The 56,533-nt window shown below is 72.0% G+C and carries 47 protein-coding genes and 2 pseudogenes (2 of these 49 cut by a window edge); 33 read left to right on the plus strand and 16 right to left on the minus strand.

The genetic code is table 11. From position 1 onward, the window contains the following. Both ACZ5AJ_RS05660 and ACZ5AJ_RS05665 read right to left on the minus strand, forming a co-directional pair. Positions 1-368 carry the beginning of a peptide MFS transporter gene (locus tag ACZ5AJ_RS05660; RefSeq protein WP_464138698.1) on the minus strand. 1,051 nt of this gene lie to the left of the window's left edge, so the window shows 368 of its 1,419 coding nt (coding positions 1-368); its start codon is at positions 366-368; its stop codon lies off the left edge, out of view. A gap of 103 nt (positions 369-471) precedes the next feature. Next, complete coding sequence (locus ACZ5AJ_RS05665) at positions 472-1,953, minus strand: phytoene desaturase family protein (RefSeq protein WP_464137864.1); 1,482 nt, start codon at positions 1,951-1,953, stop codon at positions 472-474. 90 nt (positions 1,954-2,043) lie between these two features. On the opposite strand from ACZ5AJ_RS05665, the gene ACZ5AJ_RS05670 reads away from it, so the two are divergent. From ACZ5AJ_RS05670 to ACZ5AJ_RS05695, 6 genes are all read left to right on the plus strand, one after another. Beyond that, complete coding sequence (locus tag ACZ5AJ_RS05670; RefSeq protein ID WP_464137866.1) at positions 2,044-2,916, plus strand: siderophore-interacting protein; 873 nt, start codon at positions 2,044-2,046, stop codon at positions 2,914-2,916. 4 nt (positions 2,917-2,920) lie between these two features. Beyond that, positions 2,921-3,571: a DNA-3-methyladenine glycosylase I gene (locus ACZ5AJ_RS05675; protein WP_464137867.1), complete on the plus strand. Its 651-nt coding sequence runs from the start codon at positions 2,921-2,923 to the stop codon at positions 3,569-3,571. A 95-nt stretch (positions 3,572-3,666) separates the two neighbouring features. Further along, on the plus strand, positions 3,667-4,998 hold the full coding sequence (locus ACZ5AJ_RS05680) for an O-acetylhomoserine aminocarboxypropyltransferase/cysteine synthase family protein (protein WP_464137869.1): 1,332 nt from the start codon (positions 3,667-3,669) through the stop codon (positions 4,996-4,998). A 45-nt stretch (positions 4,999-5,043) separates the two neighbouring features. Beyond that, positions 5,044-6,129: an FAD-dependent oxidoreductase gene (locus tag ACZ5AJ_RS05685; RefSeq protein ID WP_464137871.1), complete on the plus strand. Its 1,086-nt coding sequence runs from the start codon at positions 5,044-5,046 to the stop codon at positions 6,127-6,129. 10 nt (positions 6,130-6,139) lie between these two features. Further along, positions 6,140-6,919 (plus strand): PIG-L deacetylase family protein, encoded by a 780-nt coding sequence (locus ACZ5AJ_RS05690; RefSeq protein ID WP_464137874.1) that lies wholly within the window; start codon positions 6,140-6,142, stop codon positions 6,917-6,919. A 103-nt stretch (positions 6,920-7,022) separates the two neighbouring features. Next, positions 7,023-8,534, plus strand: a complete 1,512-nt coding sequence (locus ACZ5AJ_RS05695; RefSeq protein ID WP_464137876.1) for an MDR family MFS transporter — start codon at positions 7,023-7,025, stop codon at positions 8,532-8,534. Between the two features lie 28 nt (positions 8,535-8,562). Here ACZ5AJ_RS05695 and ACZ5AJ_RS05700 read toward each other — a convergent pair whose 3' ends face one another. The 4 genes and pseudogenes from ACZ5AJ_RS05700 to ACZ5AJ_RS05715 form a co-directional block, all read right to left on the minus strand. Beyond that, complete coding sequence (locus tag ACZ5AJ_RS05700) at positions 8,563-8,727, minus strand: hypothetical protein (protein WP_464138795.1); 165 nt, start codon at positions 8,725-8,727, stop codon at positions 8,563-8,565. A gap of 361 nt (positions 8,728-9,088) precedes the next feature. Continuing rightward, positions 9,089-9,517: pseudogene (locus ACZ5AJ_RS05705) on the minus strand (Fic family protein); the annotation flags it as partial. Positions 9,518-9,901: 384 nt separating this feature from the next. Then, a complete protein-coding gene (gene metG / locus ACZ5AJ_RS05710; RefSeq protein ID WP_464137879.1) occupies positions 9,902-11,695 on the minus strand; it encodes a methionine--tRNA ligase in 1,794 nt (597 codons plus the stop codon). Positions 11,696-11,790: 95 nt separating this feature from the next. Next, a complete protein-coding gene (locus ACZ5AJ_RS05715) occupies positions 11,791-12,654 on the minus strand; it encodes a DUF899 family protein (RefSeq protein ID WP_464137881.1) in 864 nt (287 codons plus the stop codon). On the opposite strand from ACZ5AJ_RS05715, the gene ACZ5AJ_RS05720 reads away from it, so the two are divergent. Both ACZ5AJ_RS05720 and ACZ5AJ_RS05725 read left to right on the plus strand, forming a co-directional pair. Then, on the plus strand, positions 12,631-14,199 hold the full coding sequence (locus ACZ5AJ_RS05720; protein WP_464137884.1) for an ATP-binding cassette domain-containing protein: 1,569 nt from the start codon (positions 12,631-12,633) through the stop codon (positions 14,197-14,199). The genes ACZ5AJ_RS05715 and ACZ5AJ_RS05720 overlap by 24 nt on opposite strands. Positions 14,200-14,201: 2 nt before the next feature. Further along, the gene (locus tag ACZ5AJ_RS05725; RefSeq protein ID WP_464137886.1) at positions 14,202-15,590 is read left to right on the plus strand and encodes a UTP--glucose-1-phosphate uridylyltransferase; all 1,389 of its coding nucleotides are present in this window, start codon (positions 14,202-14,204) and stop codon (positions 15,588-15,590) included. Between the two features lie 39 nt (positions 15,591-15,629). Here the strand turns inward: ACZ5AJ_RS05725 and ACZ5AJ_RS05730 are convergent, their stop codons facing one another. Further along, a complete protein-coding gene (locus ACZ5AJ_RS05730; RefSeq protein ID WP_464137887.1) occupies positions 15,630-16,727 on the minus strand; it encodes an acyltransferase family protein in 1,098 nt (365 codons plus the stop codon). A gap of 47 nt (positions 16,728-16,774) precedes the next feature. Next, positions 16,775-20,224 (minus strand): bifunctional proline dehydrogenase/L-glutamate gamma-semialdehyde dehydrogenase, encoded by a 3,450-nt coding sequence (locus tag ACZ5AJ_RS05735; protein ID WP_464137889.1) that lies wholly within the window; start codon positions 20,222-20,224, stop codon positions 16,775-16,777. A 227-nt stretch (positions 20,225-20,451) separates the two neighbouring features. On the opposite strand from ACZ5AJ_RS05735, the gene ACZ5AJ_RS05740 reads away from it, so the two are divergent. Next, complete coding sequence (locus ACZ5AJ_RS05740; protein WP_464137891.1) at positions 20,452-20,832, plus strand: hypothetical protein; 381 nt, start codon at positions 20,452-20,454, stop codon at positions 20,830-20,832. Between the two features lie 22 nt (positions 20,833-20,854). Here ACZ5AJ_RS05740 and ACZ5AJ_RS05745 read toward each other — a convergent pair whose 3' ends face one another. Then, complete coding sequence (locus ACZ5AJ_RS05745; RefSeq protein WP_464137892.1) at positions 20,855-21,478, minus strand: thymidine kinase; 624 nt, start codon at positions 21,476-21,478, stop codon at positions 20,855-20,857. Between the two features lie 150 nt (positions 21,479-21,628). Between ACZ5AJ_RS05745 and ACZ5AJ_RS05750 the strand changes: the two genes are divergently transcribed. From ACZ5AJ_RS05750 to holA, 8 genes are all read left to right on the plus strand, one after another. Beyond that, the gene (locus ACZ5AJ_RS05750; protein WP_464137894.1) at positions 21,629-22,576 is read left to right on the plus strand and encodes a sugar phosphate isomerase/epimerase family protein; all 948 of its coding nucleotides are present in this window, start codon (positions 21,629-21,631) and stop codon (positions 22,574-22,576) included. A gap of 185 nt (positions 22,577-22,761) precedes the next feature. Further along, the gene (locus ACZ5AJ_RS05755; RefSeq protein ID WP_464137895.1) at positions 22,762-23,793 is read left to right on the plus strand and encodes a 3-oxoacyl-ACP synthase III; all 1,032 of its coding nucleotides are present in this window, start codon (positions 22,762-22,764) and stop codon (positions 23,791-23,793) included. A gap of 50 nt (positions 23,794-23,843) precedes the next feature. Then, a complete protein-coding gene (locus tag ACZ5AJ_RS05760; RefSeq protein WP_464138699.1) occupies positions 23,844-26,480 on the plus strand; it encodes an alpha/beta fold hydrolase in 2,637 nt (878 codons plus the stop codon). Then, a complete protein-coding gene (locus ACZ5AJ_RS05765; protein WP_464137896.1) occupies positions 26,477-27,472 on the plus strand; it encodes an NAD-dependent epimerase/dehydratase family protein in 996 nt (331 codons plus the stop codon). The genes ACZ5AJ_RS05760 and ACZ5AJ_RS05765 overlap by 4 nt, the downstream gene beginning before the upstream one ends. 46 nt (positions 27,473-27,518) lie before the next feature. Then, positions 27,519-28,196, plus strand: coding sequence for a vitamin K epoxide reductase family protein (locus ACZ5AJ_RS05770; protein ID WP_464137898.1), 678 nt, complete (start codon positions 27,519-27,521; stop codon positions 28,194-28,196). A 155-nt stretch (positions 28,197-28,351) separates the two neighbouring features. Then, a complete protein-coding gene (locus ACZ5AJ_RS05775; protein WP_464137900.1) occupies positions 28,352-29,185 on the plus strand; it encodes a helix-hairpin-helix domain-containing protein in 834 nt (277 codons plus the stop codon). Beyond that, positions 29,185-31,617: a ComEC/Rec2 family competence protein gene (locus ACZ5AJ_RS05780; protein ID WP_464137902.1), complete on the plus strand. Its 2,433-nt coding sequence runs from the start codon at positions 29,185-29,187 to the stop codon at positions 31,615-31,617. Before ACZ5AJ_RS05775 ends, ACZ5AJ_RS05780 begins: the two co-directional genes overlap by 1 nt. 35 nt (positions 31,618-31,652) lie before the next feature. Beyond that, a complete protein-coding gene (gene holA, locus ACZ5AJ_RS05785) occupies positions 31,653-32,639 on the plus strand; it encodes a DNA polymerase III subunit delta (protein WP_464137904.1) in 987 nt (328 codons plus the stop codon). Between the two features lie 95 nt (positions 32,640-32,734). Here holA and rpsT read toward each other — a convergent pair whose 3' ends face one another. Together rpsT and ACZ5AJ_RS05795 are read right to left on the minus strand one after the other, a co-directional pair. Further along, the gene (gene rpsT / locus ACZ5AJ_RS05790) at positions 32,735-33,001 is read right to left on the minus strand and encodes a 30S ribosomal protein S20 (RefSeq protein WP_464137907.1); all 267 of its coding nucleotides are present in this window, start codon (positions 32,999-33,001) and stop codon (positions 32,735-32,737) included. Between the two features lie 274 nt (positions 33,002-33,275). Then, the gene (locus ACZ5AJ_RS05795; RefSeq protein WP_464137909.1) at positions 33,276-33,929 is read right to left on the minus strand and encodes a type II toxin-antitoxin system PemK/MazF family toxin; all 654 of its coding nucleotides are present in this window, start codon (positions 33,927-33,929) and stop codon (positions 33,276-33,278) included. 59 nt (positions 33,930-33,988) lie between these two features. Here ACZ5AJ_RS05795 and ACZ5AJ_RS05800 point away from each other — a divergent pair, with 59 nt between their 5' ends. From ACZ5AJ_RS05800 to hemW, 5 genes are all read left to right on the plus strand, one after another. After that, positions 33,989-35,635, plus strand: coding sequence for a circularly permuted type 2 ATP-grasp protein (locus ACZ5AJ_RS05800; protein ID WP_464137911.1), 1,647 nt, complete (start codon positions 33,989-33,991; stop codon positions 35,633-35,635). Further along, positions 35,616-36,530 (plus strand): alpha-E domain-containing protein, encoded by a 915-nt coding sequence (locus ACZ5AJ_RS05805; RefSeq protein ID WP_464137913.1) that lies wholly within the window; start codon positions 35,616-35,618, stop codon positions 36,528-36,530. The genes ACZ5AJ_RS05800 and ACZ5AJ_RS05805 overlap by 20 nt, the downstream gene beginning before the upstream one ends. 152 nt (positions 36,531-36,682) lie before the next feature. Further along, positions 36,683-38,554, plus strand: coding sequence for a translation elongation factor 4 (gene lepA, locus ACZ5AJ_RS05810; RefSeq protein ID WP_464137915.1), 1,872 nt, complete (start codon positions 36,683-36,685; stop codon positions 38,552-38,554). Next, positions 38,551-39,291, plus strand: coding sequence for an MOSC domain-containing protein (locus tag ACZ5AJ_RS05815; protein WP_464137917.1), 741 nt, complete (start codon positions 38,551-38,553; stop codon positions 39,289-39,291). The genes lepA and ACZ5AJ_RS05815 overlap by 4 nt, the downstream gene beginning before the upstream one ends. A 17-nt stretch (positions 39,292-39,308) precedes the next feature. Further along, on the plus strand, positions 39,309-40,496 hold the full coding sequence (hemW, locus tag ACZ5AJ_RS05820) for a radical SAM family heme chaperone HemW (RefSeq protein ID WP_464138701.1): 1,188 nt from the start codon (positions 39,309-39,311) through the stop codon (positions 40,494-40,496). On the opposite strand, the gene ACZ5AJ_RS05825 is transcribed toward hemW, so the two are convergent. The 3 genes from ACZ5AJ_RS05825 to ACZ5AJ_RS05835 all read right to left on the minus strand — a co-directional run bounded on the left by ACZ5AJ_RS05825 (position 40,441) and on the right by ACZ5AJ_RS05835 (position 43,370). Continuing rightward, complete coding sequence (locus ACZ5AJ_RS05825; RefSeq protein ID WP_464137920.1) at positions 40,441-41,232, minus strand: hypothetical protein; 792 nt, start codon at positions 41,230-41,232, stop codon at positions 40,441-40,443. The two genes, hemW and ACZ5AJ_RS05825, sit on opposite strands and share 56 nt — an antisense overlap. Positions 41,233-41,588: 356 nt before the next feature. Then, positions 41,589-42,326 (minus strand): DUF4870 domain-containing protein, encoded by a 738-nt coding sequence (locus ACZ5AJ_RS05830; RefSeq protein WP_464137921.1) that lies wholly within the window; start codon positions 42,324-42,326, stop codon positions 41,589-41,591. 153 nt (positions 42,327-42,479) lie between these two features. Next, the gene (locus ACZ5AJ_RS05835) at positions 42,480-43,370 is read right to left on the minus strand and encodes a DUF3097 domain-containing protein (protein ID WP_464137923.1); all 891 of its coding nucleotides are present in this window, start codon (positions 43,368-43,370) and stop codon (positions 42,480-42,482) included. A gap of 133 nt (positions 43,371-43,503) precedes the next feature. Between ACZ5AJ_RS05835 and hrcA the strand changes: the two genes are divergently transcribed. The 3 genes from hrcA to ACZ5AJ_RS05850 all read left to right on the plus strand — a co-directional run bounded on the left by hrcA (position 43,504) and on the right by ACZ5AJ_RS05850 (position 46,591). Beyond that, positions 43,504-44,514, plus strand: coding sequence for a heat-inducible transcriptional repressor HrcA (gene hrcA, locus ACZ5AJ_RS05840; RefSeq protein ID WP_464137926.1), 1,011 nt, complete (start codon positions 43,504-43,506; stop codon positions 44,512-44,514). 92 nt (positions 44,515-44,606) lie between these two features. Continuing rightward, on the plus strand, positions 44,607-45,740 hold the full coding sequence (gene dnaJ, locus ACZ5AJ_RS05845) for a molecular chaperone DnaJ (RefSeq protein WP_464137929.1): 1,134 nt from the start codon (positions 44,607-44,609) through the stop codon (positions 45,738-45,740). A 59-nt stretch (positions 45,741-45,799) separates the two neighbouring features. Beyond that, complete coding sequence (locus tag ACZ5AJ_RS05850; protein WP_464137931.1) at positions 45,800-46,591, plus strand: 16S rRNA (uracil(1498)-N(3))-methyltransferase; 792 nt, start codon at positions 45,800-45,802, stop codon at positions 46,589-46,591. A 130-nt stretch (positions 46,592-46,721) separates the two neighbouring features. Here the strand turns inward: ACZ5AJ_RS05850 and ACZ5AJ_RS05855 are convergent, their stop codons facing one another. Continuing rightward, positions 46,722-47,264, minus strand: a complete 543-nt coding sequence (locus ACZ5AJ_RS05855; protein WP_464137933.1) for an NADPH-dependent FMN reductase — start codon at positions 47,262-47,264, stop codon at positions 46,722-46,724. 77 nt (positions 47,265-47,341) lie between these two features. Here ACZ5AJ_RS05855 and ACZ5AJ_RS05860 point away from each other — a divergent pair, with 77 nt between their 5' ends. The 7 genes and pseudogenes from ACZ5AJ_RS05860 to ACZ5AJ_RS05890 all read left to right on the plus strand — a co-directional run bounded on the left by ACZ5AJ_RS05860 (position 47,342) and on the right by ACZ5AJ_RS05890 (position 54,506). Beyond that, on the plus strand, positions 47,342-47,707 hold the full coding sequence (locus ACZ5AJ_RS05860) for a histidine triad nucleotide-binding protein (RefSeq protein ID WP_464137935.1): 366 nt from the start codon (positions 47,342-47,344) through the stop codon (positions 47,705-47,707). Between the two features lie 6 nt (positions 47,708-47,713). After that, positions 47,714-48,760 carry a PhoH family protein gene (locus ACZ5AJ_RS05865; protein WP_464137936.1) on the plus strand — a complete coding sequence of 349 codons (1,047 nt, stop codon included), beginning with the start codon at positions 47,714-47,716 and terminating at the stop codon, positions 48,758-48,760. A 2-nt stretch (positions 48,761-48,762) separates the two neighbouring features. Further along, positions 48,763-49,224 carry an rRNA maturation RNase YbeY gene (ybeY, locus tag ACZ5AJ_RS05870; protein ID WP_464137938.1) on the plus strand — a complete coding sequence of 154 codons (462 nt, stop codon included), beginning with the start codon at positions 48,763-48,765 and terminating at the stop codon, positions 49,222-49,224. Between the two features lie 31 nt (positions 49,225-49,255). Continuing rightward, positions 49,256-50,596, plus strand: a complete 1,341-nt coding sequence (locus ACZ5AJ_RS05875; protein ID WP_464137940.1) for a hemolysin family protein — start codon at positions 49,256-49,258, stop codon at positions 50,594-50,596. After that, positions 50,589-51,587 carry a GTPase Era gene (gene era / locus ACZ5AJ_RS05880; RefSeq protein WP_464137942.1) on the plus strand — a complete coding sequence of 333 codons (999 nt, stop codon included), beginning with the start codon at positions 50,589-50,591 and terminating at the stop codon, positions 51,585-51,587. The genes ACZ5AJ_RS05875 and era overlap by 8 nt, the downstream gene beginning before the upstream one ends. Before the next feature lie 297 nt (positions 51,588-51,884). Further along, a complete protein-coding gene (leuA, locus tag ACZ5AJ_RS05885) occupies positions 51,885-53,594 on the plus strand; it encodes a 2-isopropylmalate synthase (protein ID WP_464138702.1) in 1,710 nt (569 codons plus the stop codon). A gap of 148 nt (positions 53,595-53,742) precedes the next feature. Next, a pseudogene (locus ACZ5AJ_RS05890) lies at positions 53,743-54,506 on the plus strand (class I SAM-dependent DNA methyltransferase). On the opposite strand, the gene ACZ5AJ_RS05895 reads toward ACZ5AJ_RS05890, so the two are convergent. Then, complete coding sequence (locus ACZ5AJ_RS05895) at positions 54,476-55,579, minus strand: EamA family transporter (RefSeq protein WP_464137944.1); 1,104 nt, start codon at positions 55,577-55,579, stop codon at positions 54,476-54,478. The pseudogene ACZ5AJ_RS05890 and the gene ACZ5AJ_RS05895 sit on opposite strands and share 31 nt — an antisense overlap. Before the next feature lie 207 nt (positions 55,580-55,786). On the opposite strand from ACZ5AJ_RS05895, the gene ACZ5AJ_RS05900 reads away from it, so the two are divergent. After that, positions 55,787-56,533, plus strand: partial view of a LysR substrate-binding domain-containing protein gene (locus ACZ5AJ_RS05900; RefSeq protein WP_464137946.1) — the 5' portion only. 180 nt of this gene lie beyond the right edge of the window; 747 of the gene's 927 nt are visible here — the first part of the coding sequence; it begins with the start codon at positions 55,787-55,789; the stop codon falls past the right edge of the window.

The raw sequence follows: 56,533 nt of genomic DNA on the forward strand, positions 1-56,533 counted from the left end.
GAGGTCGCCTTGAGACCGCCCGAGCCGATCGCCACCAGCAGCAGGCCGATGATCAGGCCGGGGACGCCCGGCACCAGGGCGAGGGCGATGTGCCCGAGCATGATCATGACCGCCGAGGAGAACATCGTCCTCTCGGGGCCCAGCAGGCGGTCGCCGACGAGCGCGCCGACGATCGAGAAGATGTACACCGAGCCGCCGTAGGCGCCGACGATGCCGGCCGCGACGGCCTCGTCGATGCCGAGACCCCCGCGGGTGGCGGAGAAGTACATGTAGATGGCCAGGATGCCCTGCATCCCGTAGAAGCTGAAGCGCTCCCACATCTCCACGCTGAACAGGTTCGCCAGCGGGCGCGGCTGGCCGAAGAACATCTTCCCGGTGGGGTTGTGCTCGTCGACGGCCGAGGGTGGGGCGGACGGGATGCCGGTCGGCTCGGAGGAAGTCACGGGACGACATTGTCCGCGGCCCGCGGTCTCAGGGCAACGGCCCCGGGGACCACTGTGACATGTCATGCCCGAGCGCCCGCAGGGCCCGTCGAGCGGCGTGCAGTCCGCTCATGCCGTGCACGCCGGGGCCCGGCGGGGTCGCCGCCGAGCACAGGGACCAGCGGGTGTCGGCGTCCTCGAACAGGAGGTACGGGTCGGGGGCCGCCGTCGGCCGGGCGATCATGCGGGCCAGGCTGACCCGTCCGAGCGCGATGTCGCCCCCCACCAGGGACGGATTGTGCTCGGACAGGTCGCGGGCGCTCACGCCCCGTGCGGCGACCACCGTGTCCCGGAAGCCGGGGGCGAAGCGCTCGATCTGCGCGGTGACCGCCTCGACCGGGTCACCGGGATGGTCGCGCGGCACGTGCGCGTAGCTCCACAGGGGGCGCAGCCCTCCGGCGATGCGGGAGGGATCGGCGACCGAGGGGTCCGAGACCAGCACGACGGGACGGTCGGGCATGCGCCCCGCGGCGACCGCGGCCTCCGCCGCGGCCATCTGCGCGCGCGTGCCGCCCAGGTGCTGGGTCCCGGCGCGGCCGACGTCCGGATCGCGCCACGGCACGGGCTCGGAGAGCACGAAGTCGACCTTCGCGGCCCCTCCGCCCGGCGGGAAGCGTCGCAGCGCCCGCTCGCGCCGGCGGGGGAGCCGGGCGCCGAGGATGTCGGCGGCGGCGCGGGCCGGGACGTCCAGGAGGACCAGCCGCGCCGGGGGGACATCCCGCCAGGAGCGGACCCGGCGACCGGTGAGGATCCTCCCGCCGCGGGCGCGGAGCTCGGCGGCGAGGGCGTCGACGATCGCCTGCGAGCCGCCGACAGGTATCGGCCAGCCGCCCGCATGCGCGAGCGGAGCCAGCAGGAGGGAGGTCGCCGCGGTCCCGAGCGAGGGCAGAGGGCCGATCGCATGGGCGGCCACCCCGGTCAGCAGGGCCCGCGCGCGCTCCGTGGCCAGCGGCAGGTCCCAGGCCGGAGTGCCCAGAGCGGCCAGCGCGGTGCCGAACCGCCCCCCGGCGACGAGGCCCCCTGGGGTCCGCGCGGAGGCCGGCAGCGAGCGCTTGTCCGACAGCGCGATGTCGACGACGGCGTCCCGACGGGCGGCGAGCGGACCGAGGAGGCGCCTCCAGGCGGCGGCATCGCGGCCGAGCTCCTCGGCGGTGCGCTCGAGATCGTGCCAGGCGATCGCCGCACGATCGCCGTCCAGGGGCTGCGCGTACGACGCCTCGGGGACCCGCAGGTCCAGGCCGAGGTCCAGGGAGGTCAGGGCCGGGCTCGCGAGGGCGAGCGGATGCACGGCGGAGCAGATGTCGTGCACGACTCCGCTCGCGAGCCCCAGATCGAGGGTGCGCGAGCCCCCGCCGATGGTGCCCTCCGCCTCGAGCACGACGGTCTCGAGCCCCGCGCGGGCCAGCGTCGCCGCGGCGACCAGGCCGTTGGGCCCGCTCCCGACGACGACCGCGTCCAGTCCCGTGCGCATGGTCCGAGCCTAGACGCGACGGTCGCGCACCGGCGCTCTCACGAGCCGGTCATGGCTTTTCGAAACGGCTCGAGCGCGTAATGTGGAGGGATGGACTCTGCGACCCAGACCCCCCGGACCCCCGAGACTCCTGCCCGTCGTCGGCCGAACCGTCCTCAGGCCGTGCTGGAGGTCCTCGCCAAGACCCGCGTCTCCCCGAGCCTGCTGCGCATCCGCCTGGGCGGACAGGAGGGCTTCGCGGCGCTGAACCGCAACGAGCACGCGGACTCCTATGTCAAGCTGCTGATCGCCGATCCCGCCAGCGGCCTGCGTCCGCCCTACGACCTCGACGCCCTGCGCGAGAGCGCCCCCGAATCGCTGCCGGTGCGGCGCACCTACACGGTGCGCCGCTGGGATGACGCCGCCTCGGCCATCGAGATCGACGTCGTCCTGCACGGCGATGCGGACGGCGTCGGAGCGGGCGTCGCCTCCCGCTGGGCCGACGAGGCCCAGCCCGGCGATCTCATCGCCCTCATGGGGGCGGGCGGCGGCTACACCCCGTCGGCGGACTCGGCGCGCCATCTGCTGATCGGAGACCACTCCGCGCTGCCGGCGATCGCCGCCTCGCTCGAGCGGCTCGCCGCCGAGGACCCGTCAGCTGTCGGCCTCGCCCTCGTCCACCTCGACCACGACGAGGACGTCCTGGAGCTCGAGCGGCCCGAGGGCGTGGAGCTGCGGTACGTGATCGGAGAGCGCGAGCAGCTGGTCGAGGAGGTGCGCGCCCTGGACCTGTCCTCGCCCGCGTCCCTGGGCGTCTTCTGCCATGCCGAGCGCGGGCTGACCAAGCAGCTGCGCCGCGTGCTCGTGGCCGAGGCGGGCGTGCCGCGCGAGGCGATCTCCATCTCCGCCTACTGGGCGCTGGGCCGGATCGAGGACCAGTTCCAGGCCGAGAAGCGAGAGCCCATCGGCCAGATCGACGACTGAGGCCGTGGCGCTCGAGGACCCGGTGCCGACGGATCTCGTGGTCGGCCCGGACGGGCTCGCGCGGCCGGTCTGGGCATCGCGGCACGAGGATCTGCGGATCTATTACGACACCGAATGGGGCATGCCGGTGCGCGATGAGCGCGGCGTGTTCGAGCGCCTCGCGCTCGAGGGGTTCCAGTCGGGGCTGAGCTGGGCGACGATCCTGCGCCGTCGGGAGGGCTTCCGTCGCGCCTTCGCCGGGTTCGACGTCGAGGCCGTGGCCGCCTTCGACGAGGCGGACGTGGGGCGGCTGCTCGGCGACGAGGGGATCATCCGCCATCGGGGGAAGATCGAGGCGACTGTCTCCAACGCCCGTGCGGCCCTCGCGCTGCGCGGGCACGCGGGCGAAGGCTCGACCCTGGCCGATCTGGTCTGGGCCCATCGGCCGGAGCGCACTCCGAGGCCGCGCACGGCCACCGAGGTTCCGACGACGAGCCCGGAGTCGGTCGCGCTCGCGAAGGCGCTGAAGGCGCGGGGCTTCCGCTTCGTCGGGCCGACGACGATGTTCGCGCTCATGGAGGCGATCGGGATCGTCGACACCCATCTGCTGGGGTCCCACCGCCGAGGCAGCTCGGGCCTGTGGGCCGAGGACGGCGCACCCCTGCCACCCGTCTGACCTGCGTCGCGTCACAGGACGTCACACATCTCGCGCCGTGGGCGCCCCGCGTCGCAAGCTGGGGCGGAAGAAGAACACGGGCACGGGAGGACGACGTGAGCACTGCTGCGATCCATGCGGGCTGGGATGCCGCGTGCGGGGACCACGGGGCTGTCGCACCGCCCATCTACGCCACCAGCGCCTACGCGCATCCGGATCATGCCTCCCTGAAGGCGCTGTTCGCCCGGAAGGCGGAGGGCTACGCGTACTCCCGCTCGGGCAACCCCACTACGGCCGTGCTCGAGGAGCGCATCACGGCTCTCGAAGGGGGCATCGGCGCCATCGCTGTCGCGAGCGGCCAGGCGGCCGTCACGATCGCCCTGTGCGCCCTGCTGGAGCCCGGCACCCACGTGGTCGCCTCCGAGCGTCTGTACGGGGGGACCACCGAGTTCCTCGACGACACCCTCGCGGACCTCTCGGTGACCACCACCGTCGTGGATCCCTGGGACCTCGATGCCTGGCGCGAGGCCATCCGTCCCGATACCCGCGTCCTCCTGCTCGAGTCGATCGCCAACCCGGGCGCGGAGCTGGTCGACCTCGATGCGATCAGTGCGATCGCCCATGAGGCGGGCGCCGTCGTGGTCGTCGACTCCACCCTCGCGAGCCCCGCGCTGTACCGACCGGGCGAGCACGGCGCCGACGTCGTCGTGCACTCGGCCACCAAGTACCTCGCCGGCCACGGCACCACCATCGCCGGGCTGATCGTGGACACCGGTCGCTTCGATCCGCGCCGATGTCCCGAGCGCTGGAGCCGCATCACCGGCCCCAACAGGCGCTTCCACGTCACCTTCGCCGATGAGTACGAGCGCGGCGGCTCTGGCCTGCTGGCCTATGCCCGCGCCAAGTACATGACCGACTTCGGCGCCACCCTCCCCGCCGCGAGCGCCCAGCAGGTGCTCGTCGGCATCGAGACCCTCGAGCTGCGCATGGCCGCGATCAGCTCCCGCGCCTCCGCGCTCGCCGCCCGCCTCGCCGAGGCTCCCGGGGTGCTGCGTGTGAACCACCCCGACCGTCCTGGCCGACCGGACCACCACCTCGTCGCGCGGGACTTCCCGCGCGGCACCGCGGGCGTGTTCTCCATCGACCTCGAGGGCGGCGAGGCCGCCGCCGCGGCCTTCTGCGACGCCCTGTCCCTGTGGACCATCGCGGTGAACATCGGCGACGTGCGATCGCTGGTCTGCCATCCGGGGTCGACCACCCATTCCCATCTCACCGAGGAGCAGCGCGCGGCCTGCGGCGTGGTCCCGGGCACCGTGCGCCTCAGCGTCGGCCTCGAGGACCTCGAGGACCTGTGGCGAGATCTCGAGTGCGGTATCGCCGCCGTCGCCGCCCTCTCGCCCGTCGCCGAGAGCACGGCGGACCCGGAGAGCGCTCCCGCTGTGGTCTGAGCCTCCGTCCGGAACAGCACCGCTGCGCGGCGGGTTGTGATGGGCATGGAGATGCCGCGCGACCTCGACGTGCTCCTCGTGGGTTCAGGACAGGCCGGACTGTCGGCAGCGCATCATCTGCGCCGCCGCGGTGTCGGATCCTTCGCGGTGCTCGACGCCGAGGACGGTCCGGGCGGCGCCTGGCGGCACCGCTGGGACAGCCTGACCATGGCGACCGTGAAGGGCATCGCCGAGCTGCCCGGCATGCCGCCGATCAGCGCGACCGGGGACGACCCTGCGAACCGCGCGCTGCCCGAGCACTTCGCAGAGTTCGAGCGGCGCGAAGGGCTCGAGGTGGAGCGGCCCGTGTGCGTCCTCGAGGTGCGGGACGAGGCTCCCGGACGGAAGGACGGCCCGCTGCGGGTGCGCTCCGTCGACGCGGACGGTGCCGAGCGCGCACCGATCCGCACCCGCTTCCTGATCAGCGCCACCGGGACCTGGTCGCGACCCTTCGTGCCCGCGATCCCGGGGATCCGCGACTTCCGCGGGATCCAGCTGCGCACCGTCGACTACGTCGCCGCCGAGGATCTCGCCGGGATGCGCGTGGGGATCGTGGGCGGCGGGATCAGCGCCCTGGGGTTCCTGATGGAGCTCGCCGACGTCGCCGAGACCTTCTGGTACACCCGCCGTGAGGTCGAGATCCAGGATCGCCCCTTCACCCCGGAGGCGGGGCGGGAGGCGGTCGCGGGCGTCGCGGAGAGGGTCGCCCAGGGGCTCCCGGTGCGCAGCGTCGTCTCCGCGACGGGGCTGTCCTGGACGCCGGCGCTGCGCGAGGCCGAGCGGCGGGGGATCCTCGCCCGTCGGCCCCTGTTCGACCGCGTCGAGGCCGACGGCGTGGTCGAGGCCGACGGATCCCGCACCCCGCTGGACGCGATCGTCTGGGCGACCGGCTTCCGTCACGAGCTGAGGCATCTGCGGGCGCTGCGGCTGCACGGGCCCGAGGGAGGCATCCGCATGGACGGCACCGCCGTCGCCGCGGACCCCCGGATCCACCTGCTCGGATACGGGCCCAGCGCCTCCACCATCGGGGCCAACCGGGCCGGGCGGGCGGCGGTCGCCGCGATCCTGGAGCGCACGGCGGCGCGGGCCTAGGCTGAGGCGCATGGACGAGACCCAGCCCGCATCGCCGCCCCTGCCGCTTCCGCCGCTGCCCGACGCGGCCGTCGAGAGGGTGCTGTGCGTCGTCGCGCATCCCGACGACATGGAGTACGGGACCTCGGCCGCCGTCGCCGCCTGGACAGCGGCTGGCGTCGAGGTCACCTACCTGCTGATCACCCGCGGTGAGGCGGGCATGGCCGAGCCGCCGGAGGTCGTCGCCCCGCTGAGGGCGCGGGAGCAGGAGGCCGCCTGCCGCTGCGTCGGTGTGCGCGACCTGCGCGTGCTCGACCATCCCGACGGGATGCTCGAGCACGGGCTCGCGCTGCGCCGCGACATCTCCCGGGTGATCCGCCAGGTGCGGCCGGACCTCCTGCTGACGGCCAGCTTCGACCTCGAGGCCTACGGGACGTACAACCAGGCCGATCATCGCGCCGCCGGGCTCGCCGCGGTCGACGCCGCCCGCGATGCCGACAACCCGTGGGTCTTCCGCGAGCTCCTCGAGCAGGAGGGGCTCGAGCCCTGGCACACCCGCGGGCTGCTGATCGCCGGTGCCGCCGAGCCCACCCATGCGAAGGTCGTCGAGCGCGCCCACGTGGAGGCCGCCGTCGCCTCCCTCGAATCGCATGCCGCCTACCTCGAGCACGTGACCGGCCATCCGGTGCCGGGGGAGTTCATCCCCGAGGCGCTCGCAGACGGCGGGAGGGCCGCCGGGAGCGAGTTCGCGGTGCTCCTGCGGGTCGCCGACCTCGGGGGCCTGGAGGGGGCCGACGGGCGGAACGGATAATCCGCTCGCCCCGTCGGCAGGGGAGGGAATAAGGTCCTGGACGGCGTCGTTGACCGATCGGCCGATCCGGTCCGCCCTTCCCCGCTGTCCCCGCAGGAGACCCATGACCACCACCGACCTCCCGACGACCCGTCCGGCCGCGCCGGCACCCGAGATCGACCCGAGCGCGATGCGGGTGATCTGGCTGCTGCTGGTCGCCGCGTTCGTCGCGATCCTCAACGAGACCACGATGGGCATCGCGATCCCGCACCTGAACGTGGACCTCGGGATCCCGCCGGAGCTCGGGCAGTGGCTCACCAGCGCCTTCATGCTGACCATGGCCGTGGTCATCCCCACCACCGGCTTCCTGCTCCAGCGCTTCACCACCCGCCAGGTGTTCCTCGCCGCCTCCGCCTGCTTCACCGCGGGCACCACGACCTGCCTGCTCGCCCCGGGCTTCGTGGTGCTGCTGATCGGGCGCGTCGTGCAGGCCGGCGGCACCGGCGTGATGATGCCGCTGCTGATGACCACCATCATGACCGTCGTCCCCGCCCGCTCCCGCGGGCGCATGATGGGGCGCGTCGGCCTCGTGATCTCCCTCGCCCCCGCCATCGGTCCCACCATGGCGGGGCTCGTGCTCGACTCCCTGGGCTGGCGCTGGCTGTTCGGCATCGTGCTGCCGATCGCCGTGATCTCGCTCCTGCTGGGTGCGAAGTGGATGACCAACCTCGGGGAGACCACCGACGCCCCCGTCGACGTGCTCTCGATCATCCTGTCCGCGTTCGGCTTCGGCGGCGCGGTCTACGGGCTCAGCCTGTTCGGCTCCTCCGAGTCCGAGGGGGCGGCCGCGCTGATCCCGGGGACCTCGCCGCAGACCACCGGTGCCGTCGCGATCGCCGCCGGTCTGGTCATCCTGGTGCTGTTCGCACTGCGCCAGAGGTCCCTGCAGCGCCGCGACGACGCCCTGCTGGATCTGCGCGTCTTCTCCTCCCGCACCTTCGCCGTCGGCGTCGTGATCATGGCGGTGCTGGCCATGGCCATGTTCGGCACCCTCACGCTGCTGCCGCTGTACCTGCAGGACGTGGTCGGCCTCGAGGCGACGATGTCGGGCATCATCCTCATGCCCGGCTCGATCCTGATGGGTGTCCTCGGGCCCTTCATGGGGCGGGTCTACGACGCCCGCGGTCCGCGCATCCTGCTCGTGCCCGGGACGATCATGATCGCCGCCGCGCTGCTGTTCTACTCGACCGTCTCCCAGGACACGGCGTGGCCGCTGCTGATGGGTGTGCAGACCGTCATGTCCGTCGGCCTGGCGATGTCCTTCACCCCGCTGTTCTCCGCCTCGCTCGGGTCCCTGCGACCGGCTCTGTACTCGCACGGCTCGGCGGCGCTGAACACCCTGCAGCAGGTCGCCGGGGCCGCCGGTGTGGCCGTGCTGATCGGGCTGTACTCCTCCGTGCTGCACGCAGGGGAGGCCGAGGGGCTGGCGTCCCCTGCCGCCGGGGCTCCCGGCGCGCGGGCAGCCTTCCTGGTCGCCGCCTGCATCTCGCTGGTCCCGGTGGTCCTCGCCTGGTTCGTGCGCCAGCCCGAGGACGAGGGCGAGGCGGAGGGCGCTGCGGCGGTCGTCGGCCACTGATCGGCCGGGCCGGGGCGCCGCTCGAGACTCAGGGACGTCGGATCGCGGCGGCATAGTCGTCGAGCACCGCGAGGATCCCCGGATGCTGCCACACGCGGTTGCGGCGGGCGCCTGTGCGCTCCACGAGGACGCCGGCGCCCGCCAGCTGGCCTATCGCCCGCAGCGCCGAGGGACGGTGCGCATCCGAGCGCATCGGCGACGTAGGCCGTGTCCACGACCGGTTGCCCGATCAGCAGGGGCAGCAGCCGTCGCCCGCTCGCCTGCGGGCGCAGGCTCCCGAGCTGCTCCCGTGAGGCCTCGAGCTGATCCGAGAGGCGGTCGACGAGCTGGGCGCCCGTGACCGCGGCATAGCGCGCGGCGCGAGCGAACTGCTCGACCACCGGTCGGGCATCTCCCTCGCGGAAGGCGGTGAGGGAGGCCGTGTACGCGTCGATCTCGCGCAGCAGCCCCGCCGAGATGGGCGGCGTGAACGTGCGCAGCAGACCCTTGCCATGGAGCATGGCGTGCACCAGCGCCCTGCCGGTGCGCCCGTTGCCGTCCGTGAAGGGATGGATCGTCTCGAACTGCGCATGGGCGATCGCCGCATGGAGCAGAAGGGGCAGGTCCTCCCGCGAGACGAAGGTCATCAGGTCCGCCATGGCCGCAGGGACGTCGGAGGCTTCGGGCGCCACGTAGGCGGCGCCGACGGGAGAGGCCCCGCTGCGCCCGATCCGCACCAGCTCGCTCCGCAGCGAGCCCGCACCGTCGCCATGCACGACGTCCGTCGCGAGCAGCGCCCTGTGCATGTTCAGGACCGCGCCCAGATCCAGGCGCCCTGCGAGGTCGAGCGCCGCCTCCATGGCGCGCACGTTCGCGACGACCAGACGGGCGTTCGTGCTCGTGGACTCCTGCAGCTCGGCGAGGGCGAGCTGCCGGGCTCCGACGGTGAGGTCCTCGATCTGCGAGGAGGACGCTGACTCGGTGCGCAGGCGGATCGCCGACATCGGACCGAGAGCAGCAGGCGCAGACGCCGCAGGGGATGTGGACAGCCTCGCTGCGGCATCCCGATCCAGTGCCAGCAGGGCGGCTTCGCCGTCGGCGACGTCGGCGGCGAGGTCCGCCGGCAGGGACAGCTCCAGGTCGGCGATGCGCGCGGGGAGCGCCGCGGCATAGGTGCCCGTCGCGGCCGCGCGGGCGCGACGCGAGAGCAGACCGTCGTCGACGACGCTCCATGTGCCCGGACGCCGCGTCAGCGCCGGCACCGCGAGAGGAGCCGCCTCCGATGTCGAGATCGCATCCGACAATGACACCCCTCCTTGTTCGCACTTCTCATGAGAAGTGAAAACAAGGAGGGGGTCAGTGGCCAGATCCGGGTCGTGCCGGAGAGATCAGTCGCCGGGAGCGAGGCGCTCCAGCTCCTCGTCGACGATCTTCGGATCGAGCTTGGTGAAGATCGGGGATGGCTTGTCGACTTTCTGGCCGACGCCGACGTCCCGGTGCGCCCATGCCGGGACCGCCGTGTAGTCGCCGGTGATGATCGGGTAGCCGGGACCCCCGTCGAGGTCGTCGACTTCCCGCAACTGCGGCAGGGGAGCGATCTCCGCGTCACCGCCGAGCGCCCTCTCCACCGCGTTGGCCGAGAACGGCAGGAACGGCGCGAGCAGGGTGTTCAGATCGGTCACGGCCTGCGCGAGCACGTGCAGGATCGTGAGCAGGCGGGGGCGCTGCTCCTCGGACTTGAGCTTGAACGGCTCCGTGTCGGAGACGTAGCGGTTGGCCTCGCCGACCAGTCGCATCGCCTCGGCGATCGCCGCCCGCTGACGGTGCGCCTCGATGAGCTTCCCGACGGAGTCGAAGCCGCCCTCGATCTGCGCGAGCAGCGCGCGATCGACATCCTGGAGCTCTCCGGCGGCCGGGATCTCCCCGACGTTCTTGGCGATCATCGCGGCGGTGCGGTTGACCAGGTTGCCCCACCCGGCGACCAGCTCGTTGTTCGTGCGCGAGACGAACTCCGCCCAGGTGAAGTCCGCATCCTGGTTCTCGGGTCCCGCGGCGCAGATGAAGTAGCGCAGGGCATCCGGCTGGTAGCGGGAGAGCACGTCGCGCACGTAGATGACGATGCCCTTCGAGGAGGAGAACTTCTTGCCCTCCATCGTCAGGAACTCGCTGGAGACGACCTCGGTGGGGAGGTTCAAGTCGCCGAACGCCCCGGGCTCGCCGCCCTTGTCGCCCTCGCCGTTCTGCGCGAGCATCTCGGCGGGCCAGATCTGGGTGTGGAAGACGATGTTGTCCTTGCCCATGAAGTAGTAGGTCAGGGACTCGGGATCGTTCCACCACCGTCGCCACGCCTCGGGATCCCCGCTGCGGCGCGCCCATTCGATGGAGGCGGAGAGGTAGCCGATGACGGCGTCGAACCACACGTACAGCCGCTTCGTCGGCTGGTCCTCCCAGCCCGGCACCGGGATGCCCCAGTCGATGTCGCGCGTCATGGCGCGGGGCTTGATGTCCTTGAGGATGTTCTGGCTGAAGCGGATCACGTTGGGTCGCCACAGGCCGGTCGCCTCGCGCTCGTCGAGCCAGCGGGAGAGCTCCGCGGCCAGCGCCGGCAGGTCCAGGAACCAGTGCGTGGTCTCGATGAACTCCGGGGTCTCGCCGTTGATGCGGGAGACCGGATCGATGAGGTCCGTGGGATCGAGCTGGTTGCCGCAGGCGTCGCACTGGTCGCCGCGGGCGCCCGGCGTGCCGCAGATAGGGCACGTGCCCTCGATGTAGCGGTCCGGGAGGGTGCGGCCGGTCGACGGGGAGATCGCGCCCGAGGTGGTCTGCTCGATCATGTAGCCGTTGTCTCGCACCGCGACGAACATGTCCTGCACCACCTGGTAGTGGTTGCGGGTGGTGGTGCGCGTGAACAGGTCGTAGGAGAGGCCCAGGGCGACCAGGTCCTCGACGATGACGCGGTTGTTGCGGTCGGCGAGCTCGCGGGCGGTCACACCCTCCTTGTCGGCCTCCACCAGGATCGGGGTGCCGTGCTCGTCCGTGCCGGAGACCATGAGCACGTCGTGTCCGGCCATGCGCATGTAGCGCGAGAAGACGTCGGAGGGGACGCCGAAGCCGGCGACATGACCGATGTGGCGGGGACCATTGGCGTACGGCCAGGCGACCGCGGACAGGACTGTGCTCATGGGATCCGATTCTAGGGGAGGCGCGGCGCGGCGCGGTGCGCCCGGCCCAGCGGGTGCGGCACCGGAAGGCAGCCGCAGGATGCCCCGCACCGGTATCAGGGATGCTCGCCGCGGCGCCCGAGGGTGGTCCGGGCGGTCGCGCGGGGGCGGGTCCACTGCGCCGCCGGGCGGCTCGTCGGCCCCCAGGCCGGCCTCCCGTCGACGTCGGCGCGCCAGAACCAGCAGGGGTCGTGACCCGCCGAGCGCCCCTCGGGCATGTCCTGCCAGGCCTCCCGGCGTCCGCAGGCGGTGAGGTCCAGCAGGGCGAGGGTCGGATCGGAGATCTCCGTGCCGCGCCCGGTGATCGCATAGGTGAGGAACACGCGCTCGCCCGCCCGCAGGCAGGTCTGCAGGTAACCCATCTCACCGCCGATCGGCGCCGGGGCGTCTCGGACCGAGAACCAGGGCTCGGTGCAGCTCATGAAGGCCACGAACGGCTCCACCTCCTCCCACGGACCGGTGGTCAGGATCGCGAAGGAGACCCCGGCGGCACGCAGGTAGGCGGCGTCGTGGAGATGCCAGGCGGTCATGGTGCAGCCCTCGCACTGGCGCTGGTGCGGGGCCCCGTCCCACCACATGTGATGGTAGACCAGCAGCTCGTTGCGCCCCGCGAACAGCTCGCGGAAGGGGACCGGGCCGTCGGCCCCGAGCCGAGCACACGCCAGCGGCCGCCGGAAGCCCCTGCACGGGCTCGGAGAAATCGCGTGACATCGCCACCCCGCGAACCTACCGTGGGCCCCATGACGACCTGCTTCCTCGGCGCCTCCGCCGTCGCGCGCCCCCGCGCCCGCCGCTGACGGCGGCGCCCCTCCACCACCCCGCGCTGCCGTCCGGACCTCCACCGGAAGGCGCTCCGCCGTGCCCGGTGACACCCACCACCGGAAGGCACCCGAACCATGTCCCAGCGGACCACCTCCCATCTGCGCGCCCGCGGGCTGCAGCTCTCGCGCGGCGGACGCATCCTCCTGACCGGCATCGATCTCACCCTCGTCCCCGCCACGGTGCTCGCCGTGGTCGGAGAGAACGGACGCGGCAAGACCACCCTCCTCGAGGCGCTGGCCGGCACGCTCGAGCCCGACGCCGGGACGGTGGAGCGCCACGGCTCCACCGGCGTGGTGCGCCAGGAGCTCGCCACCGGGGACGACCACGACCGGCGGACCGTCGGCGACCTGCTCGATGAGCTGCTGGCACGGCCCCTCGCGGCGCTGCGCGAGCACGACGCCGCCGCCGACGCCCTCGTCGACGGCAGTGCCGGGAGCGCCCGACGCTACGACGCGGCACTCGCGCGGGTGAACGCCCTGGACGCCTGGGACGCTCCGCGACGGCTCGAGGTCGCGCTCGAGGAGGTCGGGGCCGTCTCCGACCGCGGCCGCGAGCTGGCCACCCTCTCTGTGGGGCAGCGGTACCGGGTGCGTCTGGCCGGCGTGATCGCAGCCCGCGACGAGATCCTGCTGCTCGACGAGCCCACCAACCATCTCGACGCGCGCGGTCTCGCGCACCTCACGCGGGCGCTGCGCGAGCATCCCGGAGCGGTGGCCCTGGTCTCCCACGACCGGGCGCTGCTGGAGGACGTCGCCACCTCCGTGCTCGATCTCGACCCCACCGAGGACGGTCGCCCGCTGCTGGTCGGCGGCGGACTCGACGTCTGGGAGCAGGTCCGGCGCCGCGCCCGCAGGGCCTGGGAGGAGGCCTACCGCGCCCAGCAGGAGGAGCATCGGCGACTCCACGAGGGCGCCGAGGCGGCCCGCGCTCGGCTGTCGACCGGCTGGCGCCCGGACAAGGGCACCGGCAAGCACCAGCGGCAGTCCCGTGCCCCGAGCACCGTCCGAGCGCTGAACGACCGTCTCGCCCGCATCGAGGGGCACCGCCTGGACGTGCCGCCGCCCCCTCCGCGGCTGCCGCTGCCGGACTCCGCAACCCGGCCCGGGACGCCGCTCCTGCGCGCCGACGGGGTGCGTGTGGACGGCGGCGGCGCGGACGGATCCGGGGCCCCGTCAGCCCCGCCCCGCCTCGTCGGGACCACGCTGCGCCTCGAGGGCGGGGATCGGCTGCTGGTCGTCGGACCCAACGGCGCCGGCAAGACCACGCTGCTGCGGGTGCTCGCGGGCGACCTCCGACCGAGCGCCGGGAGCGTGCGGGTGCTCGGGGGCGCTCGCCTCGCCCTCCTCGCCCAGGAGGACGCCCAGGAGGACCCGAGCGCCGGCAGTCCGGGGGAGCGCAGGCGGCGGGCGCTGACCCGCCTCTTCGCTGACCGGCCCGATGTGCTCCTCCTGGATGAGCCGACCAACCACCTCGGCATCAGCGGAGTCGACGACCTGCTGGATGCGCTCGACCGCACTCCGTCGGCCGTGGTGGTCGCCACCCACGACCGCACCGTGCTGCGCCGCCTCGCGCACTGGCCGCGCCTCGAGCTCGGCGCCGTGACCGCGGATGCGGACGGGAGGCCGGGAGTCGATACGCTGTGACCATGAGCATCGAAGGACTCTCAGCAGCCCAGAGGAAGATGGCCGAGGCGGGCGTCGCGCAGACTGCCGTCGACGTCTTCAGCCACTACTACGGTCAGCTCGAGGAGGGGGTCACCGGATCCATCCCCGAGGAGACCATCGAGCCGTACCTCGATCCGCCGCGCCTGGATGCCGTCGACGTCGACGCCGAGCAGGCGAAGGAGGCGTTCGACAAGCTGGTCATCATCGATCTCAACGGCGGCCTCGGGACCTCGATGGGGCTGGACCGTGCGAAGTCCCTGCTGCCCGTGCGGGACGGCCGCACCTTCCTGGACATCATCGTCGAGCAGGTCCGCGCCGCCCGCGCCGCCACCGGCGCCCGTCTGCCGCTCGTGTTCATGAACTCGTTCCGCACCCGCGAGGACACCCTCGAGCTGCTCGCGAAGTACGAGGACCTGCCCGTCGGGGACCTGCCGCTGGACTTCCTGCAGAACAAGGAGCCCAAGCTCCGCCAGGACGACCTGACCCCCGTCGAGTGGCCAGCGGACCCCGACCTCGAATGGTGCCCGCCCGGCCACGGCGACATCTACACCGCCCTGCAGACCTCCGGCCTGCTCCAGCAGCTGCTCGACGCCGGCTTCCGGTATGCCTCCGTCTCGAACTCGGACAACCTCGGCACCGTCCCCAGCCCCGAGATCGCCGGCTGGTTCGCGTCCACCGGGGCTCCCTATGCCGCGGAGCTGTGCCGCCGCACCATCGCCGATCGGAAGGGAGGCCATCTCGCGGTCCGCAGGTCCGACGGCCGGCTCATCCTGCGCGACACCGCGCAGACCCCGCCCGAGCAGATGGACTTCTTCACCGACGAGCACCGCCATCCGTTCTTCCACACCAACAACCTGTGGTGGGATCTCGAGCAGCTCGACGCGATCCTCAAGGAGCGCGACGGCGTCATGGGTCTGCCGCTGATCCGCAACGAGAAGACCGTCGATCCCTCCGACAAGTCATCCACCCCGGTCTTCCAGATCGAGGCCGCCATGGGGGCGGCGATCGAGGTGTTCGACGGCGCCACCGCCATCGTCGTCGGCCGCGACCGCTTCCTCCCGGTGAAGGCCACCAGCGACCTGCTGCTGGTGCGCTCGGACCTCTACGAGCTCGACGAGCGCTTCGCGCTCGTGCAGAAGGCCGCATCGATCCCCGCGGTGTCCCTGGCCTCCGGCCCCTACAAGCTGATCGGGGACTTCGAGCTGCGCTTCCCGCAGGGCGTGCCCTCCCTGAAGGAGGCGTCGAGCCTCGATGTGCAGGGCGACTGGACCTTCGGGGCCGACGTCACGGTCGTCGGCGATGCGATCCTCGGCGAAGAGGGCGGCGAGGTGCCCGAGGGCGCCCGCGTCGGCACCGCGACCGCGGACTGAGGAGCGATCCGGGGGTCGATCCCCTGCCCGGTCCCCTGATCAGCGGACCGGGCGGGGCGTCTCCTGCGACGCCCTGCCGCGCTCGTCGTCGCGGACCAGGAGATGCCCGATCGGCGGGTCGGTGACCCAGCGCGCTGCCCGGGCGACGACGCTCCGGGAGAGCACCGCCGTGATGCCCAGGCCGATGAGCACCATGAGGAGCGCGCCCCACCAGTGGTCGGCGAAGCCGAACGCCTCCTCCCGATAGCGGATCGGCAGCAGGACCAGCGGATGCAGCAGGTAGACGGTCAGAGATCGTTCTCCCAGCGGGGTCAGGAACCCCCTGCCCAGCGGCGTCACCAGGAGCAGCGCGACCGCTCCGATGACGCCGGCCGCCAGCACCAGCAGGTGCACGACGAGGCTGACGGGCGTGCTGTAGGGACCGTCCTCATAGTTGCTGCGCAGATAGAAGCGCACCACGGAGAAGCGCTCCGAGGTGGTGAAGGCCGTGGCCATCGCGATGGCGAGCACGAGAGCGCCGACGGGCAGGCGCCAGCGCCAGGTCCTGATCACCTCGAGGGTGCGAGGGGTCGCGATCAGACCCAGCACGAAGAACGGCATCATCTGGAAGAAGCGACCCAGGGTGAAGGTCGAGTCCAGACCGGGGTCCAGCGGGGAGATCACCGAGACCGCCAGGGCGAAGATCATCGGATATCGCAGCACCCGCAGCACGGGGGAGATCAGGCGCCACATCATCAGAGCCAGCAGGAACCAGAGCGTCCAGGCCGTGTCGACGAGCTGCAGGTCGAACTCGTCTCCCAGCAGCAGGACCTTCGCCGCCTCGTGGATCAGCTGGAAGATCAGGTAGGGCAGCGCCATCGCCGTGATCAGGCGCCGCACCTGGCGCGGCTCGTTGCGGTACGAGCGCGAGAGATAGCCGGAGATCGCCACGAACGCCGCCATGTGGAAGGAGTAGATCCACGTGTGCAGCGCACTGCCCAGCAGGCTCCTGTCGCCCTCGAAGCACTCGAGAGCATGGCCGACGACGACCAGTGCGATGAGGATCCCCCGTGCATTGTCGAGGAAGGGATCGCGGGCGGCGGGAGCGGAGGGCGCTGCGGCCCCAGCGCTGGACGGTGCGGCATCGGCGGCGGGCATTCGGCTCCTCGCAGAGATCGGGACGGGACCGGCCCACCCTAGGGGTGTCAGCGGGGACCGTGCGCGAAGCCCGCGCCCCCGGTGACGTCGAGAGGATGCGGCAGCGCGGTCCCGTAGCGGTGATCGGTGGCGCTGATCGCCTGTTCGCGCAGGAACGCCATCAGCTCCACCCTCCCGGATGCGACGACCGGATCGGCGAACAGGGCCACCTCCGCGCGTCGGGCGCGGGCCTCGGCGAGCCGGTCGTCGACCGCTCCGATCAGACGGACCCTGCACTGCTCGATGCTGTCGAAGGAGGCGGCGAAGGAGGACGCGTCCTCCATCCGGATGCGGGCGGTGTCCACGCCGGCGGCGAGGGCCGCCTCCCGCAGCTCGGGTGTCGCGACGGAGACCTCGATCGGCGCGGCCGCCGTCGCCGCGGCGTGGAGGACGCGGACGAGATGGGTCGCCGGGGCGTCGTCGGCCGCGCGGACCAGCACAGGCAGCGGGAGATGGCGCAGGACGTCGATCTCGCCGTGGATGTCCTGGACGTCCCGCGGGGCGAGGTCGGCGGCCATGGTCTCCCGGTCGCTGCGGCGGGCGGCGGCCAGCCAGGCCTCCTGGTCGGAGCCCGCGAGCTGCTCCGGGTCCTGCGCGTCCATGAGGTGCAGGAGGTAGCTGGGGCCGCCCGCCTTCGCGGTCTGGCCGACGGAGGACCGCTTCCAGCCGCCGAAGGGCTGGCGCTCGACCACTGCGCCCGTGATCCCTCGGTTGATGTAGAGGTTCCCCGCCTCGACGTTCTGGCTCCACCAGGCGATCTCGTCGGGATCCAGGGAGTGCAGCCCCGCGGTGAGGCCGAAGCCGGTGCCGTTCTGGAGGCGCACCGCATCCTCGAGGGTGCGGGCATGCATGATGCCCAGGACCGGGCCGAAGTGCTCCGTGAGGTGGAACTCAGAGCCCTCTCGCACCCCTTCCCGGACGCCGGGGGAGAACAGGCGCCCGGTGCTGTCCAGCGGCTGCGGTGCCGTCAGCCAGGTCTCGCCCTCTCCGAGCTCCGTCAGTCCCCGTTGCAGCTTCTCCCCGGGCTCCTCGATGACCGGCCCCATCTGGGCCGTGGGATCGGTGGGATGGCCGACGTGCAGGCTGAGGACGGCATCGGCGAGCTGCGCGTTGAAGCGCCGGGAGCGGGATACCGAGCCCACCGTGATCACGAGGCTCGCCGCCGAGCACTTCTGACCCGCATGGCCGAAGGCGCTCGCCACGACGTCCCGGGCCGCCAGGTCGAGATCCGCCGAGGGCGTCACGACGATGGCGTTCTTGCCGCTGGTCTCGGCGAGGATCCTCAGACGTGGCCGCCAGGAGGCGAACATCGCGGCGGTGTCGAAGGCGCCGGTGAGGATCAGCTGGTCGACCCGTTCGTCGGTGATCAGCGACCGGCCGACCTCGTCCTCGGGCAGGTCCACCACCCGCAGCACGTCCTCGGGCACGCCGGCCTCGTGGAGAAGCCGACCCAGCAGGGCACCGCAGCGGCGGGCCTGCGGAGCGGGCTTCAGGACCACGGCGCTCCCTGTGGCGAGCGCCGCCATCGTCCCCCCGGTGGGTATCGCGACGGGGAAGTTCCAGGGCGGTGCCACGACCGTCAGCCTCCTCGCGCGGAAGCGGACGTCGGTGCGCCGTGCGAGGACCTCCGCCTGCTCGGCGTAGTACAGGCAGAAGTCGATCGCCTCGGACACCTCGGGGTCGCCCTGCTCGAGAGCCTTGCCGGTCTCCGACGCCATGACCTCGAGCAGGTCGGCGCGATGGGCGGCGAGGGTGCGGGCGGCGCGGCGGAGCACCGCCCCGCGCCTCTCGGCGCCGAGCGCCTCCCAGTTGCCCTGCGCGGCGAGCGCCGCGGTGATGGTCGCGTCGACCTCCTCCCCGGTGCTGAGGTGCGCGGCGTCGGCCTCGTCGATGCCGATGCGCGAGGTGCGCAGCCGGTGGGTGATGCCGGCGGCCCACTGCTGGTTCGCCGGGACGGAGAGGTCGGTGTCGGGGGTGCTGCGGAACCGGCCGGGGACGGCGGGCAGGACGGAGGAGCCGAGCTCAGGCAGGCCCTCGCGCCTCTCCGCGGTGCGATCCTGGTCGCGGTGCGTGGGCACTGAGCGCTCGGTGAGCGCACGATCCAGGGCGCGGGCGAAGCGGTCGGTCTCCCGGTCGAACAGGTCGGGGCGGTCCTCGAGCTCGAACAGCGCGGACATGAAGTTCTGCGGCGAGGCGCTCTCCTCGAGCCGCCGCACGAGATAGGAGACGGCGACGTCGAAGTGGGCGGGGGCGACCACGGGCACGTACAGGCGCATGCTGCCGGTCGCCTCCCGGACCACGGCCCGGTGGCCGGGCGCCATCCCGGCCAGCATCTCGAACTCGACGCCGCTGCCGGGGCCGGGCCGGATGCCGCGCTCGCGCATGAGCAGATGGGCGAAGGCGATGTCGAAGAGGTTGTGCCCGGCGACGCCCAGATGCACGGACTCCAGGGCATCGGCGTCGAGGGCCTGCATGAGCAGGCGCTTGTACTGGGCGTCGGTCTCCTCCTTCGTCTCCAGCGGCGCCTGGCGCCAGCCGTGGAGCGAGGCCTCCACCTGCTCCATCGGCAGGTTCGCGCCCTTGACCAGCCGCACCTTTATGGGGGCTCCGCCGTCGGCGACGCGACGCTCGGCGAAGGCGCGCAGACGCTCGAGGGCGCGCGGGGCATCGGGCAGATAGGCCTGCAGGACCACGCCGGCGCGATACCCGGCCAGCTCGGGACGGTCCAGGAGGCGCTCGAAGACCTCCAGCGTGAGCTCGAGGTCGCGGTACTCCTCCATGTCCATGTTGATGAAGGTCGGTCGCGGGCCGCGCGACGCGTCGAGGTACAGGGGGAGCAGGGTCTCGACGATGTGGTCAACGGTCTCCGCCGCCGCCCACAGCGGCAGGTGGTCGACGACGGAGGAGACCTTGATGGACACGTAGTCGACGTCGTCGCGGGCCGTGAGCTCGCGGACGCCGCGCAGTCGGCGCGAGGCCTCCTGCGCACCGAGCACCGCCTCGCCCAGGAGATTCAGGTTAAGCCGCGTCCCGTCGGCGGTCAGTCGCGCGATGGCCGAGGTGAGCGGCCCCGGCCGTGCATCGAGGATGAGGTGGGAGACCATCGTCCGCATAGCCCTTCGGGCGGCGGGGACGACCATCTGCGGCGCCAGTGCGGATGCGGTGCCGCCCAGCGCCATCACGCGCCGCAGCGCGGGGGGAAGGAAGCCGGGCGGATCCTGCGCGAGGCGGCGCAGCTCCGCTGCGGCGGCGTGCGGATCCTCGGGACGGATCACCCGGTCGACGAACGCCAGGGCGAAGTCCAGGCCATGGGGGTCGCGTAGCAGGTCGGTCAGCAGCTGGGAGGAGGAGGGGACGGGCCGGGTGGCGGCCGCGGCACTCCACGTGCGCACCTGCTCGGCGACGTCCTCGATGGTCAGATGCGTGGTCAGGCGCGCAGGGTTCTCGGGGTGCGGCATCGGTGCGATCTCCTCCTTCGTCGCCGCGGGTGGCGGCGATCGGTCGGCGGCTCGGAACGGCGGGTCCCTGGGGCCTCGTCGCCCCTGCCTGCGATCGTAGATCCTCCGAGGGGACGGCGAGGGCGGACCGCGGTCCCGCTGCGGCCTCCGCCCGCGCTGCTCGGACATGCATACACGTCGTGATCTGTGACACCATGCTCTCCTCCCCTCGAACTCCGGAGGCACAGATGAAGAAGATCGTCTTCCTGGCAGGACTGGCAGTGGGCGTGGTGATCGGCTCCCGGCTCGGTCGCGGCCCCTACGACTCCCTCGAGCGCACGGCACGGCAGGTCGCCCAGGACCCCGAGGTGCAGCGCCGAGCGGCGGCCGCGAGGGACGCGGCGGGCCGCGCGGCGCACGATGCCGCCACGGGAGCGCGGAGCGCTGTCGCCGAGGCGGCGAGCGCGGCGAAGGACCGGCTTGCGACAGGCGCCGACGACGAGGAGCTGCTGGGACTGCTCGACGAGGAGGACGCGGCCGGCGGATCGGAGACCTCGGAGGGCGCGCAGAGCGCTGCGACCTCGGGAGGCGATGCCGAGGTCGGGGACGAGAAGCCTCTGAGCTCCTGAGGAGGCCGGGCGGGACGGGCGCTCAGGCGCGAGGAGCGCGACCCAGCACGGTCGTGCCCGCCGCGGCCTGCTCCTCGAGGAAGCAGTTGCCGCAGAGGGACTCGTAGGTCACCTCGGTGCCGTCGATCGCGACCTGGTCGCCCTCGAACACATGGCGGCCGTCGACGATCCGGCAGTTGAACTCGGCCTGCGATCCGCAGCGGCACATCGTCGGCAGCTTCTCGACGTTGTCGGCGAGCTCGAGCAGGCGCTGCGCGCCCGGGAACGTGCGGGTGCGGAAGTCCGTGCGCAGCCCGTAGCAGATCACCGAGGTGCCCTCGAGCTTGGCGATGCGGAAGAGGTCGTCGATCTGGTCAGGCTCGAGGAACTGGGCCTCGTCGACGAGCACGCAGTGCAGGGGACGCCTGTCCAGCTCGTCGGCCGCCGCCAGGATGCGCGACCGCAGATCCTCCCCGGACCCGGCGAGCACATCGACCCGCCGGCGGGCGCCGCCTCGGGCGACCACCCAGTCCTCGCCCTTGGTGTCCAGGGCCGGCTTGACCGTGATCGTGGCCAGCCCCCGCTCGTCGTAGTTGTAGGCCGTCTTGATGAGGGTGTCGGACTTCCCGGAGTTCATCGCTCCGTACTTGAAGTGCAGCTTGGCCATGCGCGCGGTGCTCCGTGGGGTGACGAGGCGGGTGGAGGACGACCGACAGGCTACCGGCGGCGATGATCCCGCCCTCTGTCGGTGGGGTCTGCGGCGGGGTCCCTGCGGCATACTGTCAGAGGCCCCGGTGCCGGGGCGGAAGGAGCGGAGATGAGCCGAAGCAAGCCGGTCACCCGGCCCAACACCGCCCACCGCTCGGGTCGGGAGAGCCTCTCGCGGCGCCTCGCGGAGGGCGACCGGCGCAGCGAGCAGCATCCGGTGCGTCACATCCCCGTCGGGCTGTCCACGTCCTCGGTCTTCCCGGCGGGCGTGGAGGAGTGCTTCCGGCTGTCCCGGCGGATCGGGTACGACGGCGTCGAGGTGATGGTGTCCTACCCCAAGGACAGCCAGGATCCCGCTGTGCTCCGTCGGTATGCCGAGAGGTACGAGCAGCCGATCATGTCGCTGCATGCGCCGACGCTGTTCTTCCTTCAGGGGCTGTGGGGCCGGGACGCCTGGGTGAAGATCGAGCGCACCGTCCAGATGGCCGTCGAGCTCGAGGTGCCCACCGTCGTCGCCCATCCGCCCTTCCGCTGGCAGGGCTCCTACGCCAAGGAGTTCGTCGGCGGCGTCGCCGAGCTCGAGGCGCGCTACGGGGTCGCGATCGCAGTGGAGAACATGTACCCGTGGCGGGCGGGCCTGCGCGAGGTCATGGTCTATCTGCCCGACCACGATCCGACCGACGAGGACTACGCCCACGTCACCGTGGACCTCTCGCATGCCGCGACCGCGGGCGATGATCCGCTGGCGATGGTCGACAGGCTGGGGGAGAGGCTCACCCATCTGCATCTGGCCGACGGCTCGGGACGCACCACCAAGGACGAGCACCTGCCGCCGGGCGAGGGGAACCAGCCGTGCGCGGAGGTGCTCAGGCGCCTGGCCAACCGGGGATGGGGCGGATCGGTGCTGCTGGAGGTCAGCACCCGGGGGGCCGGCGGCGACGCCGCTCGCGAGCGGATCCTGCGCCAGTGCCTGCTGTTCGCGCGCCACCATCTTGGCCATCACCTCGATCCGGAGGACGCTCCGCCCTCCCCGGGGAGCCCCGCCGGGGACCCCTGAGGATCCTCCGGCGTGGCATGGGACACCCCCCGAGGGTGTGTTCCGCCACCCGTCCATCCCGCCCCCAGGGCCCGGTGGAACAATGTCCGACGCGAGCCCGCCAGCGGGCCCGCCGCCAGCAGCCGGCCGCCGTCGACCGGCGCCATGGGTCCCGCCACGAACGACGAACGAGGTAGCGCACGCAGATGGGGAACGGCAACACGGCAATCGTCCACAGGAATGCGGCGCTGCTCGCGGTGGAGATGAGCCTTCCGCAGGTGACCGTCACCTCCGACGAGATCGACGAGATGCTCACGCCGGCCCGCAAGCGCCTGCGCCTGCCCAAGGGCGTCCTGCAGCGCGTCGCCGGCGTCTACGAGCGGCGCTGGTGGAAGGACACGGCCAACGGCTGGAAGCAGGGCGTCGTGCTCGCCGCCGAGCGCGCGATGGCCAAGGCGGGCATCATGCGCGACCAGGTGGGGCTGCTGATCAACGCCTCGGTCTGCCGCCAGCATCTCGAGCCTGCGGTCTCCACCCAGATCCATCACTCGCTGGGCATGCCGCGCAGCTGCATGAACTTCGACATCACCAACGCGTGCCTGGGCTTCGTCAACGCCATGACGGTCGCCGCCGGCATGATCGACGCCGGGCAGATCAGGTATGCGCTCGTCGTCGGCGCTGAGGACGTGGAGGAGGTGCAGCGCGGGACCGTCGAGCGCCTGAACTCCAAGAGCGCCACCCGGGCCGACTTCAACAACCAGTTCGCCGCGCTCACCCTGGGCTCCGGGGCCGCTGCGGCCGTGCTGGGTCCGGCCGACGAGCACCCCGAGGGGCATCGCCTCAAGGTCACCCAGGCGCGTGCCGGCACCGAGCACAACGAGCTGTGCATCGGCGACATGGAGGACATGCGCACCGACTCCGCGGGCCTGCTCGAGAACGGCATCTCGCTGATCCTGGACACGTGGAAGGGCGCCAACGACGACGGACTCGACTTCGCCAGCATCGAGCACTTCATCCCGCACCAGGTCTCCATGGTCTACACGCGCAACTTCTCGAAGATCACCGGTGTGGGCATGGAGCGCATCCCCGTGTCCTTCCCCGACTGGGGCAACGTCGCCGCGGAGGCCGTCCCCATGACCCTCGCCCATCATCAGGAGAAGATCGCGCGCGGGGAGAGGGTCCTTCTGATGGGCGTCGGATCGGGACTCAACACCGCCATGATGGAGGTCCAGTGGTGAATGCACCCTCAGCAGGCCGTCGACGCGCGGCGGTCCCCGAGATCCCCGACATGCCGGGCGTGGACCCGCGCATCCACCGCAGCGTCGAGGTGCGCGACCACGCCGGCGAACCGCGCCGATGGCATCTGCTGGACTCCGCCCCGCTGCTCGAGGAGCGTGGGATCGAACCGCGCGGCACCCTCCTCGCGGTCCACGGGAACCCGACGTACTCCCTGCTCTTCCGCTCGCTCGTGCGTGATGACATCCCCTGGCGGCTGATCGCCGTGGACCAGCTCGAGATGGGCTGGTCCGAGCGCACCGGCACTGCGCGCCGTCTGCAGGATCGGATCACCGACCTGTCGCTGCTCACCGACGCCCTGTCGATCCAGGGCCCCGTGGTCACCGTCGGCCATGACTGGGGCGGCATCATCTCCACCGGCTGGGCGCTCGACAACCGGCACGACCTGGTCGGCATGGTGCTGACGAACACCGGCATCCACCAGGAGCTCGGCGAGCAGCTCCCACGGGCGCTGCAGCTGGCGACCGCGCCCGGCCTGCTGCCGGCCTCGACCTCCCTCACCGACGCCTTCCTGCGCACCACCCTCGCCCTCTCCGGCGAGGCCATCGGCAAGGATGTCCGGGAGGCCTATCTCGCCCCCTACCGCACCCGCGCGCGCCGCCGCGGCATCGAGGCGTTCGTCGCGGACATCCCCGACACCGCCGGCCACCCGTCCCGTGCCGCCCTCGAGCGGCTCGCCGAGGGCATCCGGCACCTGGACGTCCCCACGCTCCTCGCGTGGGGCCCCAAGGACGTGACCTTCTCCGACCGCTACCTGCGCGATCTCATCGAACGCGTCCCCCATGCCGATGTGCATCGGTTCGAGGGGACGAGCCACCTCGTGTGGGAGGAGGCCGACGTCGCCGGCACCGTCGCCGAATGGCTCGAGGACACCTTCGGCGAGGATCCCTCGGCCCCCGTCGACGTCCAGGAGCGCCGCCCGGCAGTCTCCTCCTACGCCGAGCAGGTGCCCGTGAAGCACGTCGGCGAGGCTCTCGCGCGGCTCGCCGCCGATCCCGTCCACGCGCACGGCCCCGCCGTCGTCGAGATCGGCACCGGCGACGAGCCCTCGCGCGAGATCACCTGGTCCCTGCTGGGCAAGCGGGTGGACGACATCGCCGCCGGGATGCTCGCCCACGGCATCCTCCCCGGCGAGCGCGTGAGCGTGCTGATCACACCGGGCGCGGACCTCACGGGCGTGCTGTACGCATGCCTGCGCATCGGGGCCGTCGCCGTGATCGCCGACGCGGGCCTCGGCATCGACGGGCTCACCCGCGCTGTCGTCGGCTCCCATCCCGACTGGATCGTCGGGATGCCCAAGGCCCTGGCCGGCGCCCGGGCGCTCGGCTGGCCGGGCAGGCGCATCAGCGTCGAGCAGCTGCCGACGGTCGATCGCCGCGTCCTCGGCGTGGACACCTCGATCGCCCAGCTCGCCGCCACCGGTGCCCAGATGCGCGATCTCGGCGCCCCGCTGGACGTCGAATGGCCCGAGGCCGACGCCGACGCGGCGATCCTGTTCACCTCGGGCTCCACGGGACCCGCGAAGGGCGCCGTCTACACGCATGCGCAGCTGAGCGCGATGTTCGCCGCTGTCGGGGACACGCTGCAGCTGGATCCCGAGCGGGGCCTGGTGGCGGGCTTCGCCCCCTTCGCACTGCTGGGCCCGGCCCTCGGCGCTCCCACCGTCGTGCCCGACATGGACATCACCCGTCCCGGGGAGCTGACCGCGACGGCGCTCGCGGATGCGGTCGCCGCCCTCGGGTCCCCGGCGGTGTTCACCGCCCCCGCGGCGCTGCGCAACATCCTCGACACCGCGAAGGATCTCGATCCGGAGCGCCGGGCCGCGCTCGCACGGTCGGCGAGCTTCTTCTCCGCCGGCGCTCCCATCCCGGCGCACCTGCTGCGAGGCCTGCGGGAGATCATGCCCGAGGCCGCGGCGCTGACCCCCTACGGGATGACCGAGTGCCTGGCCGTCGCCGCGATCGACCTCGAGGGCATCGAGGCCGCGGGCGAGGGGTCCGGCGTGTGCGTGGGCACCCCGGTGCCGCGGGTGGAGATCGCCATCGCCGCGATGGACGCCGACGGGGAGACGACCGGTGAGATCGGCACGGAGCCCGGCGTGACCGGCGAGGTGCTCGTGCGCGCCCCGCACGTGCGCGACCGCTACCTCATGCTGTGGCGCACCACGCGGACCTCGATGCGCTTCGAGGGCTGGCACGCCACCGGTGACGTCGGGCATCTCGACGACGCCGGCCGGCTGTGGATCGAAGGGCGCACCGCGCATGTGCTCGCGACCGCCGACGGCCTGTTCACCCCGGTGCAGGTCGAGGAGGCCGCTGAGACGGTGCCGACGGTGCGTCGTGCCGGCGCCGCCGTCGTCGGCCCCCGCGGAACCCAGCAGATCGTCGTGTTCGTCGAGACCGAGGATGACTACAGACCCGGGAAGGCGACGCGTCCGCATCCTGCTCCGGCTCCGCTGCAGGAGGCCGTCCGGCGCGCCGTGCGGGAGCTCTCCGGGGCCGAGGCGACCGCGGTGTTCGCCACCCGCTCGCTGCCGACGGACATCCGCCACAACTCGAAGATCGACAGGGCTGCGCTCTCGCGCTGGTCCGAGCAGACGCTGCGCGGCGAGAAGGCGGACGCCCTGTGAGCGCCCGCACCGTCCTGGTCACCGGTGCGTCGGGAATGCTCGGCGGCGCCGTCGCCGAGATGCTGCGTGACCGCGGGGACTCCGTGCGCGCCTTCCAGCGACGCCCCGCGGCGATCCCCGGAGTCGAGGACGTCCAGGGGTCGCTGACCTCCGCCGACGACGTCCGCCGCGCCGTCGAGGGGGCCGACGCCGTCGTCCACCTGGCAGCGAAGGTCTCCATCTCCGGTCCGGAGGAGGAGTACCGCCAGGTCAACATCGAGGGCACCCGTCATGTCGTCGACGCCCTGCGCGAGCGCGGAGGAGGGGACCTGGTGAACGTCTCCTCCCCGTCGGTCGCGCACCTGGGCCGCGCGATCGTGGGCGCCGATGCGACGCCCGCCGACCCCGAGCGCGCCCGCGGCCCCTACGCGCGCACCAAGGCCGCCGCCGAGCTGCTGGCGATGGCGGCCGACGGAGCGGACGGGCTGCAGGTGACCTCCGTCCGTCCGCACATCGTCTGGGGTCCCGGCGACACCCAGCTGGTCGGCCGGATCGTCGACCGCGCCAGAAGCGGACGTCTGCCCCTGCTCGATCAGGGCATGGCGCTGATCGACACCACCTACGTCGACAACGCCGGGAGCGCGATCGTCGCCGCGCTGGACCGCATCGACGACGTCCATGGGGAGAGCTTCGTGATCACCAACGGGGAGCCCCGCACCGTGCGCGACGTGTTCACCGGGTTCTGCGACGCCGCCGGCGTCCCCGGTCCGCGGCTGCGGATCCCCGGGGCGCTCGGGCGCGCGGCCGGCCGTCTCGTCGAGCGGGTCTGGGAGATCCGGCCCGGAGAGGACGAGCCGCCGATGACGGAGTTCCTCGCCGAGCAGATGTCCACCGCCCACTGGTTCGACCAGCGCCGCACCCGCGAGCGCCTGCAGTGGCATCCTGAGGTCTCCATGGAGGAGGGCTTCGCCCGCCTCGCCGAGTGGTACCGCATCCACCCCCTGAGCGCCTGAGCCCGTTCCTCAGCTCGCAGGCACGCCGACCCACGGAAGGTCACCGATGAGCGACGACCCACGATCCGACGAACCGACCGAGGCCGAGCTCCTCGCCGAGATCGACGCGGAGATCGCCGCCGAGCGCTCGGCCCGTCCGCGCGCCGGCGCACCGCTGACCGGGGCGGTCCTGCTGATCGCGGGCCTGGTCGCGTGGATCGCGGCGATGACCCTCATGGTCGACAAGCTGTTCCTGCTGGAGAACCCGGGAGCCGTCCTCGGCTGCGACATCAACCCGTTCATCTCCTGCGGGAGCGTGATGATGACATGGCAGTCGAACGCCTTCGGGGTGCCGAACATGGCGATCGGGCTCGCCGGGTACGCGATCATGGGCGTGCTGGGCTCTCTCATGATCAGCGGGGTGCGGCTGCCGACCTGGATGCGCTGGGCGCGGCTGGGCGGGATGACCTTCGCCTTCGGCTTCATCCACTTCCTCGCGTACTCGGCCCTGTACGTGATCAGGGCGCTGTGCCCGTGGTGCATGGTCGTGTGGGCGGCGACCGCGCCGATGTTCTTCGCGACGCTCGCGCACACGATCGAGGACGGCGACCTGCCGCTCCCGCGACCGTTCGCGAACATCCTCCGGCACTGGATCGTGCTGACACTGCTGTGGTACCTGCTCATCGTCGTGCTCATCGCCCTCGCGTTCCTGCCGCAGTGGATGACGATGCTGGGTCTGCGCTGATCCGCTGACCGGCTGCTCCGCCGACGCGCTGATCCTCGGAGGCGGCGGCCCGCCGCGACATCGCAGAGGCCGACCACTCCTCCCCACCCCCGCTCCGTCCCCAGCGCGGCACCAGCCCCCGCGGACAGGACCGACCGCTCCCTAGCCTTCCGGACATGAGAGCAGCATCCAGCCCCCGCCGGGGGCGCCTCGGCGCACCCGGCGGACGCCACCGGCGCCCCGAGCAGGACCCGACACCGGACCTCCTGATCGAGCAGCGCGACCGGACAGCAGCCCCGCACCGTCGGCTGCGCCTCCCGGCGCCCTCTCCCTCCTCCCTCGTGGGCATCGCCGTGCTCGTGCTGATCGGCGTCGGCGTCGTGCACCTGTCCGGCAGCGGTTCCGCGGTGCCGCTCGAGGATGCTTCGCCGACAGTCCAGATCGAGTCCGCGGATGCCGCTGCCCCGTCGGATGCTCCCACCCTCGCCGCGGAGTCCGATGCGCCGTCCTCCGCACCGGCATCCGCGGCCGCGACCGGGCAGGGCGACGTCGTCGTCCACGTCTCCGGACAGGTCGCGGAGCCGGGCGTCGTCACCCTTCCCGTCGGATCCCGGGTCGACGATGCGGTGCGTGCCGCGGGCGGAGCCACCGGGGAGGCGGACCTCGCCGCGCTGAACCTCGCCCGCGTCCTCGTCGACGGCGAGCAGGTGCACGTCCCCGAGCCCGGCGAGGCCGTCCCCACGCCGCCGACGGGCGGATCGGCCACGACCTCCCCGTCGTCGGGCGGCACGGGAGCCGACGACGGCTCCGGCGCGACGGGGACGGTCGACCTGAACGCGGCGAGCGCGGCAGAGCTCGAGGACCTGCCCGGGGTGGGCCCGGCGATCGCTCAGCGCATCGTCGACCATCGCGAGGCCAACGGCCCGTTCCGGAGCGTCGACGACCTGCTCGAGGTCTCCGGCATCGGACCGGCGACCCTCGAGCGGATCCGCCCGGCGGCGTCCGTCTGATGGGCGGCACCCCGGCCGACGCCCCGGCTCCGGCGGCCGCCGCGCCGCGCAGCGGACTCCGACGGGGCGACCTGCGCCTGCTGCCGGGCGCCTGTGCCATCTGGGTGCTCGCCGTGCTCGGAGCGGCCTGGGGGCTGGGCGCCGCCGTGGCCGCCGCGGCGGCTCTGGCATCAGTCGTCCTCACCGCCGTCATCGCGCTCGGACGCCGACAGCGCTCCGCCGTGCTCATGGCGCACCTGGCCCTCGTGCTGCTCGCGTGCATCCTGCTGGTCCCCGCCCTGGAGCGCGCGGACCGTACCCGCTCCCGTCTCGCCGATGCCGCGGAGGACGGCCGGATCCTCGAGGTCTCCCTCGTGCTGCGGTCCGATCCCTCCGCCCCGACCTCCGGCCCCGAGTGGTCCCGGGACGGGCTGAGGGCGAGCGCACGGACCGTCCGCGGTCCCGTGAGGATCGGAGCGGAGACCGCCCATCTGCCCGGGTCCGTGCCCGTCCTGCTGAGCGCGGCCGACGGCGCGTCGGACCAGCTCGCCGACGCCCATGACGGCGAGGCGGTGCGGGTCAGGGGAGTCCTGCGGGATGCGGACGGACTGCTCGTGCTGCAGGCGTACGAGGTGCATGTCGCGCCGCGCACCGGCATCGGGGGCGCGCTCGACCGGGCTCGGCAGACGCTGCGCCAGCGGGCCCGGGCCTCGACCGCCCATCTGAGCGGCGACGAGGGCGCGCTCGTGCGCGGCATGACCACGGGCGACACCCTGGGCCTGTCCGAGCAGGCCGAGGAGATGATGCGCCGCGCGGGCATCTCCCACCTGGTCGCGGTGTCCGGGGCGAACATCGCCCTGGTGATCGCTGCGGTCACGGTCCCGCTGCTGCTGGCAGGCGTGCGGCGCAGACCGCGGATGGCCCTCGCAGCGCTCGCGATGGCGGCCTACGTGTGGCTCGTCGGCGACGAGCCCTCGGTGCAGAGGGCGGCGACGATGGCGACGCCGCTGCTGGTCGCCCGCTTCCTCGGTGTGCGCGCCTCTCCCGTCGCGAGCCTCGCCCTGACCGTCGCCCTCTGGTCCGTCCTGGATCCTGTCACCGCGGCCAGCATCGGGTTCCTGCTCTCGGCGCTCGCGACCGGGGCGATCCTGATCGCCGCCCCGCCGCTGGGCCGCGCCATCGCGGAGATGAGCGGCGGGCGCCTGGGGGAGACCGGGAGCCTCGTGATCGCCGTCCCGCTGGTCGCGCAGCTCGCCTGCACGCCTGTGCTGATTCTGCTGGCTCCTGAGGTGTCGATCTGGGCGGTGGTCGTGAACATGCTGGTGGATCCGCTGGTCGGACCCATGACGGTGATCGGCCTGGTATCCCTGCTCGTCGGTCTCCTCTGGCCCGATGGCGCGGCGGCCCTGATGACCGTCGGCGCCGGGGGAGCGCATCTGGTCCTCCTGATCGCTCGACAGGCCGATGCGCTCCCTCTGTCGAGGATCTCCGTGGCCGAGGGCCTGCCCGGGGTGCTGATCTGCCTGGGTGCGATCCTCGCGCTGACCCTCGCGATCAGGACCCGCCGCAGCCCCGTCACCCGCTGGACCGTCGCTGGGATCGCCGTCGTGGCTCTGGCCTGGTCCCTCGGCCGCACCGGTCCGCTGCGCGAGCGGACGGCATGGATCATCGCCGCCTGCGCGGTCGGCCAGGGCGACGCGCTGCTGCTGCGCACCGGGGAGGACGGCGATGACCGCACGGTGCTGGTGGATACCGGCCCCGATCCGGAGGCGCTCGAGGAGTGCCTCGATCTGCTGGACGTCACCGCCATCGACCTGCTCGTGCTCACCCACCCGCATGCCGACCACACCGGTGGTCGCGACGCCCTCGTGGGGGAGCGCCTGCCGGAGGCGCAATGGATCTGTCCGATGGACCGCGCGGCGGGTTCGGTCGTGCCGGGCTCGCCCGTCGAGATCGCGACCACCGGCACCGCGGAGGAGATCGGAGGCCTCTCGCTCCAGGTGCTGTGGCCACCGACCGCCGAGGCGGCCCGCTCCGCCTCGGCGCGTGAGCAGCCCTCCGGGGAGGTCGACGGTGCCAACGACTGCTCGATCGTCCTCTCCGTCCGCTGGGAGGACGGCCTCGAGCTGGTGGCCCTCGGTGATCTCGAGCCTGCGGCCCAGGGCGATCTGCTCGACCTCGACCCCGGCGGAGCCATCACTGCGGGCGCCGATGTCGTCAAGACGGCTCACCACGGGTCCCGCTTCCAGGACCCGGAGCTCTACGCCGCCCTGTCCCCGCGGATCGCGCTGTTGACCGTCGGGCAGGAGAACACCTTCGGCCATCCCACCGAGCAGACCCTCAGCCTGCTGTCCGACGTCGGCGCCGGGATCGTGCGCACCGACGTCCACGGCACCGTGATCATCCCGGCCGACGATCCCTTCGCGCCCAGGGCCGTCGGCCCCGCCCGATAGGATCGATCCGGCACCGAGCCTGTGAAGGAGACCCCGTGAGCGATGTCGAGTGGCACAGCGTCGCCCTCGCCCCGATCGTCCTGGTGCACGGCACCGAGACCCTCATCGCCGATCGCGCGGTGCAGCGTCTGCGCGCACTCGCGAAGGAGGCGGATCCGCAGGTCGCCGTCCATGAGCTCGCCGGCGATGCGCTCACCGCCGGAGCCCTCTCCCAGGTCGCCAGCCCCTCGCTGTTCGGCGAGCCCCGCTTCGTGCTGGTCCCTCAGCTGCAGGCGGCCCCCGAGTCCCTGATCGCGGAGATCCTCGCCTATCTCCCCGCCCCCGAGGCCGATGTGACCCTGGTGCTCGTGCACCGCGGCGGCAGCCGGGGCAGGAAGCTGCTGGACGCGCTCAAGAAGGCGGGAGTGCCGCGGGTGGATGCGAGCCCCGTCAAGCGGGCCGCCGACAAGCAGGCGTTCGTCGCCGCCGAGTTCGCCCGCGCGAACCGCAGGGTCCAGCCCGACGCCGTCACCGCGCTCGTGGACGCGTTCGGCACCGACCTGGCGGAGCTCGCGGCGATCAGCCGCCAGCTGATCGAGGACACCACGCCGGACCAGGGCGAGCAGCCGCAGCCGGTCGGTGTCCAGGACGTGCACGCGCTCACCGCCGGGAGGGTGGAGTCCACCGCCTTCGCCGTGGCCGATGCGGCCATCGCCGGCCGCGAGATCGAGGCGCTGCAGCTGCTGCAGCAGGCGCAGCTCGCCGGTGCGGATCCTGTTCCGATCGTCGCCGCGATCGCCTCCAAGATGCGGTCGCTCGCCAAGACCACCGCGCCCGGAGCCAGCGCCCGCACCCTCGGCATGCCCGACTGGATGCTCCGCAACCTCTCCCGCGAGGCGAGGGCCTGGAACGACCGATCGCTGGCTCGGGCGATCGAGGCGGTCGCCCTGGCCGACCATGAGGTCAAAGGCGCGGGGCGCGACCCCCGCTGGTCGGTCCAGCGGATGGTGATGGAGATCTGCCGGGCGCGCCGCGCCCGGTGATGGGCCCGTGACGACGGACCGGTGCTGGTGGACCGGTGACGCAGAAGGGCCCCGCACACCGAGGTGTGCGGGGCCCTTCGACGGATGAGCGGAGCTCAGGCCTCGACGGAGGCGACCAGCTTGGCCAGACCCGACTTGCGGTTGGCGGCCTGGTTCTTGTGGATGACGCCCTTGGAGACGGCCTTGTCCAGCTTGCGGGAGGCGACCTGGAGGGCCTCACCGGCAGCGGCGGCGTCGCCGGCGGCGACAGCGGTGCGGACCTTGCGGACGTGGGTCTTGAGCTCGGACTTCACCGCGCGGTTGCGCAGGCGGGCCTTCTCGTTCGTCTTGTTCCGCTTGATCTGGGACTTGATGTTTGCCACGAAGACTCTTCTCTGATGCTGTGGAGGATCTCCCGCGGCTGCTGAGGACCGGCTCCGACGGGGACGGGCGGTGGGGATTCGCCTGGAGACGTCGGCGCCGGGACGCTGCCACGGCTACTCGCTCGGGTCGCACTGACCGCCGCACCCGGACACGGTAGGTCCGACGGGGCGCGCACACCTCGCGGTATGTCACACATACAAGGAAGGACCTTACCAGAGCGGCCCCAGTCGGTCTGCGGCGCACAGGCGTGTCATGCGTCCCATCTGCGCATGCTCAGCGCCAGCCGTGGACCTCCCGCACCGCATCGGCGACGCGCTCGAAGCGATCCCTGCCGAGTCGCCCGCCCTCGCGCCGCACTCCGCCGGGGGCCAGTCGCAGCAGGCGGTCGGCGCGCACCTCGGACTCGCGCCCCTGACGATCCCAGTCCCCGGAGCCGATGTCGACCCAGGTGGCGCCGTGCTCATCGGTGATCGTTCCGCCCGACGGCGTGCGGTCGCGAGAGGTCAGCATGAGGGCGACGAGCACGCTGCCGGTGCCGTCCGTCCCGCCGGCCGAGGCGGGCTCCAGACCGATCACGAGCACCGGACGGTCCTTCCCCTGGGTCATGTCCTCCTCGTAGTGAACCCACGCCCAGACGATCTCACCCGGATCGGCATCGTCGTCGTCGCGAGGGGCGTAGGCGATGGACAGCGGCACCGAGCCGGTGCGGTCGGCGAGGACCGGTGCTCCCTCGCGGCCGGTGCCGCTGCCGGCAGCGCCGTCGGCCGGACTATCAGCCGGACCATCAGCCGGAAGGCCGGTCCTCCGCTGATCGTCGTCCCTCGTGGCTCGGAGGGCGGCCTCGCCGAGGTCCCGGGCGGCGCGTCGCACGGCGGGGGATCGGGTCGCCGAGCGCAGCAGCGAGGACAGGCGGGAGGTCAGGGACATGGTTCTCGCTTCCGCGGGGGGGGGGGGGGGGGGGGGAGTGACGGTGTTAGATGGTAGCCATGTCCGCGAGCTCGCTCCTGCAGGGCGCCGGCGTCGGCTGGGAGGGCGACGAGATGATCGCCCCCGACGGTGCGGCGCGTCCCGTCTACCGCCCCCTGCGCGAGGCGATCTCGGCGCTCGGGGCGGAGGAGTTCCGCCTGCGCTCGGAGTCCCTCGCACGCAGCTATCTGGACCAGGGGATCACCTTCGACTACGCGGGGGAGGAGCGTCCCTTCCCGATCGATGCGATCCCGCGGGTGATCGCCGCCGAGGAATGGGCGGAGGTCTCCGCGGGCATCGGGCAGCGGGTGCGCGCCCTCGAGGCGCTCCTCGACGATCTGAGCGCCGGGTGCCGCGCGGTGGCCGACGGTGTCATCCCTGCCTCCCTGGTGGACCGGTCCCGTCGTGATGTCGGGGTCGGGGCGGTGCACGGATACCGTCCGCCCAACGGGGTGCGGATCCACATCGCCGGGATCGATCTCGTGCGCGATGGGGACGGCGGCCTCCGGGTGCTCGAGGACAACGTCCGCACCCCCAGCGGCGTCAGCTATGTGCTCTCGAACCGTCGAGCGATGGTGCACTCGTTCCCCGAGCTGTTCGCGGAGCGCCGGGTGCGCAGCATCGGCGAGTACCCCGGTCGTCTCCTGCGTGCGCTGCGCGCCGCCGCGCCCGACACTGCGGGCGAGGAGCCCACGGTCGTCGTGCTCACCCCGGGCCGGTACAACAGCGCCTACTTCGAGCATTCGCTGCTGGCGCGGACGATGGGAGTGGAGCTGGTCGAGGCCGGTGACCTCGTGGTGCGCTCGGATCGCGTCTACATGCGCACCACCGCGGGGCTGCGGAGGGTCGACGTGATCCACAAGCGCACCGACGACGCCTTCCTGGACCCGGAGGTGCTCCGCCCCGACTCCCTGCTCGGGGTGCCGGGGCTCGTGCGGGCCGTCCTGGCGGGCAACGTCGTGCTCGCCAACGCGATCGGCAACGGGATCGCCGACGACAAGCTCACCTACACCTACGTCCCCGATCTGGTGCGGTACTACCTCGAGGAGGAGCCGATCCTCGCGAGCGTGGACACCTGGCGCCTCGAGGACCGGGAGGCGCGGGAGGAGGTCCTGGACCGTCTGGACGAGCTGGTGCTCAAGCCGGTCGACGGCTCCGGCGGGAAGGGGGTGGTGATCGGACCTGCTGCGAGCCGCAGCCAGCTCGATGCCCTGCGCAGGAGAGTCCTCGAGGATCCTCGAGGATGGATCGCCCAGCCGCTCGTGCAGCTCTCGACCATCCCCACGCTCGTCGAGGAGGGTCTCGAGCCCCGGCACGTGGACCTGCGCTCCTTCGCGCTGAACGACGGCGAGGACGTGTGGGTGCTCCCGGGAGGGCTGACGCGGGTGGCGCTGCCTCGCGGCGAGATGATCGTGAACTCGTCCCGAGGCGGAGGGTCCAAGGACACCTGGGTGCTGGGGGCCGATCGCCCGGTCCGGATCGAGGTGCCCACCAGCACCGGACAGCTGCGGGTCCTCGAGCACGACGATGTCGGCGCACCTGTGGAGACCGGGCGGGCGGATGATGGGGCCGACGAGCCCCGTGAGGCCGAGCCGCCGCCGATCACGAGCGCGATCGCGATGATCGGGCTCGAGGAGAGGGTCGAGGATGCTCAGTCGGATCGCTGAGTCGATGCTCTGGATCGGGCGCTACGTCGAGCGCGCCGACCAGACAGCCCGCATCCTGGATGTGCGCCTGCAGGCGATCACGGAGGACGTCGGCGGGGACGCGGCGGGGGCCTGCGCGGAGGTCCTCGGCCTGTTCGGGGTCGAGGTCCTGGACCCGGACGGCCTGGACGTCCAGCAGGTGCTCGACATGATGGTCGTCGACCGGGACGCCCCCTCCGCCGTCGCAGGTGCGCTGCGCACCGCCCGGGAGAACGCCCGCGGCGCCCGGGAGGTGCTCCCGACGGAGGTGTGGGAGTCGCTGAACACGACCGTGCTGAACCTGCCGCGGAGCGTGCGGCCGTCCCGCATGCACAGCCTCCTCCGTCAGGCGAAGGATCGCTGCGCCGTCGTCGGAGGTCTCGTGGACTCCACGATGACCCGCGACGAGGCCTGGCTGTTCCTGAGGGTCGGGCGCATGATCGAACGGATCGACATGGTGGCCCGGCTGCTGCAGGCCCACGACCTCGAGGACACCTCCGAGCGCGCCTGCAGCCAGCTGCTGCGATGCGCCGGCGGGTGGGAGGCGTGCATCCGCACCTATCGGGGCCGGGTCCGCTCCTCCGATGCGCTCGCCTTCCTCCTGCTGGACTCGACCTTCCCGCGCTCGGCCGCGCACTGCCTGCACGAGCTCGACGTCGCTCTCGCTCTGCTGGTCCGGCTGCACGGCCGCGCGCTGGATCGTCTCGGCACGGAGGATCCGACCCGGCGGATCGTGGGTCGGGCGCTCGCAAGCCTGCGGCACCGCTCCTTCGAGGAGATCGTCGCGGACTTCGGTGCCGAGATGGAGCAGCTGCAGCGGGTGACCGCCGCGGCGACGCGCTCGCTGGGCAGCACGTACTTCCACGCCGACGTCTGAGGCGCCGACGCCTGACACGGCGAGGCCCGAGGGGCTGTGACGTCGGCCGGGCCGCGGCGGCGCGGGGCGCGGGCGCGAAGCTCGCCGTGAGACGATGGGCGCTGTTCGGTGCGCCCGCAGGGGCGCGCGCCCCCAGTGAGAGGAAGCCGCCGGTGACCCCCAGGATCGCTGCCGATGAGGCCCGGGACATCCAGCCCGCGTCGACGCCCCAGGAGCGCATCCGCAACTTCTGCATCATCGCGCACATCGACCACGGCAAGTCGACATTGGCGGACCGCATGCTGCAGATCACCGGGATCGTCGAGGAGCGCGCCATGCGTGCGCAGTACCTCGACCGGATGGACATCGAGCGCGAGCGCGGCATCACGGTGAAGTCCCAGGCCGTGCGCATGCCCTGGCAGGTCGACGGCGTGAACTACGCGCTGAACATGATCGACACCCCCGGTCACGTCGACTTCACCTACGAGGTCTCCCGCTCCCTGGCCGCCTGCGAGGGCGCGATCCTGCTCGTCGACGCAGCCCAGGGCATCGAGGCGCAGACCCTGGCGAACCTGTACCTGGCGATGGAGAACGACCTCACCATCATCCCTGTCCTGAACAAGATCGACCTCCCCGGTGCGGACCCCGAGAAGTACGCCGCAGAGATCGGCCAGCTCGTCGGCGTCGATCCCGACGAGGTGCTGCGGGTCTCCGGGAAGACCGGTCAGGGGGTCCCCGAGCTGCTCGACCATGTCGTCCGCCAGCTCCCCGCTCCGGAGGGGGACCCGGGGGCCCCCTGCCGCGCGATGATCTTCGACTCCGTCTACGACACCTATCGGGGCGTGGTCACCTACATCCGCGTCGTCGACGGATACCTCCGCTCCCGCGACCGCATCGACATGATGTCCACCGGCGCCCACCACGAGCTGCTGGAGATCGGCGTGAGCTCCCCGGAGCCGTCGCCGACGAAGGGCGTCGGTCCCGGCGAGGTCGGCTACCTGATCACCGGCGTGAAGGACGTGCGCCAGTCGAAGGTCGGCGATACCATCACCACCTCGATCAACGGGGCGAGCGAGCCGCTGGCCGGGTACTCCGACCCCAAGCCCATGGTGTTCTCGGGCCTCTTCCCGATCGACGGCTCCGACTATCCGAACCTCCGCGACGCGCTCGACAAGCTCAAGCTCAACGATGCTGCGCTGAACTACGAGCCGGAGACCTCCACCGCGCTCGGCTTCGGGTTCCGCGTGGGGTTCCTGGGGCTGCTGCACCTGGAGATCATCCGCGAGCGGCTCGAGCGGGAGTTCGACCTGGACCTCATCTCCACGGCACCCAGCGTCGTCTACCACGTGGTGATGGAGGACGGCAGCGAGGTCGAGGTCATGAACCCCTCCGACTTCCCAGCCGGCAAGGTCCGCGAGATCCACGAGCCCGTCACCAAGGCGACGATCCTCGTGCCCAGTGAGTACATCGGCGCCGTCATGGAGCTGTGCCAGTCCAAGCGCGGGATCCTCGGCGGCATGGACTACCTCAGCGAGGACCGCGTCGAGCTGCGGTACACGCTCCCGCTCGCGGAGATCGTCTTCGACTTCTTCGACCAGCTGAAGTCCCGGACCAAGGGCTACGCCTCCCTCGACTACGACGTCTCCGGCTCCCAGACCGCGGACCTCGTCAAGGTCGACATGCTCCTCCAGGGCGAGCCGGTGGACGCCTTCAGCGCGATCGTCCACCGCGACAAGGCCTACCACTACGGCGTCGAGATGGCCGGGAAGCTCAAGAAGCTCATCCCGCGCCAGCAGTTCGAGGTGCCGATCCAGGCGGCCATCGGCTCGCGCATCATCGCTCGCGAGAACATCCGCGCCATGCGCAAGGACGTGCTGTCCAAGTGCTACGGCGGCGACATCTCCCGCAAGCGCAAGCTCCTGGAGAAGCAGAAGGAGGGCAAGAAGCGCATGAAGAACATCGGCTCCGTCGAGGTTCCTCAGGAGGCGTTCATCGCCGCGCTCTCCTCCGATGCGGCCGAGCCCAAGGAGGGGAAGAAGCGGTGAGCCCCGTCCGGCCGCGGCTCGACGTCGCGATCGACACCTCGCGCGGCGGCGCTGTCGCGGCCGTGTGCACGGTCGCTCAGCTGTTCGCCGTGCCCGAGCGCTCCCTCATGAGCGGCATCGACAAGCGACCCTCCGACGCCCCCGTGCAGCTGCTGACCCACGGCGTCCTCGGCGACGTGCAGGGCGACCGCGAGCATCACGGCGGGATCTTCAAGGCCGTCTACGCCTTCTCCCGCGAGGTCCGCGAGGCCTATGCCGCAGAGCGCGGGGAGGAGCTGCCCGACGGCTTCTTCGGGGAGAACCTGGTGACCGTCGGGCAGGACACCGACGAGACCGTCGTCGGAGAGCGCTGGCGCATCGGCACCGCGGTCATCGAGGGCACCTGTCCGCGCCAGCCCTGCGGAACCTTCAGCGCTCGCATGGGCGACCGCCGCTGGGGCCGCCGCTTCACGGAGGAGGGCCGCAGCGGAGCCTACTTCCGCGTCGTCGAGGAGGGCGCCGTCGGTGCCGGCGAGCGCATCCAGGTGCTTCAGCGGCCCGACCACGGCGTCACCATCGGCGATCTCTTCCGCGGGCTCGAGGCTGACCGGGCCCGTCTGCTGCTGGAGTGGGCGCAGGACACCTCCACCGTGCTGTACGACGGGGCCGCCCGCCAGATCGACCAGGTGCTCGGCATCGAGGTCCCTCCCGCGCTGCGCTCGACCGGTCGCGGCTTCGCCGTCGGGACCGGCCGGTGACCGCTTCGGCGCCGAGCATCCGCGCCTCGGGCGCGCCGCGTCCCTCCGGGCGGCCGACGGAGGATCTGTCGGTCTACATCCATGTGCCCTTCTGCGCCGTGCGCTGCGGATACTGCGACTTCAACACCTACACGGCGACCGAGCTCGGCGGGGGAGGCTCGCAGCGGGAGTATCCCGCCAACGCGATGCGGGAGATGGACCTGCAGCGTGCCGATGACCTCGCCGCCGGGTACGCCTACGAGCGCGTCGGCACCGTCTTCTTCGGCGGAGGCACCCCCACCCTGCTGCCCGCCCGGGATCTGGTCTCGATGCTCGACCATCTGCGCTCGCTGATCCCTCTGGCCCCCGGCGCGGAGGTCACCACCGAGGCGAACCCCGATTCGGTCACTCGGGAGTCGCTGCAGCGCCTGGCCGACGGCGGCATCACCCGCGTCTCCTTCGGCATGCAGTCGGCCGTGCGCTCCGTGCTCGCGACCCTGGATCGCACCCACGACCCCGAGCGCGTTCCCCAGGTCGTGGACTGGGCCCGCGAGGCCGGTCTCGACGTCAGCCTCGACCTGATCTACGGGACTCCGGGGGAGACCCTCGCAGACGTCGAGGCCTCCGTCCGCGCGGCGCTCGCCTGCGGCATCGACCATCTCTCGGCCTACTCGCTGATCATCGAGGGCAACACCGCCATGGCGCGGAAGCTGCGTCGGGGCGAGGTCGCCGAGCCCGACGGCGACGACATGGCGGACAAGTACGAGCTCGTCGACGACCTCGCCGCGGCCGACGGGCTCAGCTGGTACGAGGTCTCCAACTGGGCCCGCGCTCCCGAGCACCGCTCCCGTCACAACCTCGCCTACTGGCATGGAGCGGACTGGTGGGGGATCGGTCCCGGTGCCCACCGCCATCGCGACGGCCAGCGGTCCTGGAACGTGAAGCATCCCAGCCGCTATGCCGCGCGCCTGGCCGAGGGGATGCTGCCGGTGCAGGAGAGCGAGCAGCTCTCCGCCGAGGACCGCGCCCTCGAGCGGGTCATGCTCGAGCTGCGGATCGTCGACGGCCTGGAGGTCGAGGCGGTGCCGGCCAGCCGTCGGCACATGGTGGACGTCCACCGCGAGCGCGGTCATCTGGACCCGGAGGCGCTCGCCGACGGTCGTGCGGTGCTCACCCGCCGGGGACGGCTGATGGCCGATGCGGTGATCCGGGACCTCGTGGAGTGAGCTGTGCGCTCCGGAGCGCACGACGATGGGCGAACCACGTCCGGGAGGCGGGCACGAAGGCGAGCAGGACGCTCGTCCCGGACACCAGCAGGAAGAGGGCTCCCACCAGGGGCTCGACCGGCAGCGCGGTGAACGAGCCGCAGACCACGGCGGCGAGCGCGACCCAGCGGGCGCGTCCAGTCCCCCGCAGGACCCGCCACGCGTAGATCCCGAAGACGGCGGTGATGGCGAGTCCGAGGAGCGTGCCGACGAGCATGATCAGACCGGCGATGCCCGAACTGATCGTGTGCACCCATTCCAGGGCGCGGATGCCGGTGTCGTCCGTCAGCCAGGCGATCACGCGCAGCGTCCTCCCCGCGCCGAAGGCGCTGAGCAGGACCGTGAGCGCCATGAGGAATGCTGCCAGCATCGCGGCGACCGCGGAGAAGATCAGTGCACGGGGCATGCGAGGACGCCCGTCGGGGCCGATCCGCAGCTCTCCGGCGCGCCGTCCGGCGTCGGCGGCGCTGCGCACCGCGCCGCCCGCGCGGGTGCGGACGGCGTCGACGGCCTGCGCCCCCGTCGGTGCGGCGGTGCTCCAGGCGCTGGATGCCGCAGAGCGTCCTCTCTGCGCGATCTCCCGGCCGTGCCCGGCGAGCTCCTGTCCGCCCTGGGCGATGCGTGAACGGGTCTCGGCGCGTCGGTCCCAGAGCGCGCGGGTCCCTCGGGAGATTCGCACGGCGTCGTCGCCCAGCATGTCGCGCCAGCCGCCTCCGTTCGAGGGCGCGGCCGAGGGCGGCGGGGCCGAGGGCGGCGGGGCCGAGGGCGGCGGGGCCGAGGGTGGCGGGGGAGATGTCGGCTGGCCCGGCTGGTCGTGGACCGATCCCGGCGAGGGCTGCGCATCCCATGGGGCGCCGGGGGATCGAGGATCGCCGAGATCGGCCGGGGCGGGGTGATGGTGCGGATCGGGGGCCGGAGAGTCCGTCATCGGTGCCTCACTGTGCGACAGCTGAACACAGAGCACGATATCGGCTCACTGCGCTCCTCACGACGGCGCCCGCCTCGTCCAGGACGAGGCGGGCGCCGTGAGGGGGCATGTCTGCGAAGGGGCGGTCACTTCACCAGACGGATGTTGATCGGGTAGTTCCACCAGGTGCCCTGGTTGGTCTTCACCGCGCCGATGATCGCGAACACGCCGTGCAGGATCGCCGGCACCCAGATCAGCGGGAACGCGAAGCCGCCGATCCCGAAGGTGATCAGCGTGAAGATGGTCAGCACGATCACGAGCACGATCTCGATGATGACCGTCGCGATCGCCGCGTTGAGCGCTTCGGCCGCGTTGTAGCGGATGAAGCGGTCGCGGTCCTTGTACATGAGGAAGATGACCAGCGGACCGACCCAGCCGAGGAAGCCGGCGCCGACGATGTAGCCGAGCACCGTCGAGAGGTGGGCGAACATCGACCACATGCGGGAGTCCGAGGGCGTCGTGCCCTGGCCGTTCAACGGACCCTCGTAGAGGCCCGAGAAGCCGGCCGGCAGGGGCGACTCGGCCGGGTGCTGGCCGGCGGGGGCGCCGGCGGCGGGCTGTGCGTAGCCGCCCGCCTGCGGGGCCTGCTGCTGGTGGCCGCCGGCCGGGGGAGCGGCCTGCGCGAACCCCTCCTGCTGCGGGGCCGGCTGCGCGAAGGGATCCGCCGAGGACGCTGCGCCGTACGGCGACTGCGGGGCCGCGGGGGCGGGGCTCGCCTGCGGCGCCTCGGCGGCGGAGGCGGAGACGGCCGGGTCGGCCGACGTGCCCGCGAAGGGGTCGTACGGATGCTGGCCGTCGGGGGTAGGGGCGGGGGTCTGCGTCATGATGGCGCTCCTCGGTACAGGCCGGGCCGTGCATCCGGCGGTGGTCGATGAGGCCAGAATAGAGGCTTCCTGTGTCGGGCGTCTCCGCGGGCGCCCTCCGAGATGGGCGGGGGGTTTCCCCCAGTCGGACGGCTGCTCGAGCACCGTTCGTCGTCAGCCGCCGGCGCCGTCGACCGTCACGAAGTCGATGAGCTCCTCGATGCGCCCGGAGAGCGTCGGCTCGACGTCGGCGTAGGAGCGCACGGTCGCGAGGACCCGCTGCCATCCCCGGGCGATGTCGGCCTGGTCTGCATGCGGCCAGCCCAGCGCCCGCAGCGTGCCGACCTTGATGTCGGTGCCGCGCGGAACATGGGGCCACGCGTCCAGCCCCACCCGCGCCGGCCGGACGGCCTGCCATACGTCGACGTACGGGTGACCGAGCACGAGCACGTTCCCCCGGGCCCCGGGCAGGCGCATGACCTCCTCCGCGATGCGGGTCTCCTTCGAGCCCTTCACCAGATGGTCCACGAGGACGCCGATGCGCCGCTGCGGGGAGGGGGCGAACTCCCGAACCCGTTCGACGAGGTTGTCGGCGCCATCCAGCATCTCGACGACGACGCCCTCGATGCGCAGGTCATGGCCCCAGACCTTCTGGACGAGCTCGGCGTCGTGCTTGCCCTCGACCCAGATCCTCGATGCGCGAGCGGTGCGAGCGCGGGCGCCCTCGACATACACCGAGCCGCTCGCAGAGATCTTCGGAGCGCTGGACCTCTTCGGAGCCGGACGCGTCAGCACGACGGGCTGCCCGTCGATCATGAAGCCTGGGCCGAGCGGGAAGGAACGGCGACGACCGCGGTAGTCCTCGAGCTCGACCACGATCTGCCCGGCGATCTTCTCCAGGCGGGTGACCGCCCCGGTGAAGCCGGTGGAGGCCTCCTCGACGACGAGATCCCGGTGGACGGGGACCTCGCGCGCCACGGGGCGACGGCGATGGTGCGACGGAGGACCGGAGGACAGCACGTCCTGTCCGTACCGGTCGGGGAAGCGATCGGAGGCGGTGGGCACCCCCGCACCGTACACCCGTGGCGAACACCTCCCGGAACGCCGCCGTGCGAGGCGTAGGATTGGCACTCGACGACCTGAAGTGCTAAGCCTCGAGGGTCGCCGACAGACCGCACGAGAGACGCCAGACCAGGAGGTGAGGGGGACGGACACCCGCAAGCTCCAGATCCTCGGCGCCATCGTCGAGGACTACGTGTCCACCCGCGAGCCCGTCGGCTCGAAGTCGCTGCTGGAGCGGCACGAGCTGGGCGTGTCCGCGGCGACCGTCCGCAACGACATGTCGGTGCTCGAGGAGGAGGGGCTGATCCACCAGCCCCACACCTCTGCCGGTCGCATCCCCACCGACAAGGGCTACCGCGCCTTCGTCGACCACGTCGCGACCGTCAAGCCGCTGTCGGCGCCCGAGAGGCGCGCCATCCAGAGTCTGCTCGAGGACGCCGGCGACGTCGAGGAGATGCTCGGTCGCACCGTGCGCCTGCTCGCCCAGCTGACTCAGCAGGTCGCCATGGTCCAGTACCCGGCCCGGCGCCAGGCCCGCGTGCGCCACGTCGAGCTCGTCAAGGTCTCCGACTCGCTCCTGCTGATCGTCCTGATCACGGAGTCCGGCCGCGTGGACCAGCGGACCGTCCCGATCGTCGCCCCGCGCCCCGCCGAGTTCTACATGGACCTGCGCGACCAGCTCCTGCGAGCGGTCGCAGGGCGCGAGGTCACCGATCTCGCCGCCCCGCTGCAGGAGATGCTCGAGAGCGTCCCCGCAGCGGACCTCGCCTCGGCGGCGGAGGTCGCCGAGGCGCTCATCGCGCTCGCCGCGACCCGCGCGGAGGACCGCATCATGCTCGCGGGGACCGCCAACATCGCCCGCTCCGCGCAGGACTTCGCCCGCGACGTCGAGCCGCTGCTGGACGTGCTCGAGGAGCAGCTCGTGCTGCTGCGCCTGTTCACGGAGATGCATGCGTCTCCCGGCGCGGTCGAGGTGCGCATCGGCTCCGAGCTGCGCGACCGGGCGCTGAACCAGGCGGCTGTCGTCGGCGCGGGATACGGGGCAGGATCGCATCTGGCGATCCTCGGGCCCACCCGCATGGACTACGCGGCCGGCATCTCGACGGTCCAGGCGATCGCCCGCTACGTCTCCCGCTATCTCGAGTGAGGCGGGCGGCCTGACCGCCCGCCTCCACCGTCCGGCCGCGTCCTCGCGCCCGACGGACCGCCCACGAACCATCGGCAAGGAACCCCTGCACCGTGAACGACGACTACTACGACCTGCTCGGAGTCTCCCGGGACGCCTCCACCGAGGAGATCAAGAAGGCGTACCGCAAGCTCGCCCGCACACTCCACCCCGACGTCAACCCGGATCCTGAGGCGGCAGAGCGCTACAAGCGGGTCTCGCAGGCCTACCAGACCCTCTCCAACGAGGACAAGCGCCGTCAGTACGACATGGGCGGCGGGCCCGGCATGGGCGCCGGCGGCTTCCCCGGGTTCGGCGGGGGCGGCGGCGGATTCGACGTCAACGACATCTTCGACATGTTCGCCGGGGCGGCGGGCATGCGCGGGCGCGGCCAGGGGCCGGTCCCGCGGCAGCGGCGCGGCGGCGACGTGCTGCGTCGCACGAAGATCGACCTGCGCGAGGTCGTCTTCGGCACCGAGAAGAAGGTGACCTTCCGCACCGCTGAGCTGTGCGAGCGGTGCAGCGGCTCCTGCTGCGAGCCCGGGACGAGCCCCACCCGCTGCACCGCCTGCGACGGCTCCGGCCACGTCCAGCGGGTCGCCCAGTCCCTGCTGGGCCAGATGGTCACCACCGCCCCCTGCCCCACCTGCGAGGGCCACGGCGACGTCATCGAGTCCCCGTGCACCTCGTGCTCCGGCCATGGACGCACGCCCACGGAGCGCACGGTCACCGTGCGCATCCCCTCCGGTGTGGAGAACGGCACCCGCATCCAGCTGCGCGGCGAGGGCGAGGTCGGTGAGGCCGGCGGCCCCTCCGGCGACCTCTTCGTCGAGCTCTCCATCGTCGAGCACGACGTCTTCTCCCGCGAGGGCGACGATCTCGTGACCACGCTCGAGGTCCCGATGACCTCCGCCGCGCTCGGCGCGACCCTCCCGCTGGAGACCTTCGACGGAGTCCAGGACATCGACGTGCGCCCCGGTGCCCAGCCCGGCGACGAGATCACTCTCAAGGGGCTCGGCGTCACTCCGCTGCGCCGCGAGCGCCGGGGCGATGTGCGCGTCGTGCTGAACGTCCTGGTCCCGGAAGGGCTCAGCGACGAGGAGCGGGAGCTGCTCGAGCAGTTCGCGGCGCTCCGCGGCGACGAGACCACCCGCCGCAAGGGCGCGCGTCCCTTCGCCAAGCTGCGCGAGCGCCTGCGCGAGCTGTGACGCCTCCCGGGAAGCGCACCGAGACGCCCGACACCTCCCGGAGACCCTGAGGAGCAGCGATGCCGACCACGCCCCCTGGATTCCTCATCCTCGATGATGCGCTCGAGAGCGCTCGCTCCGGCGACTTCTGCACCCTGGAGGGCGAGGAGGGTCGCCATGCCGCCAAGGTCGCCAGGATCGGCGTCGGCGAGCGCGTGCTCCTGACCGATCCCCCCGGCCGCCAGGTGCTCGCCGAGGTCGTCTCAGCCCGCAAGGAGGCGCTCGAGCTCGAGCTCCTCGGGGATCCCACCCCGCCCGTCGCCCGCGTCCCCCGGCTCGCCCTGCTCCAGGCGCTCGCCGCGGGGGGCCGTGACGAGCAGGCCGTCGAGTCCGCCACCGAGCTCGGGGTCGACCGGGTGATCCCCTGGATCGCCGAGCGGTCGGTGTCCGTCTGGCGCGGTGAGAAGCTCCGCAAGGGCCGCTCACGCTGGGAGGGCACGGTCCGCGCGGCCGTGAAGCAGTGCCGGCGTCCCGGCATCCCCGTCGTCGAGGAGCCCGTGGCGGGCGCGGCCGTCGTCGGCGTCGTGCGAGAGGCGGTCGACGCCGGGGCGCTCGTGCTCGTCCTGCACGAGCAGGAGTCCGTCCCGCTGATGAGCCTCGAGCCGATCCTGCGCTCCGCGGCCTCCGACGGCACGACGGAGATCATGGTCGTCGTCGGCCCTGAGGGCGGCATCAGCGAGCGCGAGCTCGAGGCCCTCCGCGGCGCCGGTGCGCGCAGCGTGCTGCTCGGCCCGGAGGTGCTGCGGTCCTCGACCGCCGGACCGGCGGGCATCGCGGTGATCAGCGCTCTGGTCGGCCGCTGGGATCGGTAGGGGGCGGTCGGATGCAGCGGAATGTCCGGACCGTCCCGGGCGTCTGAGCTGTCCGAGCGATATCCGCTCGAGATCGGAGAGAGGGCCGCTCCTCCGGGGAGCGGCCCTCTCGGTCCCGGTGCCGGGGGTGTCAGGCGACCGGCGAGCCGACCAGTGAGTCGATGCGGTCGAGGGCAGCTGCCAGCCGTGCGGCCTTGTCCTCGGCCACGGAGAGCTCTCCCTCAGGGGAGACGTCCTGGCCGAACGCGAGGCCGACGGAGTCGATGACATCGGCGCCGACGGCCCTCATGAGCTCCTCGAGCTTCTCGAGGACCTTCGCGCCGCCGCCCCAGGAGGTCCCCACCAGCACGGTGGGCAGCTCGGTCCACTCGGTCACGAGATAGTCCACGGCGTTCTTGAGGATGCCCGGGTAGGAGTAGTTGTACTCCGGAGTCACGATCACGACGGCATCGAGGGCGTCGATGCGCTGGGACCAGGAGATGCCGTGCTCGGTGGTCTTGGCGTTGCCGCTGCGCGGAGGGAAGGCCTCGTCATAGGCGGGCAGCGCGACACGGGCGAGATCGATGCGGTCGATCTCGAAGCGGTCTCCGACGGCCTCGGCGACCCACCCTGCCACCTGCGAGGAGACGGCGTTGGGGCGTGCGGAGGCGGTGATGATTCCGATTGACGTCATGGAGACAGGAACTTGTCACAGCCCGCCGGTGTTCCTGCATCGGATGTGTGCTGCGTCGCTCCACTAGACTCGCGGGCATGAGCAGCACCGCCCCCGAGCTCCGCGATCCGGACTGCGTCTTCTGCAGGATCGTCGCCGGAGAGCTCCCCTCCGACCGCGTCCATGAGGACGAGTCCGTCATCGCCTTCCGGGACCTGCACCCGCAGGCGCCCGTCCACGTCCTCGTGGTCCCGCGCGAGCATCGTCGCGACGTGCGCGAGCTCGCCGCCGCCGACCCCGAGGTGCTCGCGCATCTCGCCGAGGTCGCAGGGGAGGTCGCCGCCGATCTCGGCGACGGCGAGTTCCGCCTCGTCTTCAACACCGGCTCCTCCGCCGGCCAGACCGTCTTCCACGTGCATGCGCACGTCCTCGCGGGCGGGAAGCTCGCAGAAGGGAACCTGTGACGCCCGGTGCCTGATGCGCTGACCCCCGTCCCCGGCCGCGCCCCCGAGACGATCGAGCGCCGTCTCGCGATCCCCGATCACCTCAGCCCCTTCCAGGTGCTGGGGGAGAACGATCAGGCGCTCGCGGCGCTCGAGGACGCCGTCCCGGACACCGATGTGCACGTGCGCGGCCACCAGGTCACCCTCCGCGGGACCGAGGACGCACTGCGGCGCTCCGAGCACATCGTGCGGTCGCTGATCGAACTGGCCTCCACCGGCCATCCGGTCACGGCGGAGGCCGTCCAGCGCGCCGCCGGCCTCTACGGCGACGACCGCGCGGAGGGGCAGAAGCTCGAGCAGGTGCTCTCCCGGACCATCCTGTCCTCGCGCGGACGCTCCATCCGCCCCAAGACCCTCGGCCAGAAGAAGTACATCGAGGCGATCGAGTCCTCGACGATCACCTTCGGCATCGGTCCCGCGGGCACCGGCAAGACCTATCTGGCGGTCGCGATGGCGGTCCAGCAGCTGCTGAGCAAGCAGATCAACCGGATCATCCTCACCCGGCCCGCCGTCGAGGCGGGGGAGAGGCTCGGCTTCCTCCCCGGCTCGCTCAACGAGAAGATCGACCCGTATCTGCGGCCCCTGTACGACGCCCTGCACGACATGCTCGATCCCGAGTCGATACCGCGCCTGATGGGCGCCGGGACCATCGAGGTGGCGCCGCTGGCGTACATGCGCGGCCGCACCCTCAACGACGCATTCATCATCCTCGACGAGGCGCAGAACACCACCCCCGAGCAGATGAAGATGTTCCTCACCCGCCTCGGCTTCAACTCGACGATGGTGGTCACCGGGGACGTCACGCAGGTCGACCTGCCCGGGGCTCAGCGCTCCGGCCTTCGCGTGGTCGAACAGGTGCTCTCCGGGGTGGACGACATCTCCTTCTGCCGGCTCTCCCCGCGCGATGTGGTGCGCCACCGCCTGGTGAGCGACATCGTCGAGGCCTACGGGCGCTGGGAGATCGGCCCCGGCGGCAACCGCGACTCCCGTCACCGCACGAGCAAGGGATCCTGACCATGACCATCGAGGTCCGCAATGAGACCGCCTTCGCCGTCGACGAGCTCGAGTTCGTGGAGCTCTCCCGCTACGTGTTCGAGGCGATGCACCTTCATCCGGCGACGGAGATGTCGATCCTGTTCGTCGACGAGCCGGCGATGGAGAAGCTCCACGTCGAATGGCTGGACCTGCCCGGTCCCACGGACGTGATGAGCTTCCCGATGGACGAGCTCACCCCTGGAACGCCCGAGCATCCGGCTCCCGAGGGCCTGCTCGGCGACGTCGTCCTGTGCCCGAGCGTGGCCGCGAAGCAGGCCGCCGAGGCCGGCCACAGCGCCGTCGAGGAGATGCTCCTGCTGACCTGCCACTCGATCCTCCACCTCCTGGGCTACGACCACATGGAGGAGGACGAGCGCAAGGAGATGTTCGACCTCCAGCGCAAGCTCCTGCTGACCTTCCTCGCCTCGAAGCGCGAGGCGTGAGCGTCCCCATCGCACCCTGCAGCCTGCCGTGATGCCTCTCGCCCCGCTCCTGCTCCTCGCGCTCGCCGTCGTCGGCCTGACCGCGGTGCTCCGCCTCTCGATGGCCGATGCCGCTCACCGCGCCGCCTCCCGGCACGCCCTCGAGCGGGCGCTCGAGGACCGGCCTCGGACGGAGCGCCGCACGATCCTCGCGCAGCACGAGGACGCCCAGCGAACCCTCGCCGCGCTCGAGCTCGGGACGGTGCTGGGAGCCTCGCTCGCCGCGGTGTGCGTCTCGGGCGCCGCCGCGACCGCCCTCGGCGTCCTGCAGGACGGATCAGCACCGATGAGGTCGTCCGTGCTCGCCGCGGTGATCGGGATCGTCCTGGGAGCGCTGCTGGTCTTTCTCGCCCGCACGATCGCCGCCCGGCTGGTCGCACGGCGCGGCGCAGAGAGCACGGTGGTCTCGCTGCGCCGCGACACGGCCGTCGCCCGCTCGCTGCTGGGCCCCTTCGCGGCCGCGGCGGTGCGCGGCGGTGCGGCGCTCACCCCCGGCTCCGGCGCCGGGCCCTACGAGGCCGCGGAGCTCGCCCGCCAGGAGATCGACCGGGCTCTCGAGAACGAGCATCTCGAGGCAGACGAGCGCTCGATGATCCACGGTGTCGTCGAGCTCAGCGGCACCATGGTGCGTGAGCTGATGGTGCCGCGCACCGACATGGTCTCCCTCCCCGTCGGATCCACGGCGAGTCAGGCGCTGCGCCTGTTCGTCCGCTCGGGCTTCTCCCGCATGCCCGTGGTCGGGGAGAGCCTCGACGACCTGTGCGGGATGCTGTACGTCAAGGACGTCATCCGCGAGGTCCACTCCCCGTGGGATCCGCGACCGGACCTCGAGGTCGAGCGCATCATGCGCCCGGCCCGCTTCGTCCCGGAGTTCGTGCCGGCGGACGAGGTCCTGCGCCAGATGCAGGCCTCCCGGGTGCACATCGCCGTGGTGGTCGACGAGTACGGCGGCGTCTCCGGCATCGTGACGATCGAGGACGTCGTCGAGGAGATCGTGGGGGACATCGCCGACGAGCACGATCCCTCCGAGCCCGGGATCGTCGACCTCGGCGAGGGGCGCTACAGGGTGCCCGCGCGGGAGGGGCTGTCCGAGGTGGGCGAGCTGTTCGGCCTGACCATCGAGGACCCCGACGTCGACAGCGTCGGCGGACTGCTCGGCAAGGCCATCGGCCGCGTGCCGGTCATCGGATCCCGCGGAGACATCCACGGCCTCCATCTGGAGGCCGAGAAGACCTCGGGCAGGCGCCGTCGCCTGTCCACCCTGATCGTGTCGCGGTCGCTCCGCACCGACGACGACCCCGACGAGCCCGCCCTGGAGGACGACGATGACTGACCCCGCACCCGAGAGCAGCCGCGCAGGATCCGCCGCAGGATCCGCCGACGACGCCGCCGCATCGCACCGCGCCGGGTTCGTGGCCCTGGTGGGCCGCCCCAACGTCGGCAAGTCCACGCTGACCAACGCCCTGGTGGGCGAGAAGGTCGCCATCACCTCCTCGAAGCCGCAGACCACGCGGCGGGCGATCCGCGGCATCGTCACCCGGCCCGATGCGCAGATCATCCTCGTGGACACCCCCGGAGTGCACCGGCCCCGCACCCTGCTGGGGGAGAGGCTGAACGACCTGGTGCGCGAGACCCTCGGCGAGGTGGACGTCGTCGGCTTCTGCCTGCCCGCCGACCAGAGGATCGGCCCGGGCGACCGCTTCATCGCCGAGGACCTCGCCGAGATGCGCAGCGGCCGCCGCGGCCCCCGGGTGGTCGCGATCGTCACCAAGACCGACCTGGTCTCCCGTGACGCCCTCGCCGAGCACCTGCTGAGCGTGCAGGACCTGCTGGACGTCGACGAGATCGTCCCGATCTCCGCGGTGCAGGGCCACCAGATCGACGTGCTCACCGACGTGATCGCCTCCCAGCTCCCCGAGGGGCCGCAGCTGTATCCCGACGACCAGCTGACCGAGGAGTCCCGCGACGACCGGATCGCCGAGCTGATCCGCGAGGCGGCGCTCGAGGGCGTCCGCGATGAGCTGCCCCATTCGATCGCCGTCGTGGTCGAGGAGGTCGTCGAGACGGATCCGGAGGGCGATCCCTTCAAGGAGGTCGCTCCCGGCGAGGGACGCCTGGTGGTGCGGGCGAGCCTGTTCGTCGAGCGAGACAGCCAGAAGGGCATCATCATCGGCCGCGGCGGATCGCGTCTGAAGGAGGTCGGCTCCCGGGCCCGCTCCGAGATCAACTCGCTGCTCGGCCGCAAGGTCCACCTCGACCTCCGGATCAAGGTCGCCAAGGACTGGCAGCGCGATCCCAAGCAGCTCGGGCGCCTCGGATTCTGAGCAGGATCCTCCGTCTCGGATCGCGTCGGCGGCGGGACGGGGCGTGCGACGGTGCTACCGTTGCGGGCGTGAGTGGATCGAACCTCCTGCTTATCCGCCGCGACGGGACCTGATCGCCGGGAACCCGCCGCGGCTGACGCACTGCCCGGCATCCGGCTCATCCCTCGCGAAGGACCCCAGATGAACGACTCCACCATCGTGCGCCCCGCGGCGCAGACCGCCTCGATCCCGGCGGTCGCCGACCCCTCGATCCCTGTCGTCGGCCCCCTCGGCGATGCCCCGCAGCAGCCCTCCGGCATGCCGATCCACCGCTACCGCCCGTTCCACGAGCAGATCGCCGTGGATCTTCCCGACCGCACCTGGCCGACCCGTCGCATCACCCGGGCGCCGCGCTGGTGCGCCGTGGACCTGCGGGACGGCAACCAGGCCCTCATCGATCCCATGAACTCCGAGCGCAAGCTGCGGATGTTCGAGCTGCTGGTCGGCATGGGGTACAAGGAGATCGAGGTCGGCTTCCCCTCGGCCTCGAAGACCGACTTCGACTTCGTGCGCACCCTCATCGAGGAGGACCGCATCCCCGAGGACGTCACGATCCAGGTCCTCACCCAATCGCGCGAGCATCTGATCGAACGCACCTACGAGGCCATCGCCGGTGCGCGCCGTGCGGTGGTCCACCTGTACAACTCCACCTCGATCGTGCAGCGGGACGTCGTCTTCCGCGCCGACGAGGACGCCGTGCTGGACATCGCCGTGCAGGGCGCCCTGCTCTGCAGGAAGTACGAGGAGACGATCCCGGACACCGCGATCACCTACGAGTACTCGCCGGAGTCGTACACGGGCACCGAGCTCGAGTTCGCGCTGCGGGTGTGCAACGCCGTCATCGACGTCGTGAAGCCCACGCCCGAGGCGAAGATGATCATCAACCTGCCCGCGACGGTCGAGATGGCCACGCCCAACGTCTACGCCGACTCCATCGAGTGGATGCATCGGCACCTGGACCGTCGGGACTCGCTCGTGCTCTCGCTGCATCCGCACAACGACCGCGGCACCGGCGTCGCCGCCGCCGAGCTCGGATACATGGCCGGAGCGGACCGCATCGAGGGATGTCTGTTCGGCAACGGCGAGCGCACCGGGAACGTCGATCTCGTGACGCTGGGGCTGAACCTGTTCGGACAGGGCATCGATCCGCAGATCGACTTCAGCGACCTCGACGAGATCCGCCGCACCGTGGAGCACTGCAACCAGATGCCGGTCCCGGAGCGCAGCCCCTACGGCGGGGATCTCGTGTTCACCGCCTTCTCCGGCTCCCATCAGGACGCCATCAAGAAGGGCCTCGAGCGCATGGAGACCGATGCGTCGGCCGCGGGCGTCGATGTCGACGATGCCGAATGGCGCGTCCCGTACCTGCCCGTGGACCCCAAGGACCTGGGTCGGTCCTACGAGGCCGTGATCCGGGTGAACTCGCAGTCCGGCAAGGGCGGGATGGCCTATCTGCTGCGCACCGAGCACGGGCTGGATCTGCCGCGACGTCTGCAGATCGAGTTCTCGGGCATCGTCCAGCACCGCACCGACTCCGAGGGCGGCGAGGTCTCGCCCGAGCAGCTGTGGGACGCGTTCGTCGACGAGTACCTGCCCGCGCCGGACGCCGAGCGGCGCTGGGGACGATTCAGCTTCAACGGGCTGCATCAGGAGTCCACGGGCGAGGGCGACGACAGGATCACGGTCGCACTCGTCGTCGACGGCACCGAGCGCGAGGTGACGGGCATCGGCAACGGGCCGCTCGACGGCTTCGTGAAGGCCCTCGGGGAGAACCAGATCCCGGTCCGGATCCTCGACTACGCCGAGCATGCGCTGACCGAGGGCGACGACTCCCTGGCTGCGGCGTACATCGAGTGCGAGATCGGCGACAGGATCTTCTGGGGCGTCGGCATCGACGGCTCGATCATCCGAGCGTCCCTCGAGGCGATCATCTCCGCGCTGAACCGGGAGTTCCGCGCGCGGGTCTGAGCCTGAGCCGACGCCTCGAGGCGTCCGGGCGATCCAGGTGCCGTCGGCCGGGGGAGACCCGGCCGACGGCGTCGCCGTCCCGGATGCCTCGGACGCGCAGTCGGTATTGCGGTGGCGCGATCGGCTGCCGAGGCGCAGGACGGCGGTCATGGTCGATCAGCAGAAGCTGTGGGACGAGCGCGCCGCCCGGGAGTACGACACCCCGGGGACGGGCATGTTCGCGCCGGAGGTCCTGGGGCCGACGGTGGAGGTGCTCGCCGAGCTGGCCGGCGATGGGCCCGCGCTCGAGCTGGCCGTGGGCACCGGTCGGGTCGCGATCCCGCTGCGGGAGACGGGCGTCGAGGTCCACGGCATCGAGCTGTCCCCGTCGATGATCGCGAGGCTGCGGGAGAAGGTCGGGCCCGACGAGATCCCCGTCGTCCGAGGGGACATGCGCTCCGCGGTCGCCGGGCGAGGCTTCCGTCTCGTCTACCTGGTCTTCAACGGGATCTCGAACCTCCTCACGCAGGATGCCCAGGTGGAGTGCTTCCGCAGCGCCGCACGGCAGCTGGCCCCGGCGGATGCTTCGTCGTCGAGCTCTGGGTGCCGCAGCTGCGGTCGCTCGCGCCGGGGCGCGGCGCGACGGTGGAGGTCAGCGAGCCCGGATATCTGCTGGTCGACACCTATGACCCGCTCGAGCAGCAGGTGATCTCGCACCAAGTGCGCTTCGACGAGGCCGTCGACGGGGATCGCGGGGCGAGGATCGCCCGCACGCCCCACCGCTATGTGTGGCCGGCGGAGCTGGACCTCATGGCGCGACTGGCGGGCATGCGTCTCGAGTCGCGCTGGGCCGACTGGCGGCGCGCACCCTTCACGGCGGACTCGCGCGGCCACGTATCCGTCTACCGGCTCGCGGGAGTCTCCGAGTACTGAGCGGTCCCGGCGGACCGCTCGCCCCCGGCGGACTGCTCGCTCACGTCGGATGCATCGTCCCGAGCGGTCGGGAGCGCGTCGTCCGCGGCGAGCATCATCTCGGTGACGACGGGCATCTCGCCGGTGAGCGCGGCGTGCGAGGGAGCGGGGATCTCCCACCCGGGCTCCTCATCGATCGGCTGCGGCACGTCGGGCCCGGCGGAGCGGGCGGTGAGGGTCACGCCGACGCTCGCCGCGACGACCAGCAGCGCCGCGGCCACGCGAGCGGGGGACACCCCTTGGGAGAGCAGCAGGACGCCCGCGAGCAGGGCGATCACCGGCTCGAGGCTCAGCAGGATCCCGAAGACGTTGCGCGGGAGGCGTCGCAGGGCGGCCATCTCGAGCGTGTAGGGGAGGACCGAGGCGAGGACCGCCGTGGCCAGCGCGAGAGCGAGCAGCCGCGGGTCGGCGAGTCCGACCAGCGCACCCCGGGCCCCGAGCGGGAGGGCGGTCAGAGCACCGACCGCCATGCCGAGCGCGAGCCCGTCCTGTCCCGGCACGAGGCGTCCCACGCGAGCGCTCGCGAGGATGTAGAGCCCCCAGAAGAGCGCCGCGACGAGGGCGAATCCGACGCCGAGGAGGTCCAGGTCGGACGCGCCGAGGAAGGACTCCAGCCCGAACAGGCTCACCCCCAGAAGCGCCAGCAGCACCCACAGCAGGTCGGAGCGCCGCACCGACAGCACGGCGGAGACCGTCAGCGGACCGAGGAACTCCAGGGCGACGGCGGTGCCGATCGGGATCCGGTCGATCGCGGCGTAGAAGCTGCCGTTCATGGCGCCGATGACGATGCCGAAGGCCAGGATCGCGATCCACTGCTCGCGGTCCAGCCGGCGGACATCGGGGCGGACGACCAGCATCAGCACCACGGCGGCCAGGCCGAGGCGCAGCGCTGTCGTGCCCCACGACCCGAGCTCGGGGAAGAGGCCGACCGCGAGTGCCGCACCGAACTGCAGCGAGATGCACGACCCCAGGATCAGCATCACGGGCCCGGCAGGGGAGGCGGAGGAGGCGGGGGAGAAGCGGGAAGCGGTCACGCCTCTACTCTGCGACGCCCAGGACCTTCCGGTCCATCGAGGGTTGGCACAAGATTCCGTGAAGCTGAGCTTCATGATCGCTAGGCTGACGGACGATCGGCGGATCCGATCGTCCCTAGGTGCGCACGACCGCCGCGGAGCCGGTCCGATCAGCCTCCTGACCTGCACACCGTCCCGTCGTACGGCATCCGAGGAAGGAGCATCCCGATGCTCAGCGTCCATCGCCTGCACCTCCTGCGCGAGCTCCACCGGCTGGGGACCGTGTCCGAGGTCGCAGCCGTGAACCGCTACTCGGCGTCGGCCGTCTCCCAGCAGCTCGCGCGTCTCGAGCACGAGACGGGCACACGGCTGGTGGAGAAGGCAGGCCGTCGGCTGCACCTGACCGATGCCGCGCTCGTGCTCGTCGAGCACACGGAGCGCGTCCTGGAGGAGCTCGAGGCCGCCGAGTCCGACCTCGCCCTCTCGCACGGTCCCACCCATGGGACGCTGCGCGTGGCCTCCTTCTCCTCGGTGCTCGCGACGATCATGCCCGAGGCCCTCACCCTGCTCGCCGCCTCCCATCCTCAGCTGCGCGTCGATCTCGCCCAGAGAGAAGTGGGCCCGGCCTTCGAGACGCTCCTCGCTCGGGAGGCCGACGTGATCCTCGGCGAGGACTATCCCGGCATCGCCGAGCCCCTGCGTGAGGGCGCGGACCACGAGGACCTGATCTCGGACCCGCTGCTGCTCGCGGTTCCGCTCGTCGGCGAGCACTCCTCGCCCGCGCGGCTGGCGGACCTGGCCGAAGCCGACTGGGCCCTCGACCCCGCGGACACGCCCACAGGCTCCTGGGCGCTGTCGACCCTGCGTGCCGCGGGCTTCGAACCGCGCGTGCGGTTCGAGACCGCGGACCCGCTGCTGCAGGGGCATCTCGTGCGGTCCGGCCACGCCGCCGCGCTGATCCCCGAGCTCATCGCC

Source organism: Brachybacterium zhongshanense, from assembly GCF_055385755.1.

What these genes read in the sequence shown, in the direction of transcription:
- ACZ5AJ_RS05875 (WP_464137940.1), top strand. Translation starts at nt 49,256, where the DNA reads ATGCCTCTCGCCCCGCTCCTGCTCCTCGCGCTCGCCGTCGTCGGCCTG.
- leuA (WP_464138702.1), top strand. Translation starts at nt 51,885, where the DNA reads ATGCCGATCCACCGCTACCGCCCGTTCCACGAGCAGATCGCCGTGGAT.
- ACZ5AJ_RS05695 (WP_464137876.1), top strand. Translation starts at nt 7,023, where the DNA reads ATGACCACCACCGACCTCCCGACGACCCGTCCGGCCGCGCCGGCACCC.
- ACZ5AJ_RS05750 (WP_464137894.1), top strand. Translation starts at nt 21,629, where the DNA reads ATGAGCCGAAGCAAGCCGGTCACCCGGCCCAACACCGCCCACCGCTCG.
- ACZ5AJ_RS05755 (WP_464137895.1), top strand. Translation starts at nt 22,762, where the DNA reads ATGGGGAACGGCAACACGGCAATCGTCCACAGGAATGCGGCGCTGCTC.
- ACZ5AJ_RS05715 (WP_464137881.1), bottom strand. Translation starts at nt 12,654, where the DNA reads ATGGGAGGTGGTCCGCTGGGACATGGTTCGGGTGCCTTCCGGTGGTGG.
- ACZ5AJ_RS05740 (WP_464137891.1), top strand. Translation starts at nt 20,452, where the DNA reads ATGAAGAAGATCGTCTTCCTGGCAGGACTGGCAGTGGGCGTGGTGATC.
- ACZ5AJ_RS05730 (WP_464137887.1), bottom strand. Translation starts at nt 16,727, where the DNA reads ATGCCCGCCGCCGATGCCGCACCGTCCAGCGCTGGGGCCGCAGCGCCC.
- ACZ5AJ_RS05830 (WP_464137921.1), bottom strand. Translation starts at nt 42,326, where the DNA reads ATGACGCAGACCCCCGCCCCTACCCCCGACGGCCAGCATCCGTACGAC.
- ACZ5AJ_RS05665 (WP_464137864.1), bottom strand. Translation starts at nt 1,953, where the DNA reads ATGCGCACGGGACTGGACGCGGTCGTCGTCGGGAGCGGGCCCAACGGC.
- ACZ5AJ_RS05780 (WP_464137902.1), top strand. Translation starts at nt 29,185, where the DNA reads ATGGGCGGCACCCCGGCCGACGCCCCGGCTCCGGCGGCCGCCGCGCCG.
- ACZ5AJ_RS05745 (WP_464137892.1), bottom strand. Translation starts at nt 21,478, where the DNA reads ATGGCCAAGCTGCACTTCAAGTACGGAGCGATGAACTCCGGGAAGTCC.
- era (WP_464137942.1), top strand. Translation starts at nt 50,589, where the DNA reads ATGACTGACCCCGCACCCGAGAGCAGCCGCGCAGGATCCGCCGCAGGA.
- ACZ5AJ_RS05775 (WP_464137900.1), top strand. Translation starts at nt 28,352, where the DNA reads ATGAGAGCAGCATCCAGCCCCCGCCGGGGGCGCCTCGGCGCACCCGGC.
- ACZ5AJ_RS05725 (WP_464137886.1), top strand. Translation starts at nt 14,202, where the DNA reads ATGAGCATCGAAGGACTCTCAGCAGCCCAGAGGAAGATGGCCGAGGCG.
- ACZ5AJ_RS05805 (WP_464137913.1), top strand. Translation starts at nt 35,616, where the DNA reads ATGCTCAGTCGGATCGCTGAGTCGATGCTCTGGATCGGGCGCTACGTC.
- ACZ5AJ_RS05720 (WP_464137884.1), top strand. Translation starts at nt 12,631, where the DNA reads ATGTCCCAGCGGACCACCTCCCATCTGCGCGCCCGCGGGCTGCAGCTC.
- ACZ5AJ_RS05860 (WP_464137935.1), top strand. Translation starts at nt 47,342, where the DNA reads ATGAGCAGCACCGCCCCCGAGCTCCGCGATCCGGACTGCGTCTTCTGC.
- ACZ5AJ_RS05855 (WP_464137933.1), bottom strand. Translation starts at nt 47,264, where the DNA reads ATGACGTCAATCGGAATCATCACCGCCTCCGCACGCCCCAACGCCGTC.
- ACZ5AJ_RS05760 (WP_464138699.1), top strand. Translation starts at nt 23,844, where the DNA reads ATGCCGGGCGTGGACCCGCGCATCCACCGCAGCGTCGAGGTGCGCGAC.
- ACZ5AJ_RS05700 (WP_464138795.1), bottom strand. Translation starts at nt 8,727, where the DNA reads ATGCGCTCGGATGCGCACCGTCCCTCGGCGCTGCGGGCGATAGGCCAG.
- ACZ5AJ_RS05850 (WP_464137931.1), top strand. Translation starts at nt 45,800, where the DNA reads ATGCCGACCACGCCCCCTGGATTCCTCATCCTCGATGATGCGCTCGAG.
- ACZ5AJ_RS05825 (WP_464137920.1), bottom strand. Translation starts at nt 41,232, where the DNA reads ATGCTGGGCGACGACGCCGTGCGAATCTCCCGAGGGACCCGCGCGCTC.
- ACZ5AJ_RS05670 (WP_464137866.1), top strand. Translation starts at nt 2,044, where the DNA reads ATGGACTCTGCGACCCAGACCCCCCGGACCCCCGAGACTCCTGCCCGT.
- ACZ5AJ_RS05735 (WP_464137889.1), bottom strand. Translation starts at nt 20,224, where the DNA reads ATGCCGCACCCCGAGAACCCTGCGCGCCTGACCACGCATCTGACCATC.
- ybeY (WP_464137938.1), top strand. Translation starts at nt 48,763, where the DNA reads ATGACCATCGAGGTCCGCAATGAGACCGCCTTCGCCGTCGACGAGCTC.
- metG (WP_464137879.1), bottom strand. Translation starts at nt 11,695, where the DNA reads ATGAGCACAGTCCTGTCCGCGGTCGCCTGGCCGTACGCCAATGGTCCC.
- ACZ5AJ_RS05690 (WP_464137874.1), top strand. Translation starts at nt 6,140, where the DNA reads ATGGACGAGACCCAGCCCGCATCGCCGCCCCTGCCGCTTCCGCCGCTG.
- ACZ5AJ_RS05770 (WP_464137898.1), top strand. Translation starts at nt 27,519, where the DNA reads ATGAGCGACGACCCACGATCCGACGAACCGACCGAGGCCGAGCTCCTC.
- ACZ5AJ_RS05795 (WP_464137909.1), bottom strand. Translation starts at nt 33,929, where the DNA reads ATGTCCCTGACCTCCCGCCTGTCCTCGCTGCTGCGCTCGGCGACCCGA.
- ACZ5AJ_RS05800 (WP_464137911.1), top strand. Translation starts at nt 33,989, where the DNA reads ATGTCCGCGAGCTCGCTCCTGCAGGGCGCCGGCGTCGGCTGGGAGGGC.
- ACZ5AJ_RS05685 (WP_464137871.1), top strand. Translation starts at nt 5,044, where the DNA reads ATGGAGATGCCGCGCGACCTCGACGTGCTCCTCGTGGGTTCAGGACAG.